Annotated in this window: 37 protein-coding genes (1 of these 37 running past the window's edge); 27 read left to right on the forward strand and 10 right to left on the reverse strand. The window is 67.7% G+C overall.

Annotation, left to right across the window (positions count from 1 at the left end; genetic code table 11):
* Both IT182_04175 and pssA read left to right on the forward strand, forming a co-directional pair.
* Nucleotides 1-444, forward strand: the 3' portion of a protein-coding gene (locus IT182_04175) for a phosphatidylserine decarboxylase family protein (protein MCC6162529.1). 189 nt of this gene lie to the left of the window's left edge; only the last 444 of its 633 coding nucleotides appear in the window; its start codon lies off the left edge, out of view; the stop codon is at nucleotides 442-444.
* A gap of 17 nt (nucleotides 445-461) precedes the next feature.
* Nucleotides 462-1,271 carry a CDP-diacylglycerol--serine O-phosphatidyltransferase gene (pssA, locus tag IT182_04180; GenBank protein MCC6162530.1) on the forward strand — a complete coding sequence of 270 codons (810 nt, stop codon included), beginning with the start codon at nucleotides 462-464 and terminating at the stop codon, nucleotides 1,269-1,271.
* Between the two features lie 15 nt (nucleotides 1,272-1,286).
* Here the strand turns inward: pssA and IT182_04185 are convergent, their stop codons facing one another.
* Entirely contained in the window at nucleotides 1,287-5,285 is a 3,999-nt protein-coding gene (locus IT182_04185) for a HAMP domain-containing protein (GenBank protein MCC6162531.1), read from the reverse strand.
* Between the two features lie 121 nt (nucleotides 5,286-5,406).
* Between IT182_04185 and IT182_04190 the strand changes: the two genes are divergently transcribed.
* A complete protein-coding gene (locus tag IT182_04190) occupies nucleotides 5,407-6,411 on the forward strand; it encodes a hypothetical protein (GenBank protein MCC6162532.1) in 1,005 nt (334 codons plus the stop codon).
* Between the two features lie 3 nt (nucleotides 6,412-6,414).
* On the opposite strand, the gene IT182_04195 is transcribed toward IT182_04190, so the two are convergent.
* Nucleotides 6,415-7,596, reverse strand: a complete 1,182-nt coding sequence (locus tag IT182_04195; GenBank protein MCC6162533.1) for a PQQ-like beta-propeller repeat protein — start codon at nucleotides 7,594-7,596, stop codon at nucleotides 6,415-6,417.
* Between the two features lie 133 nt (nucleotides 7,597-7,729).
* On the opposite strand from IT182_04195, the gene guaA reads away from it, so the two are divergent.
* The 12 genes from guaA (at nucleotide 7,730) to ptsP (ending at nucleotide 24,343) form a co-directional block, all read left to right on the forward strand.
* Nucleotides 7,730-9,316 (forward strand): glutamine-hydrolyzing GMP synthase, encoded by a 1,587-nt coding sequence (gene guaA, locus IT182_04200; GenBank protein ID MCC6162534.1) that lies wholly within the window; start codon nucleotides 7,730-7,732, stop codon nucleotides 9,314-9,316.
* Between the two features lie 8 nt (nucleotides 9,317-9,324).
* Nucleotides 9,325-12,816 (forward strand): DNA polymerase III subunit alpha, encoded by a 3,492-nt coding sequence (locus IT182_04205; GenBank protein ID MCC6162535.1) that lies wholly within the window; start codon nucleotides 9,325-9,327, stop codon nucleotides 12,814-12,816.
* 10 nt (nucleotides 12,817-12,826) lie between these two features.
* Nucleotides 12,827-13,798 carry an acetyl-CoA carboxylase carboxyltransferase subunit alpha gene (locus IT182_04210; GenBank protein MCC6162536.1) on the forward strand — a complete coding sequence of 324 codons (972 nt, stop codon included), beginning with the start codon at nucleotides 12,827-12,829 and terminating at the stop codon, nucleotides 13,796-13,798.
* A gap of 25 nt (nucleotides 13,799-13,823) precedes the next feature.
* Complete coding sequence (gene recJ / locus IT182_04215; GenBank protein MCC6162537.1) at nucleotides 13,824-15,632, forward strand: single-stranded-DNA-specific exonuclease RecJ; 1,809 nt, start codon at nucleotides 13,824-13,826, stop codon at nucleotides 15,630-15,632.
* Nucleotides 15,632-17,740, forward strand: coding sequence for an LPS export ABC transporter periplasmic protein LptC (lptC, locus tag IT182_04220; protein MCC6162538.1), 2,109 nt, complete (start codon nucleotides 15,632-15,634; stop codon nucleotides 17,738-17,740). The genes recJ and lptC overlap by 1 nt, the downstream gene beginning before the upstream one ends.
* A complete protein-coding gene (lptB, locus tag IT182_04225) occupies nucleotides 17,740-18,465 on the forward strand; it encodes an LPS export ABC transporter ATP-binding protein (GenBank protein ID MCC6162539.1) in 726 nt (241 codons plus the stop codon). The genes lptC and lptB overlap by 1 nt, the downstream gene beginning before the upstream one ends.
* Before the next feature lie 31 nt (nucleotides 18,466-18,496).
* On the forward strand, nucleotides 18,497-19,942 hold the full coding sequence (gene rpoN, locus IT182_04230; protein ID MCC6162540.1) for an RNA polymerase factor sigma-54: 1,446 nt from the start codon (nucleotides 18,497-18,499) through the stop codon (nucleotides 19,940-19,942).
* A 27-nt stretch (nucleotides 19,943-19,969) separates the two neighbouring features.
* Nucleotides 19,970-20,935, forward strand: a complete 966-nt coding sequence (gene hprK, locus IT182_04235) for an HPr(Ser) kinase/phosphatase (GenBank protein ID MCC6162541.1) — start codon at nucleotides 19,970-19,972, stop codon at nucleotides 20,933-20,935.
* Nucleotides 20,932-21,798 (forward strand): RNase adapter RapZ, encoded by an 867-nt coding sequence (gene rapZ / locus IT182_04240; protein MCC6162542.1) that lies wholly within the window; start codon nucleotides 20,932-20,934, stop codon nucleotides 21,796-21,798. The genes hprK and rapZ overlap by 4 nt, the downstream gene beginning before the upstream one ends.
* 149 nt (nucleotides 21,799-21,947) lie before the next feature.
* Entirely contained in the window at nucleotides 21,948-22,379 is a 432-nt protein-coding gene (locus tag IT182_04245) for a PTS sugar transporter subunit IIA (GenBank protein MCC6162543.1), read from the forward strand.
* Between the two features lie 4 nt (nucleotides 22,380-22,383).
* Nucleotides 22,384-22,650 carry an HPr family phosphocarrier protein gene (locus IT182_04250; protein MCC6162544.1) on the forward strand — a complete coding sequence of 89 codons (267 nt, stop codon included), beginning with the start codon at nucleotides 22,384-22,386 and terminating at the stop codon, nucleotides 22,648-22,650.
* Between the two features lies 1 nt (nucleotide 22,651).
* Nucleotides 22,652-24,343, forward strand: a complete 1,692-nt coding sequence (gene ptsP, locus IT182_04255) for a phosphoenolpyruvate--protein phosphotransferase (protein ID MCC6162545.1) — start codon at nucleotides 22,652-22,654, stop codon at nucleotides 24,341-24,343.
* Between the two features lie 61 nt (nucleotides 24,344-24,404).
* On the opposite strand, the gene IT182_04260 is transcribed toward ptsP, so the two are convergent.
* The 7 genes from IT182_04260 to IT182_04290 form a co-directional block, all read right to left on the reverse strand.
* Complete coding sequence (locus IT182_04260; protein ID MCC6162546.1) at nucleotides 24,405-24,884, reverse strand: single-stranded DNA-binding protein; 480 nt, start codon at nucleotides 24,882-24,884, stop codon at nucleotides 24,405-24,407.
* A gap of 123 nt (nucleotides 24,885-25,007) precedes the next feature.
* Complete coding sequence (gene ybgF / locus IT182_04265; GenBank protein MCC6162547.1) at nucleotides 25,008-25,898, reverse strand: tol-pal system protein YbgF; 891 nt, start codon at nucleotides 25,896-25,898, stop codon at nucleotides 25,008-25,010.
* Nucleotides 25,899-25,910: 12 nt separating this feature from the next.
* Nucleotides 25,911-26,510: a peptidoglycan-associated lipoprotein Pal gene (gene pal, locus IT182_04270; GenBank protein MCC6162548.1), complete on the reverse strand. Its 600-nt coding sequence runs from the start codon at nucleotides 26,508-26,510 to the stop codon at nucleotides 25,911-25,913.
* A 32-nt stretch (nucleotides 26,511-26,542) separates the two neighbouring features.
* Nucleotides 26,543-27,973, reverse strand: coding sequence for a PD40 domain-containing protein (locus tag IT182_04275; protein MCC6162549.1), 1,431 nt, complete (start codon nucleotides 27,971-27,973; stop codon nucleotides 26,543-26,545).
* Nucleotides 27,970-28,776 (reverse strand): TonB family protein, encoded by an 807-nt coding sequence (locus tag IT182_04280; GenBank protein MCC6162550.1) that lies wholly within the window; start codon nucleotides 28,774-28,776, stop codon nucleotides 27,970-27,972. Before IT182_04280 ends, IT182_04275 begins: the two co-directional genes overlap by 4 nt.
* Nucleotides 28,777-28,781: 5 nt before the next feature.
* The gene (locus tag IT182_04285) at nucleotides 28,782-29,243 is read right to left on the reverse strand and encodes a biopolymer transporter ExbD (protein ID MCC6162551.1); all 462 of its coding nucleotides are present in this window, start codon (nucleotides 29,241-29,243) and stop codon (nucleotides 28,782-28,784) included.
* Between the two features lie 21 nt (nucleotides 29,244-29,264).
* Nucleotides 29,265-29,936 carry a MotA/TolQ/ExbB proton channel family protein gene (locus IT182_04290; GenBank protein ID MCC6162552.1) on the reverse strand — a complete coding sequence of 224 codons (672 nt, stop codon included), beginning with the start codon at nucleotides 29,934-29,936 and terminating at the stop codon, nucleotides 29,265-29,267.
* A gap of 242 nt (nucleotides 29,937-30,178) precedes the next feature.
* On the opposite strand from IT182_04290, the gene recN reads away from it, so the two are divergent.
* From recN to IT182_04320, 6 genes are all read left to right on the forward strand, one after another.
* Nucleotides 30,179-31,972 carry a DNA repair protein RecN gene (gene recN, locus IT182_04295; protein ID MCC6162553.1) on the forward strand — a complete coding sequence of 598 codons (1,794 nt, stop codon included), beginning with the start codon at nucleotides 30,179-30,181 and terminating at the stop codon, nucleotides 31,970-31,972.
* A gap of 16 nt (nucleotides 31,973-31,988) precedes the next feature.
* Nucleotides 31,989-33,287, forward strand: a complete 1,299-nt coding sequence (gene miaB / locus IT182_04300) for a tRNA (N6-isopentenyl adenosine(37)-C2)-methylthiotransferase MiaB (GenBank protein ID MCC6162554.1) — start codon at nucleotides 31,989-31,991, stop codon at nucleotides 33,285-33,287.
* Nucleotides 33,287-33,769 (forward strand): bifunctional nuclease family protein, encoded by a 483-nt coding sequence (locus tag IT182_04305; protein MCC6162555.1) that lies wholly within the window; start codon nucleotides 33,287-33,289, stop codon nucleotides 33,767-33,769. Before miaB ends, IT182_04305 begins: the two co-directional genes overlap by 1 nt.
* A gap of 46 nt (nucleotides 33,770-33,815) precedes the next feature.
* Nucleotides 33,816-34,574: a ParA family protein gene (locus IT182_04310; protein ID MCC6162556.1), complete on the forward strand. Its 759-nt coding sequence runs from the start codon at nucleotides 33,816-33,818 to the stop codon at nucleotides 34,572-34,574.
* A 25-nt stretch (nucleotides 34,575-34,599) separates the two neighbouring features.
* Nucleotides 34,600-35,436: a ParB/RepB/Spo0J family partition protein gene (locus tag IT182_04315; GenBank protein MCC6162557.1), complete on the forward strand. Its 837-nt coding sequence runs from the start codon at nucleotides 34,600-34,602 to the stop codon at nucleotides 35,434-35,436.
* 282 nt (nucleotides 35,437-35,718) lie between these two features.
* Entirely contained in the window at nucleotides 35,719-38,115 is a 2,397-nt protein-coding gene (locus IT182_04320) for an LptF/LptG family permease (GenBank protein MCC6162558.1), read from the forward strand.
* Nucleotides 38,116-38,140: 25 nt separating this feature from the next.
* Here the strand turns inward: IT182_04320 and xerD are convergent, their stop codons facing one another.
* Nucleotides 38,141-39,016, reverse strand: coding sequence for a site-specific tyrosine recombinase XerD (xerD, locus tag IT182_04325; GenBank protein ID MCC6162559.1), 876 nt, complete (start codon nucleotides 39,014-39,016; stop codon nucleotides 38,141-38,143).
* Between the two features lie 113 nt (nucleotides 39,017-39,129).
* Here xerD and IT182_04330 point away from each other — a divergent pair, with 113 nt between their 5' ends.
* The 6 genes from IT182_04330 (at nucleotide 39,130) to IT182_04355 (ending at nucleotide 44,644) form a co-directional block, all read left to right on the forward strand.
* Nucleotides 39,130-39,810 (forward strand): ABC transporter ATP-binding protein, encoded by a 681-nt coding sequence (locus tag IT182_04330; GenBank protein ID MCC6162560.1) that lies wholly within the window; start codon nucleotides 39,130-39,132, stop codon nucleotides 39,808-39,810.
* A gap of 11 nt (nucleotides 39,811-39,821) precedes the next feature.
* Complete coding sequence (locus IT182_04335) at nucleotides 39,822-40,229, forward strand: DUF2384 domain-containing protein (protein MCC6162561.1); 408 nt, start codon at nucleotides 39,822-39,824, stop codon at nucleotides 40,227-40,229.
* 23 nt (nucleotides 40,230-40,252) lie between these two features.
* Nucleotides 40,253-40,945: an RES family NAD+ phosphorylase gene (locus IT182_04340; protein MCC6162562.1), complete on the forward strand. Its 693-nt coding sequence runs from the start codon at nucleotides 40,253-40,255 to the stop codon at nucleotides 40,943-40,945.
* A 312-nt stretch (nucleotides 40,946-41,257) separates the two neighbouring features.
* Complete coding sequence (locus IT182_04345) at nucleotides 41,258-42,454, forward strand: HlyD family efflux transporter periplasmic adaptor subunit (GenBank protein ID MCC6162563.1); 1,197 nt, start codon at nucleotides 41,258-41,260, stop codon at nucleotides 42,452-42,454.
* Between the two features lie 26 nt (nucleotides 42,455-42,480).
* The gene (locus tag IT182_04350; GenBank protein MCC6162564.1) at nucleotides 42,481-43,200 is read left to right on the forward strand and encodes an ABC transporter ATP-binding protein; all 720 of its coding nucleotides are present in this window, start codon (nucleotides 42,481-42,483) and stop codon (nucleotides 43,198-43,200) included.
* Between the two features lie 31 nt (nucleotides 43,201-43,231).
* The gene (locus IT182_04355) at nucleotides 43,232-44,644 is read left to right on the forward strand and encodes a sigma-54-dependent Fis family transcriptional regulator (GenBank protein MCC6162565.1); all 1,413 of its coding nucleotides are present in this window, start codon (nucleotides 43,232-43,234) and stop codon (nucleotides 44,642-44,644) included.
* Nucleotides 44,645-44,719: the final 75 nt, after the last annotated feature.

Genomic DNA, 44,719 nt, shown 5'->3' on the forward strand with positions numbered 1-44,719 from the left:
GGACGCGTGATGGTGGCCGGACCGGGCGAACCAGGCGTCGCCCCGCCGGGCGAGTGGCAGCAGATCAGCATCTTCCTCTCGCCCGTGGACGTCCACATCAACAGGACGCCGTACGGCGGCGAGATCACCCGCATCGCCTACACACCGGGCAAGTTCCTCGCAGCCTACGACGATCGCGCCGCGGCGGAGAACGAGCGCAACGAGGTGTGGGTCCGCTCCGGCGACCGCACCGTGGTCTTCCGTCAGGTCGTTGGCGTCCTCGCGCGGCGCGTGGTGTGCCGCGTCCAGGTGGGCGATCGACTGGAAGCGGGTGAGCGATTCGGCCTCATGAAGTTCGGCTCCCGCATGGACGTCTTCGTCCCGCTCGCGTGCCGGCTCCAGGTCCGCCCGGGCGACGTGGTACGCGGCGGCGAGAGCGTGATCGCGCGCTGGCCCGAGGCCTGAGGATAGAATCGGACCCCATGATCAACGTCCTGCGTCGCGGTGAGGCCGATCAGCGCCGTCTCCGCAGGGGCATGTACCTGCTGCCGAGCCTCTTCACGCTCGCCAACATGTTCTGCGGGTACGCCTGCGTGATCTTCGCGATGCGGGGCGAGTTCGCCACGGCCGCGCCGTTCATCGGGGTGGCGGTGGTGCTCGACCTGCTGGATGGCCGCATCGCGCGCATGACGGGATCGACCAGCGACTTCGGCAGGGAGTTCGATTCCCTCGCCGACGTCATCTCGTTCGGCGTCGCGCCCGCCGTGCTGGGGTACGCGTGGGGACTGTTCACGCTGGGCCGGCTCGGCTGGGTGGCGGGGTTCCTGTTCGTGTCGGCCGCCGCCATTCGTCTCGCGCGGTTCAACATCCAGACCACGACCAACCCGGACAAGCGCTACTTCGTCGGCATGCCCAGCCCCGCGGCAGCCGGCGTCCCTGCGGCCACCGTGTACCTGCTGCCCCAGGGCCTTCCGGCAGGCTGGACGACGTTCCTCGCGCTGCCACTGCTGCTCGTGCCGGCCGCGCTGATGGTCAGCACGATCAAGTACCGGAGTTTCAAGACCTTCAACCTCGGCCAGCGACGCCCGGCCAGCGCCCTGATGCTGTTTGCGCTGTTCCTCGCGGCCGTGGTGTCGTACCCGCAGTGGTCGCTGGTGCTGATCTCGTACACGTATCTCGTGTCCGGGCTCATCGGTCTCGCCTGGTCGCGCATCCGCCCCAGGAACGCCGACGACGCGGTGCCCTCGACCGATCCGGAGCCGGTCGCCAGTGGCGGCCCTCACGAGGTCTGACCCGGCGTCCTCCGCCTAGCCTGCCAACGGCGGGTCGACGGGCGCCACGGGCACATCGAGCGACACGGTCGTCCCGACGCCCTTCGCACTCCGCACGTCGATACCCCCGCCCATCAGCTCGACGTTCCGCCGCGCGATCGACAACCCGAGCCCCGTTCCCGCCGCCTTGGTCGAGAAGTACGGCTCGAACAGGCGCGCCAGCGCCTCGTCATCCATGCCCACGCCGGTATCGGTGAGCGCCAGCCGCACGAATCCCTCGTCCTGACGCATCGCATGCAGCGTGACGACGCCGCCGGCGGGCATGGCGTGCAGGGCGTTCTCGATGATGTTGATGAGCGCACGTCCGAGGAGCGCCCTGTCGATGAGCACGTCGGGAACGCCAGGGTCGATCTCGGCCTGGACACGTACGTTCGACGGCAAGCCGATGCGATACCCCGCCAGCACCTCGTCGACGAGCGCCTGCACCGGCACGCTCGCGAGGCGCGCTGTCGGCGATGAGGCGAAGCTGGCGAACTCCGACGAGATCTGCCGCAGCATCCGCACCTGGAGCAGGATGGTGTCCACGCACTGCTCGAGCACGGGCGAGAGCGGCGACTCCCGGTCCGCGTGGACGCGTCGCAGATGCTCGGCTGACAGCTGGATCGGCGTCAGCGGATTCTTGATGTCGTGCGCGACCTGTCGTGCCATCTCGGCCCACGCTTCGAGCCTGTGCGTGCGCTGCAACTGCACCCGCTGGCGCGACAGATCGGCGGCCATGCTGTTGAACGCCTCAACGAGCCCCTGCAACTCGTCGGCAGTCTTCGCCACGATGTGCTGATCGAGATCGCCGGCGGCGATGCGCCGGCTCGCGCGCGTCAGCCGCTGGACGGGATCGCCGATGCGTCCGGAGATGGAGTACCCCAGGGCCGCGCCGAGCAGGATGAACACCACGGCGCCGAGGTTCACGCTCCGATCGAGCTCGGCGATTTCGCGCTCGATCTCCCGCTGACGCAGCGTCATCGGAACCGTGAGAATCGCCTCGCGGTTGGCCACGCGAATCGGCGTGGCGGCGAGCTGATACTGCAGCGGTCCGATCTGATCCTCGCCCACGAACGTGGGCAGCCGTTCCAGTGCGATCGCGCGATAGACGGTGTCCGGCGTCCGCTCCGGCAGCAGTCCCTGCGCGAACAGGTCGCGCTGGCTCGTCGCAAGTAGCGCCGGCCCGTCGAAGATGTTGACGTCCTGGCCGATCACGCGACTGATCCACACCATCACGTCGTCGCTCAACGCCGTGGCCGATACGGGGCCCAGTTGCTGCAGCGCGATGGCTTCCTCGATCACGCGTCGCGCGACGGCGGCCGTGCGCGTGGCCTCTGCTTCGACGTCGGCTCGCAGTCGCGATGCCACGAAGGTCCGCACCACGAACGCCAGCGTGAGGACCGGGATGACCGACGTCGCCACGAAGGCGAGGAACAGCTTGCGCGTGAAGCTCGCGCGGATCTCGCGGACCAGCAGCGTGGCCGGCTGCGGACCGCGTCGATTGACGCGGTTGAGGATCGCGTGGACGGCGAGCACGAGCAGCAGCGCGAGCGCCGCGAGCGTGGCCACTTCCGCCACGTGGATCAGATGCTCGACCAGCGTGACGCGGGGCACGCTGACCACGTAGATGGCGAGACGATCGTTGGAGACGTACAGGTCGTACACGCGGGCGCCGCGCGTCTGCGTGTCCCAGAACGACTCACGCGACTGGTACGCACGCTCGAACACGCGGTCGGGCAGCGCCCACACGCGCTCGCTCGAGCTGAAGATCGGTGTACGGCCCCACCCATAGACGACCAGCTCGGTGTCCCGCGGCGACTGGCGGGCGGTCCGAAGTTCGTCGCTGCCGACGCCGCGGAACAGGTCGTAGTACGGCCCCTGCGTCGTGAGGAAGGGCAGTGAGCTGTAGTCCAGCATCACGTGCAGGATGATCCCGCCGCGCACGTACTGCCGTCCGTCCGTCCCCTTCTCGCAGATCGCGCGTTCGGCGTGGAGCATGCTGCGCTCCTCGGACCCGAACAGCGACGCTTCGGCGAAGACGTCCCACGCGCAGACGCCGCTGCGCCACTCACGCAGCGTTGCCTGGTATTCGGGGAAGTTGAAGCCGAAGCGGCTGACCTGCGGTCCGTCCTGCGCGTACAACTCCACGGCCGACGTGAGCCGCGCCGCGGCGAGGTCGGTCTGGCGCCACAGATCGAAGGCCGTATCGGTGGGGATACGTCCCACTTCGCGAGGAACCGCGGCGATGCGTTCACCGAGGCTCTGGATGGCATCGATCTGGCGGAGCGCCGCGTTCAGCCGGCGTTGCAGTTCCTGCGGGTGCGAGACGACCTGTGGCGCGTACTGCGTGGCAATCAGTTGGCGCCGCGCGTGATCCACCGTGTGCAGCAGCAGCGGGTAGAGCAGCAGCGACGGCACGAGGATCGCGGCGTAGACCGCGAGCAGGCGTCGGCCCTGCGTGCCGCGGCGGAACCAGGCCAGGCCGCGGTTGGTGAACAGCGCAGCCACCCCGACACTGACGACCAGCGCCACGAGCGCAAATGCGGGGACGTCGATGCCGCGTGCGGCGGCGACTGTCGTGCCGACGAGGAGTGGGGCCGTCCAGAGCGCGAGCGGCCACACGAGGCGCAGCCACAGGCCGAGACGTGCGAGCCGCCACCGCCGGAGTGCCGCTCGAAGGACGAGCACGCCAGCCCAGAACACGGCGACGGCCAGGGCCACGAGACCGAGCACGACGAGCAGTCGGTTCAGTCCGACGGCCGGCCACAGGGCCAGCATGCGGATGTCCAGTTCGGCGTGGCTCACGATGGCCTGCACGAGATACGCGAGCCCACCCGACAGGACCGAGACGATGAGGCCGCCACCGAGTTGCGCGAAGGCGAATCGCACGCGGACGCCCACGGCCCCCGCCGGCTCGCGTCGCGTCAGCCGCCACGCGAGCCGCGTGCGGCGAAGCGGATCGGCCGAGAGCATGACGCCGGCAAGGAGGACGAATGCCGTGGCGAACAGGTCGAACGGCGACCGATAGCGCCACGCCAGCAGGTCGAACGTCCCCGTCGCGGCGTCGGCCGGCTCGAGCAGCGGCGTCGTCCCCATCCAGAGGAGCACGCGCGCGACGACGAGCACGAGATACGCGAGCGCCGTGAACGTCCGGTAGTCCTGCCGCGGCAGATAGCGGCGCTCCCAGGCCAGCACGCCCGCGAGCAGCAACAGCGTGATGGCCAGGCAGATCTCGGCAAGGCCGAACAACCGGCGCCACCACGTCTCGCGGAGCGTCCGCAGTTCGGCGTGCGGAATCACGACGTCTGCCAGCGGCGCTCCACCCGGCGCGTGCAGGGTGATCGTCGCCGCGTCGGGCGAGGCGGCGACACCGCCGATGAGTCGCGGCGTGAGCGTCACCGAGAGCAGCGCGCTGTCGACACGGGCTTCGAGCGCGTCCTGCGTGTCGACGGGCGATCCCGCCGAGAGCAGTTGCTCGGCGGCGAGCGAGCCAATCATGCGCGTCGCGCCGTCGGTGGTGACGTGCACGGGCTCCACGTACACCAGTCGCAATCCGAGCGCCCCGGGGGCCAGCACGAGAACGGCCCCCCTGTCGTGCCGGGTATCGGGCACTGCCTGCGGACGACCGGCCCACGCGACGGCCAGACCGTTGGGGGCGGCGACGGTGATCGCCACGTCGGGACCGCTCTGCCGCGCCACGACGTCGACGGCGTTGAACAGGGCGCGCTGATCGCGGGGCGACGTGTCGAGCGCGGGGACGAGTGTGGGCTGTGCGCGTAACGCCTCCACCGTGTGTGCCAGCGTCTCGGCCCGCTCGGCGAACCGCGTCTGCACGTCGCGTTCGATGCGCGCGGCGGTCCCCTCGACATCGGATCCCAGACGCCAGAGCACGTACGTGGCGCCCAGCAGCCACAGGCACACCGTGCTGCCGAGGCCGACGGCAAGCACGCGCCAGGTCAGGCTGCGAGAACGGGAGTCGGCGCGTGACGATGACATGCGGCGTCGGGCGATCTTACTCGCGGTTCAGACGGCCCCGTGGTTCAGACGGGCTCGTCGCCGCCTCGGCTGTCGTTCGTCCCGTTCGCTATAGTGGTGGGCGCGGCCGATGCCGCGACCGATGCGCATCCCTGCCCTCAAGATCCCGATCAAGCGCGGCGCCCTGCTGGCCGCCGCCAACTGGCCGATCGTCGTGCTCCAGTTCATCGCGGAGTCGACGTTCAAGATGCTGCTGGCCGTGCCCATCGTCGGCGGGACGTTCCTCGTGGCGCTGGCGCTGAATCAGGACGTGAACGACGTCCTCGGAGACTCCCTGGACCTGCGATCGAGCGCGACGAGCGTGGCCGCCTCGCTCCTCGAGCATCCCGTCGCGCTGGTGAGTTTTCTCCTCGCGCTGGGCATCGTCGTGGCGGGGGGCGCGGCGCTGATGTTCATCCTGAAGGGCGGTACGCTGGCCGTGCTGGTCGACGCGCAGCGGCACGCGGGCCCCATCGAACGATATCCGATTCGTCTCTCGTTCCTGCGGCGTGCCGCACGGACGGAAATCGACGTCTTCTTCGATGGTACGCGACGACTCCGCCAGCGATTCCTGCGGCTTGGCGCGTTCCTGCTCGCCACGTATGTCGTATCTGGCCTCACGTATCTGTTGGTCATCGTCGCCGGCTATCGCGCACTCGGCGAGGACGGCTTCCTCGTGGGCTGGACCGTGATCGCCGCGGTGTGCAGCGCACTGCTCGTGGTCTGGCTGGCACTCGTCAACGCGTCGTATCTGGTGCTGCAGGTGATCATCGCGGCTCGCAACGTCTCGGTGCGCGCAGCAGTCCGGGAAGCGCTGCGGATGCTGCGCGACGATGGGCTGCGCGTGGTCGGCGTGTTCCTCGTCACTGCGGGCCTGGTGGGAATCGCGACGCTCGCGTCGATCGTGACGACGGCGGGCCTGGGCCTCATCTCGTTCGTCCCGTTCGTCGGACTCACCGTCCTCCCGCTGCAACTGGCGGCGTGGCTGCTGCGAGGGCTCGTCTTCCAGTACCTCGGCCTCACGTCAGCAGGTGCCTACCTGTTTCTGTACGAGGCGCCACCGCAAGTCGACGCGTCTGTCGTCCACGGCAGCGACGTGCCTGCCTGAGCGTCAGGGCTGCGGCGGGGTGATGGCGATACGCTCGCCCGGCAGGTCGGAGAGTGGCCTGGCCGGCAGGCCGAAGACGTGCTCCAGCGCCACGAGTCGCCCGTCGGCCACGGCGGCCACGAGGAAGTCGCCTGGCAGCGTGGCGCGGTGCACCACGACGGGCACGCCCTCGATTACTTCGAGCCGGTTCTCCGTCAGCGCGAAATCGCCCACCGCCTTGCCCGTGTCGAGGGCGTACCCCCGGAGATCGACGGCGATGCCTGCCGCGACCAGGGTGTTGCCCACACGGATGGGACCGGAACGCGGGCGCCAGGGCAGTGGCTGCCGCCAGCGCTGCGCGCCGTGACCGCGATCGAGCGCGCGCACCACTGTATCGAGCGACGTGAAGTACACGCGCTCGTCGTCGGCGATCGCGTCACCAATCGGATCGGCGCCGGCGCGCCACCGCCACCGCACGCGCCCCTTCGCATCGTCCAGGCAGTAGAAGTGATTGTCCGACGATCCGACATAGACCCGATTGCCGAGTGGCGCGATCGACAGGACGCTCCCGCCGAGGGCGCGCGTCCAGATCGCCGCACCGGTCTCGATGGCGAGCGCCCGGACCATGCCGTCCGGGCCGGGGAGGTAGAGACGATCGCCATTGATCGCGGGCGGCGCCACGACGGCCGCGCCGAACGTCTGGCGCCACACCTCGCTGCCATCGATGCCGCGCAGGGCCACGACGTCTCCGCTCTGCAGCGCCGCGATCACCCACCCGCCCCATGCCACGAGAGGAGTCGAGACAGGAGCCGCCAGCGGCGTACGCCACACCTCGGTACCTGTGGTGACGTCGAGCGCGTGGATCGCATCAGCGGCAACGACATGCACGCGCGATTCATCGACGGCGGGACGCACGTCGGTCGTCAGGTCCGCACGCCAACGAACGCCACCCGTCGCTGCGTCGACGGCGAGGAGCCCGCTTCCCGTCAGCGGCACGAATACGCGAACGTCATCGGTCGCGATACCGGCGGAGGGTGCGGCTTCGAGCTCGGTGCTCCACCGCACGCGCAGCGGGAAGAAGGGCACGCCCCCCGTGGTGCCCTTCGCCCTGGAGGCCTTCGGTGCCGGCGGTGCCGGACGCTGGGCCGGCGCAGCGCCTGGCGGCGGCCCCTGGGGCTGCGCGGCCGACACGCACGGAGCGGCCATCCACACCAGCAGTGTGAACGCCAAGGAGCTGCGGTGGCTACTCGAACGACCGCGACATGTGGTGGTCGACAGACCTGACACGTGGCTATAATACCGGCTTCACGAACAGGGCGAGGCGACCCTGTCCCCACGCATGGCCCATCAGACGCTCCTGATCCTCGACTTCGGATCGCAGGTGACGCAGCTCATCGCGCGCCGCGTGCGTGAGGCACACGTCTACTCCGAGATCCACCCCTACGACGTGCCCGCCGAGACCATCAGGCAACTGGCGCCGATCGGCATCATCCTGTCGGGCAGTCACGGCAGCGCCTACGAGGATCACGACCTGCGCGCGCCCGACATCGTGTGGGAACTCGGCGTGCCCGTGCTCGGCATCTGCTACGGCATGCAGACGATGGCGGCGCAGCTCGGCGGCGCGGTGACGTGGAGCGACCACCGCGAGTTCGGCTACGCGGAGGTGCGGGCGCACGGCCACACCAGGCTGCTCGACGGCCTCGAAGACTTCCGCACGCCCGACGAGCACGGGATGCTGAAGGTGTGGATGAGCCATGGCGATGCCGTCGCCACGCTGCCGCCGGGCTTTTCCCTGATGGCGTCCACGCCGAGCTGTCCCATCGCGGGCATGGCTGACGAGGCACGCGGCTACTACGCGGTGCAGTTCCATCCCGAAGTCACGCACACCGTCCAGGGACAAGCCATCCTCACGCGATTCGTGCGCGACATCTGCGGTGCGCGAGGCGACTGGCGGATGGGTGACTACGTCACCGAAGCCGTCGCACGCATCCGCGGGCAGGTGGGTGGCGACGAGGTGGTACTCGGCCTCTCGGGTGGTGTGGATTCAAGCGTGGCGGCGGCCCTGATCCATCGCGCGATCGGCGATCAACTCACGTGCGTGTTCGTCGACCACGGGCTGCTGCGTCTGAACGAAGCGCAGCTCGTGATGGACATGTTCGCGGGACGCCTGCACGCCCGCGTGCGCCACGTCGACGCGCGCGAGCAGTTCCTCTCGCAGTTGACCGGCGTCACCGATCCGGAAGCCAAGCGCAAGATCATCGGTCGCGAATTCGTCGAGGTCTTCCAGCGCGAAGCGGGCGCGCTCACCAACGCGAAGTGGCTCGCGCAGGGCACCATCTATCCCGACGTCGTCGAGTCGGGCGGTGCCAAGACGAAGAAGGCCAAGACGATCAAGAGCCATCACAACGTCGGCGGCCTGCCGGAGACGTTGGGACTGAAGCTGCTCGAACCGCTGCGAGAGCTGTTCAAGGACGAAGTGCGGGAGCTCGGTCTGGTGCTCGGCCTGCCACCCGACATGGTCTATCGCCATCCGTTCCCGGGGCCTGGCCTCGGCGTGCGCATCCTCGGCGAGGTGCAGGCGGAGTACGCCGATCTGTTGCGGCGCGCCGACGACATCTTCATCCAGGAACTGCGCACCACGATCGACGAGGCCACGGGGCGCACGTGGTACGACCTCACGAGCCAGGCATTCGCGGTCTTCCTGCCCGTGCGCAGCGTGGGCGTGATGGGCGACGGCCGCACCTACGAGTTCGTGGTCGCCCTGCGTGCCGTGCAGACGAGCGACTTCATGACCGCCGACTGGGCGCCGCTGCCTGTCGCCCTCCTCAAGCGCGCGTCGGGCCGCATCATCAACGAGGTGCGCGGCATCAACCGCGTCGTCTACGACGTGAGCAGCAAGCCCCCCAGCACGATCGAGTGGGAGTGACGTCTGCCATGCGCGACTTCGTTCACCTCCACCTGCACACCGAATACTCGCTCCTCGACGGCGCCTGCCGCGTCGACGAGTTGATGAAGGAAGCCGCGCGGCTCGGCATGCCGTCGCTGGCCGTCACCGAGCACGGCAACATGTTCTCGTCGATCGTGTTCCACGACACGGCGAAGAAGCACGGCATCAAGCCGATCCTCGGCTGCGAGGTGTACGTCGCCCCGGGCGATCGACGCGAGAAGAGCGGCGGTCCCGGCGAGACGCAGAACCACCTGGTGCTGCTGGCCGAGACCAACGAGGGCTACCACAACCTGATCAAGCTCGTTTCGTCAGGTTATACCGAAGGCTTCTACTACAAGCCGCGCATCGACAAGGAGCTGCTCCAGCAACACAGCGCGGGGCTCATCGGGTTGAGCAGCTGCCTCAAGGGCGAAGTCGCCGAAGGCATCTACAAGGACCGGATCGACAAGGCGCGCACGGCGGCAGGGCAGTACGGCGAGATTCTCGGGAAGGGCAACTTCTTCCTCGAGATGCAGTACCAGGGCCTGCGCGAGCAGAAGATCGTCAACGACAGCCTCCCGTCGCTGGCGCGCGAGCTCGACCTGCCGATGGTCATCACCAACGATGTCCACTACCTGCGGCACGGCGATCACAAGCCGCACGACATCCTGCTCTGCATCGGTACGGGCAAGAGCGTCAGCGACGCGCACCGCCTGAAGTACGGGTCCGACGAGTTCTTCCTGAAGACGCCCGAGCAGATGTGGGAGCGATTCGGCGAGTATCCCGACGCGCTCACCAACACCGCGCGCATCGCCGAGCGCTGCCACGTCAGTCTCGACTCGAAGACGTACCACCTGCCCAGCTTCGACGTGCCCGCAGGCGAGACCCTCGACGCGCACTTCGAGCGCATGACGCGCGAGGGCTTCACGGCCCGCCTGCCGCGCCTGCGCGAGCTGATGGCGCGCGGCGCGCTCCATCACACGCTCGAGGAGTACGCGTCGCGGCTCGACTACGAGATCGCGATGATCCGGAAGATGGGGTACACCGGGTACTTCCTCATCGTCTGGGATTTCATCAGGTACGCGCGCGAGCAGGGGATTCCGGTCGGACCCGGCCGCGGATCGGCCGCCGGCAGCGTGGTGGCGTGGTGCCTCCGGATCACCGATGTCGACCCCATCGAGTTCGACCTCATCTTCGAGCGCTTCCTCAATCCCGAGCGCGTGTCGATGCCCGATATCGACATCGACTTCTGCGAGCGCCGCCGCGGCGAGGTGATCGAGTACGTCACGCGCAAGTACGGCCGCGAGAACGTCGCACAGATCATCACGTTCGGGACCATGAAGGCCAAGGCCGTCGTGCGCGACGTGGGTCGCGTGCTCGACATGACCTACGCCGAGGTCGACAAGGTCGCCAAGCTGATTCCTCCGGCGCTCGACATGACGCTCGAGAAGGCGCTGACCGAGAACCCGGCGCTCAAGCAACTGCGCGACAGCGATCCCAGGGTGCGCGAGATGCTGGAGATCGGACAGCGGCTCGAAGGCATGACGCGTCACGCATCGGTGCATGCCGCCGGCGTCGTGATTGCGCCAAGCGCCATCACCGACTACGCGCCGCTCTACAAGAGCGCGCGCGACGAAATCGTCACGCAGTGGGCGATGAAGGAAATCGAGAGGATGGGCCTCCTCAAGATGGACTTCCTCGGTCTCAGCACGCTCACGCTGATCGACGATGCCCTGAAGGAGATCGCGCGGACGACAGGGGAGACGCTCGACATCGATGCCATCCCGATGGACGATGCCAGGACGTTCCAGTTGTTCGCCGACGGCCAGACGGCGGGCGTGTTCCAGTTCGAGTCGTCGGGCATGCGCGACGTGCTGCGCAAGGCGCGGCCGTCGCGCTTCGACGACCTCATCGCGCTCAACGCACTCTATCGTCCCGGCCCGCTCGGCGCCGGCGTCGTCGAGAGCTTCATCAACCGCCGCCACGGACGCGAAGACATCACGTACATGGTCCCGCAGATGGAACCCATCCTGCGCGACACGTACGGCGTCATCGCGTACCAGGAACAGGTCATGCGCGTGGCGCGCGACGTCGGCGGCTTCACGATGGGCGAAGCCGACGTGCTCCGCAAGGCCATGGGCAAGAAGGATCCTGCCGTCATGGCCGCGCAGCGCGGCAGGTTCGTGCAGGGCGCGATCGGCAATGGTCTCAAGGAGAAGCTCGCGGGCGAGATCTTCGATCTGCTCGCGTACTTCGCCGGATACGGCTTCAACAAGTCGCACTCCACCACGTACGCGCTGCTCGCGTACCAGACGGGTTACCTCAAGGCCAACTACCCGCGATACTTCATGGCGGCGCTGCTGACCATCGAAGCCCAGAACACCGACAAGCTCTCGTTCTACCTCGGTGAGTGCCGCGACATCGGCGTGCCCGTGCTGCCGCCAGACGTCAACCTGAGCCAGCTGCCGTTCACCGTCGAACCGGAGGGCGTCCGCTTCGGACTGACGGCCGTCAAGAACGTGGGCGAAGGGGCGATTCACTCGATCCTCGCCGTGCGCACGGCGCACGACAACCGTATCGATTCCCTGCGCACGCTGTGCGAGCACGCCGACCTGCGCCTGGTCAACAAGCGCGTGCTGGAAAGCCTGGCCAAGGCGGGCGCGCTCGACTCTCTGGCCCCGCCCGACGAACCGCTCGCCTCCCGTCGTGCCCGGTTGTGTGCCGCGATCGACCGCGCGCTCGAACACGGCAACCGGATCCAGAAGGATCGAGACCGCGGCCAGACGCAGCTCTTCGACGCGATGTTCGGCGGCGGTGACCAGGAGGCCGGCGGGCAGGCGGATTTCGCGCTGCCGGACGCGGAACCGTGGCCATCGGCCCACGTGCTCGCATTCGAGAAGGAGGCGCTCGGTCTCTATCTGAGCGGCCATCCGCTCGCGGCGCATCAGGAGGATCTCGGCAAGGCCGGCGCCCGCCCCATCGCCCAGTGCACCGAGGCGATGGCGGATGTGCTCGTCGGTGGCATCATCGGCGGCGTCAGGCAGGTCAAGACGAAGAAGGGCGACCGCATGGCCGCCTTCATGCTCGAAGACCTCGACGCGTCGCTCGAAGTGGTGGCGTTCCCGGAGGCCTTCCGGAGCTTCGTGCACCTCATCGAGAACGACGCGATGGTGCTCGTGCGCGGCAAGCTCGAGGCCGGCGACGAGAGCGCCAAGATCCTGGCCTCCGAGATCAAGCCGCTGTCCTCGCTCAAAGAGACGCTGTCGCGCGAGGTCGCCATCTGCGTGAAGCGGCCGTCCCGACCCATGTTCGAAGCGGTGGCCGACGTGCTGCTGCGGCATCGGGGCGATCGCCGCGTTCGGCTCGATTTCGAGGTGCGCGACCTGCCGCGACCGATGCGCGTGCGCGCCGAACTGGGCGCGGTCCAGGTGCGACCGTCCGAGCAACTGGTGGCCGATCTGGAGCGCGTGTGCGGGCAAGGGGCCGTCAAACTGCGGTAACCTGACCCGTATGCCCGTGGATACCCTCGAGTTCGAGGAACCCGTCGCCGCACTGCTGAAGGAGATCGATCACCTCGGCAGCCAGCCCTCGTCGCCCGAGCGCGCCGGCGAGATCGCACGCCTGCAGGCCCGCGCCCGACAGGTGCGTCAGGACATCTTCGCGAGACTCACGCCGTGGCAGCGCGTGCTGGTGGCGCGGCATCCACAGCGGCCGTACCTGCTCGACTACGTGGAGCGGCTCTGGCCCGGCTTCACCGAGATTCACGGCGACCGTCGCTTCGGCGACGACCAGGCGATCGTCACGGGGTTTGCGACCTACCACGACCAGCCCGTGCTCATCGTCGGCCATCAGAAGGGTCGCGACACGAAGCAGAAGATCGCGCGGAACTTCGGGTATGCGCGCCCGGAGGGTTACCGGAAGGCGCTGCGCGCGATGCAGATGGCCGAGAAGTTCAAGCGGCCGGTGATCTGCCTGGTCGACACGCCCGCGGCCTATCCGGGGATGGAGTCCGAGGAGCGCGGCATCGCCGAGGCCATTGCCCTCAACCTGCGCGAGATGGCCGTGCTCGACACGCCCATCCTCGTGGTGGTGACGGGGGAGGGTGGCAGCGGCGGCGCGCTCGGCATCGCGGTGGGCGATACGGTGCTCATGCAGGAGTACGCGGTGTACAGCGTCATCCCGCCCGAGGGCTGTGCGGCGATCCTCTGGCGCGATCCGGCCAAGAAGGTCGAGGCGGCCGATGCGCTCAAGATGACGGCGCCCGACCTCGTCTCGCGTGAGATCGTCGACGGCGTCATTCCCGAGCCCGCCGGCGGCGCGCACCACGACTACGACCTCGCCGCCAGGCAACTCGATGCGGTGCTGTGGCCCGCGCTGCAGCAGCTCATGGCGATGCCGGCCACCGACCGCCTCGAACGCCGCTACGAGAAGTTCCGTCGAATCGGCCGGCTGGGCGTGGAAATTTCCGGCGCGACCTCCTGACCCCCACGCGGGGATCGCAACCGTCATGCGTACGTTGATCTGGGACCCCGTCGTGTGCGACGAGACGGCCGCGCAGACGCTGGCCGCTGCGGTCGACGTGTCTCCGGTGGTCGCACGCCTGCTGTGTCACCGGGGACACGGCGATCCGGAAGCCGCGCATCGCTTCCTGTTCCCCGACATGTCGCAACTCTGGGATCCGTTCCGGCTCGCCGACATGCGCCCCGCGGTGGAGCGTCTCTGCGCCGCGCTCGAACGCAAGGACCGCATCGCCATCCACGGCGACTACGACGTCGATGGCGTGACGTCGACGGTGATCCTCCGCCGCGCGCTCGAACTGCTCGGCGGCGACGTCGTGCACTTCATCCCCGAGCGCCTGCGCGACGGCTACGGCCTCCAGGTGCCCGCTGTCGAGCGGCTGCACGCCGACGGCGTGAAGGTCATCGTGTCGGTGGACTGCGGTATCCGCAGTGCGGACGCCGGCCGACGCGCGCGCGACCTCGGCGTGGACCTGATCATCACAGACCACCACGAGCCCGAAGCGGAACTGCCGCCGGCGCTGGCGGTGATCAACCCGAAGCGGGCCGACTGCACGTATCCGGACAAGAACCTGGCTGGCGTCGGCGTGGCGTTCAAGCTCGTGCAGGCGCTGTGCCAGCGCTACGGCCGCGAGAAGTGGCTCCCGGCGTTCCTCAAGCTGGCCGCCATTGGTACCGTCGCCGACGTCGTACCGCTCGTGGGCGAAAACCGCATCATCGCCAAACTGGGACTCGAGAAGCTCTCGCAGGGACCGCACACGGTCGGGCTCCGCGCGCTGCTCGAATCGGCCGGGCTGCAGAACACGCCGATCGACGGCTTCCATGTGTCGTTCATGATCGCCCCGCGCGTGAACGCCGCGGGCCGCATGAGCACACCCGACCTGGCCACGCGTCTGCTGCTCGCGAGCGACGAGACGCAGGTCGACGAGGCCAGGCGGCTTGCCGAACAACTCGGCGAGGAGAACACGCGCCGGCAGACCTACGAAGCCGAGATCGTCGCCGACGCGAAGAAGCAGGTCGAGACGGACGTGCGCATCGGCGCGCACAACATCCTCGTGGTGGCCGGCGACGGCTGGCATCGCGGCGTCATCGGTATCGTGGCGTCGAAGCTGGTCGACGCGTTCTACAAGCCGACGATCGTCCTGTCGACCGAGGACGGCATCGCACACGGATCGTGCCGATCGATCCCGGCGTTCGACATGCTCGGCGCGCTCGATGGGTGCGCCGACTTGTTCGAGAAGTACGGGGGGCATCGGCAGGCGGCGGGACTCACGATGGACGCCGCGCGGATCCCGGAGTTCCGCGAGCGCATCAACGCGCATGGCCTGGCGTGCCTTGAACCGACCGACCTCATGCCGCGCCTGCGTATCGACGGCGAACTCCGCCTGGCCGACATCGACGCACGCGTGGTCGCCGGGCTGGAGCGGATGGCGCCATTCGGCCTCGCCAACAGCAAGCCGGTCTTCTCGGCACACGGGGTGCAACTCCTCGGCACGCCGCGCCGCATCAAGGATCGGCACCTCAAGGTGCAGGTGCGTCAGGACGGCCGCGTCTTCAGCGCCATCGCGTGGCGCGCGGTCGAGAAGGCCGCGCATTGGGAGGAGCACCGCCAGTCGCTGCAGCTGGCCTACTCCCTCGACAAGCAGACGTTCCGCGGCGAGACGACGCTCGAACTGACGGTCGCCGACATGCGGGCCACGGACACGCCGGGCACCGGGCATCGGGCACCGGGCACCGGATCGAGTTCGGCACCCGGCAACGGGCAACCGGCAACCGGATCCGAGGCGAGTACCGTCTGATGCGCATGCGACGCCTTCTTCGCGCGCTGCTTGCGGCGTTCGCGCTCGGCTTTGCCGCATGGCTCGGCCTCCAGTTGCGCGGGCGTCCGATCCTGACCGGCGAGGTCAGCGATCCGCGCACCGATCCCGACGCCGTCGTCGAGTCGAGCGGCGGCCTCATCACGCGGACGCGCGGCGAAGCGCGCGACATGGACCTGCGTCACGAGGGGCTGCGGACGTACCCCGATGGACGCACGGTGTTCCAGTCGGTCACCGTGACGGTGCCGCCTCGCGACGACAGGCGCGGCTTCACCATCAGCGGCGACGAGGCGGAGGTCACCAAGGACAACGCGCAGGTACGCCTCACGGGCAACCTGAAGCTCGTGACCAGCGACAACCTCACCATGACGGGGCCGGAGGCGACCTACGACTCGACCGACGGCATCATCCGCATCCCGGGCGACGTGCGCTTCACGCGCGAACGGATGACGGGGTCGTCGGTCGGCGCGACCTACGACAACACGCGTGACGTGCTATGGATGCTCGAGCGCGCGCGCATCGATATCGCCGCCGATCGACAGGGTCAGGGCGAAACGCACATGACGGCTGGATCGGCGGGCTTCGCGCGCGCCGATCGCTACATCCGCCTGCAGGACGCCGCGACAGTGAAACGGGAAGGGCAGGAGCTCACGGGCACGACCATCACCGTGTTCATGCAGCCCGAGGTCGACATCGTCGAGCTCGTCGAACTGCGCGACAAGTCGGCTGTCTCGCTGCCCGCGCCCCAACAGCTCCAGCAGTTGTCGGCCACCGACATCAACCTCGCGTACCAATCAGACGGCCGGACGCTGCGCCAGGTGACGCTTGCTGAACGCGCGAACGTGCGCTTCCGCGCGGAAGGCGGCGGCCAGGGGCGGCGCCTCGATGGTGCGCTCATCGACATGCAGCTCGATGCCGATGGGTCCACCATGACGGGCCTGACCGCGCAGGACCACGTGGCCCTGTCTGTGCCGCAGGCAGGCGCCACGCCGGCGCGCGTCATCACGGGGCAGTCGCTGACAGGCACGGGACAGCCGGGACGCGGCCTCACAGGCGCCACCTTCTCGAAGGACGTCGTGTTCCGCGAAACACGGCCGGCATCGCGAGGGCAGGCCGCCCTCGATCGCACCATCACCGCCGAGACCCTCGAATTGAACACGAAGGGCAGCCTCGACGCGATCGATCGCGCCACCTTCACCGGCAGCGTGCAGGTCAAGGACGCGCAACGCACGGCGTCGGCCCCACGGCTCGTCTACCGCACCGAATCGGGCGACATCACGCTGAGCGCGGAAGGCACCACCCTCACGGCGCGCGTCGATGATGCGCGCGGGTCGGTGCAGGCCCGCATCATCGACATCGTTGGCGGTGGCGATGATGTGGCGGCGGAGATCGACGTCCGCTCCGTGCTGCAGGGCGGAAGCGACGGCGCCACCCGCCCCGGCCTGTTCTCGGGAGACGAACCCGTGAACGTCACGGCGGCGCGGCTTGAACGCCGGGCCAAGAAAGCCGTCTACACCGGCGACGCCCAGATCTGGCAGGGGGCGACGTCGATCAAGGGCGACTCGATCACGCTCGACGAGGCCTCCGGCAACATGCTGGCCGCGGGAAAGGCCCGCACCGTGATGGAGATGGACGATCCCGACGCGGCGGCCGGGGCGCCCAGAAGCGTGACGACGGGCACGGCCGACGAGGTCGCCTACGACGACCAGGAACGCCGCGCCACGCTGCGCGGCACCGCACGCCTCGTGAGCGCGCGCGACGGCGACCTGCGCGGCAACCGCATCGAGATGTACATGCTCGACGGCGGTCGCCAGCTCGAGCGCCTGGAAGCCTACGAAGCGGTGACGCTCCAGACCGCGACGCGGAACGCGACGTGCGCCCGGCTGACGTACTTCACCAGGGAAGGGCGCTACCTCCTGAACGGCACACCCGTGGTGGTGCTCGAACAGTTCCCCAACGAGTGTCGCGAGACGACGGGCCGGCGCCTGACGTTCTTCCGCGCCTCCGACGTCATCACCGTGGACGGCAACCAGTCCACCCGAACGCAGGGTCGCACCGCCGGGACGTGCCCCGCCCTGAAGCCATCCTGATGGCCCTTCTGCAGACCGATCGCCTCACGAAGGCCTATGGCGGCCGCACCGTCGTGGGGGGCGTCAGCCTCGAGCTGCGCTCCGGCGAGGTCGTGGGCCTCCTCGGCCCCAACGGCGCCGGCAAGACGACCACGTTCTACATGTGCGTCGGCCTGGCGCGGCCCGACTCGGGTACCGTGACCCTCGACGGCGCCGACATCACCCACGATCCCATCTACGTCAGGGCCCGCAAGGGTCTGGCCTATCTGCCGCAGGAGGCGTCGATCTTCAGGGGCCTCACCGTCGAACAGAACGTGATGGCCATCCTCGAGACGATCGACCTCGACGCCGCCCACCGGCGCACCCGATGCCGGGAGTTGCTGGCCGAACTCTCCCTGTCCCATCTGGCACGGTCGAAGGCCTACACCCTGTCGGGCGGGGAGCGCCGACGTGTCGAGATCACGCGCGCCCTGGTCAACAACCCGAAGTTCATCCTGCTGGACGAACCCTTCGCCGGCATCGACCCGATCGCGGTCTCGGATATCCAGACCATCATCTTCCACCTGAAAAATCGTGGCATCGGCGTCCTCATTACGGACCATAATGTCCGGGAGACATTGAAGATCACCGATCGGGCGCATATTGTGCATGCGGGTACCATTTTCAAGAGTGGAACCCCTGAGGATCTGGCGGCCGACGAGGAGGTCAAGCGCATCTACCTTGGGACCGATTTCAGGCTCGACTGAGCCCTTTGCATCGTTGGCGTAGCCAGACACCATGGCCATCACCCAGAAGCTCCAGACCCGACTCTCACAGAAGCTCGTCCTGACGCCTTCGTTGCAGCAGGCGATCAAGCTGCTGCCGATGACGACGCTCGAGCTTGCCGAGCTTCTGAATCAGGAAATGGTCGAGAATCCGATGCTGGAGGAGGTGTCCACCGAGGAGTTGCAGACGGTGGAACCCCAGGCCCAGACGTCGGAGCCCGAGGCCCCCGAAGCGCCCAAGCCGGACAGGCCTGACGCCAACTGGGACGAGCAGGACTACGCCTACTTCTTCGGCGAATACCTGGACGATGGCGGCTACCGCTCCCGCATGCCCGTGGAGGTCAAGGAGTTGCCACCCATCGAGAACACGCTCTCGACGTCAGGCACATTGGCCGACCATTTGCTTTGGCAGTTGTCGATGCGCCTGGACATCTCTCCCGACGCACGCGAGATCGGCGAAGCCATCATCGGCAACCTGAACGACGATGGCTACCTCGTGGCGTCGGTTGACGAACTGGCGCAGATGGGCGACTGGACGCCCTCCCGGGTGGAGGAGGTGCTGACCATCCTGCAGCACCTGGATCCTGTCGGCGTGGCCGCGCGCGACCTCCAGGAATGCCTCACCCTTCAGTTGCGCCACCAGGGCTACGGAAACACGCCGTCCGACGTGATCGTCACCGAGCACCTCCGCCTGTTGCAGAACCATCAGGTTCCCGAGATCGCCAAGCGGATGGGCATGCCCATCGAACAGCTCAAGGACCACATCGAGATCATCAGGAACCTCGATCCCAAACCGGGCAGCCGCTTCAATCCCGCGCCGTCGCAGTACGTCATGCCCGACGTCTACATCGTCAAGGTGGAGGACCAGTACGTGGCCGCCCTCAACGACGATGGCCTGCCGCAACTGCGGATCAGCCCGGTGTACAAGCGCCTGCTGGACAACAAGCACGACGAGTCAGCGGCCGAGACACGCGCGTACGTGAAGGAAAAATTCCGCTCGGCGCTCTGGCTGCTCAAGTCGGTGGATCAGCGCCAGAAGACGATCATCAAGGTCGCCAACAGCATCATCCAGTTCCAGCGGGAGTTCCTGGATCACGGCATCGAGCACCTGCGCCCGCTCGTGCTGCGCGACGTGGCCGAGGACATCGGCATGCACGAGAGCACCGTCAGCCGCGTGGTGAACAACAAGTACATGCACACGCCGCAGGGCGTGTTCGAGATGAAGTACTTCTTCCACAGCGGCATCAGCAGTTCGTTCGGCGAGAGCGTCTCGTCTGTCACGATCAAGCAGCGGATCCGCAAGATCATCGAGGCCGAAGACGGCCGCAAGCCGCTCAGCGACTCGAAGATCGTCAGCATCCTCCAGCGCGAAGGGCTGGTGCTCGCGCGCCGGACGATCGCGAAGTACCGCGAAGAGCTCCGGATCCCCACGTCCAATCAGCGCAAGGTGCTGTACTGACCCCGCCGTACGAGGACGGCTCCGGCCATGGTCGTCATCCCCGATTCGGGTGCCCTGGGACTCACGGTTCGTGACCTCCTGACGCGCTGCGCAGGCACGGCGCTCGGCGACCTGACGGTGCGGGCCGGCGCCAACGGCCTCGGGCGTCTCATCACGCACGTATCGCTCCAGAAGACCGGCCTCGCGCTGACGGGGCAGGCCCACTACCTCGAGGACGGCCGCGTCCTCCTGTTCGGCCGCAGCGAGGTGCAGTACCTCGCCGAGCTCGGGCCTGACGAGCGCCGCCTGCGTCTCTGCGACGTGCTGCGTCCGGGACTGCCGTGCATCGTGATCACCGGCGGACTGGCCGTCGATCCGATCCTCGTGGAACTGGCCGACACCATGGACGTGCCGGTCCTGTCGACCGATGTCCTCACGTCCGAAGCGCTCGTGCGCCTCACGGGCCTTCTCGACGAAGCCCTGGCGCCCGTCGCGACGCTCCACGGCGTGCTGGTGGACATCCTTGGGCTGGGCGTCCTCCTGCTGGGCGAGAGCGGCATCGGCACGAGCGAATGCGCGCTCGACCTCGTGGTGCGCGGCCATCGCCTCGTGGCCGACGATGCCGTGGAAATCACGCGACGCGGCACCACGCTGGTCGGGACGTCGCCGGCCCTCACGCGGCACCACATGGAGGTGCGCGGCCTCGGCATCATGAACGTGCAGGACCTGTTCGGCGTCGCCTCGACGCGCCAGAGCGTGCACGTGGAACTGCTGGTCCGCCTGGTGCGCTGGGAGGCCCACACCGACTGCGACAGGCTCGGTCTCGACCAGACCACCGAGCCACTGCTCGGCGTGCAGGTGCCCGTCGTGGCCCTGCCCGTGGCGCCCGGCCGGAACATCGGCATCCTCGTGGAAGTGGCCGCCCGGCGTCATCTGCTGCTCGCGCGCGGCAACTCGGCGGCGCAGCGTCTCGTGGCCACGCTCGAAGCGGAACTGCGGGCGGGGGAGTCATGAGCCGCTTCATCGTGCTGACCGGCCTGTCCGGTTCGGGGAAGACCCAGGCCGTCAGGGCACTCGAAGACCTCGGCTACTTCTGCGTCGACAACCTGCCCGTCGCGCTCATTCCCACGTTCGCGGAACTGACGCTGCGCGCCGGCGGCGAGATCACGCGCGCGGCCGTCGTCGTCGACATCAGGGAACGGTCGCTCCTCAAGGCGTTTCCGGCGACCTACGCGTCCCTGCGCGACATGCCGGGACTGGACCCGCGGCTGATCTTCCTGGACGCGTCCGACGCCGCGCTCGTCAGGCGCTTCAGCGAAACGCGCCGGCCGCACCCGCTCGCCGAGCATCAATCGGTCAGCGAAGGCATCCGCGTCGAGCGCGAGCAACTCCAGCCGATCCGCGCGATGGCCGACCAGATCATCGACACGACGGACATGACCGTGCACGAACTGCGGCACGCGTTCATGGCCGCGTCGCGGGATCTCGGCGCGTCGTCTGGCCCTGTCGTCACGTTCCTCAGTTTCGGGTTCAAGCACGGCGTCCCGCTCGACGCCGACCTCGTGTTCGACGCGCGCTTCCTGCCGAACCCGCACTTCGTCCCGGAACTGCGACCCCACACCGGCCGCGACGCGGAGGTCAGGCTGTTCCTGGAGCAGTACGAAGATTACGCCACGTTCCTCGACAGAGTCGCGGACCTGCTGGCGTTCCTGCTGCCGCGGTACGCCGCAGAGGGCAAGAGCTACGTCACGGTGGCCATCGGCTGCACCGGGGGCACGCACCGGTCGGTGGCCATCGCCGAGCAACTGAAGCGACGCATGGCCGACGTCGACGGCATCCGCCTGCGCGTCCGCCACCGCGACATCGCGCATGAGTAGGGGCGGCCCTACGACCTGGGGATGGAGCGAACGGGCGTCGGCCCGTTCGTCGCGCCAGGGTTGAAAGCCCTGGCCTCCATGATTCGATGGAGTGGTGGCCTCCATTCGACGGGGTCGCCGGACGCGCAGGGCGTGGAAGAATGGGAGACATGGCAGACGCGGGACAGGGACTTGGCGTGGTCGTGGTGACGCACGGCCAGTTGGCGCACGAACTCGTGAACGCGGCGGAGATGATCGCCGGTGAGCAGGTGCGCTTCCAGGCCGTGGCGCTCGGCTGGCACGACGACCCGAACGCGGCGCGGGATCAGATCGCGGCCGCCGTCGCGCGCGTGGCCGGCGGCGCGGGCGTGCTGATCCTCACCGACATGTTCGGCGGCACGCCCAGCAACCTCGGAATCACGTTCCTCGAAGACGATGAAGTGGAGGTCGTGACGGGCGTGAACCTGCCGATGCTGGTGAAGCTGGCAAGCCTCGACAGCAGCAACAGCGGCCTGCTGGCCATCGCGCGGCAGGTGCGCGAGCACGCGCGCGAAGCCATTCGCGTGGCGTCGGATCTGATGCGCCCCGACGCCGGTTCGTAAGTCGATGGTGACGCGAGAAGTGACCATCGTCAACCCGCTCGGCCTGCACGCCCGCGCGGCGGCCCGCTTCGTCCGGCTGGCGTCTCGGTTCGGCTCGACGGTACGCGTGGCCAGGGGACAGCGCGAACTCGACGGCAAGAGCATCCTCGGTCTGCTGCTGCTCGGCGCCGCGCGCGGATCGACGATCGTCATCCGCACGGAAGGCGACGACGCCGAGGCGGCGGCCGAGGCACTGGCCACGCTCGTCGCCGACGGATTCGGGGAGGTCTGACGTGCTGATGCTGACAGGTGTCGCCGTGGCTCCCGGAGAAGCGCTCGGGCCGGCCGTCGTGGTGCGACTGCGCACGCACGACGTCAGGTACCGCATCGCAGCCGACGCTGTCGCCGCGGAACAGGCGCGCCTGGTCGAGGCGTGCGAACGCACCCGCGGGCAACTCGAGGAGATCCGCGACAGGACCCGTCACGTGGTCGGCGCCGACCTCGCCGGCATGTTCGACGTGCAGCTGCTGATGCTCGGCGATCCTCTGCTGCGCGAGCGCGCCGACGCCCTGATTCGTACGCGGCAGGTCAACGCCGAATGGGCGGTGGTCGAGGCAGGGGAGGAGTTGATGCAGCGCCTCCGCGCCATCGAGGATCCGTACCTGCAGGAGCGCCACGGCGATCTCAGCGACGTCCTCGGACGCGTTCGCGCCAACCTGCAGCGCGACGACAGCGACGCGGGCTGGCTCAACGCGCAGCTCGCGCGCTTCGCGGAGCCGTGCGTCTTCGTCGCCGACGACCTGCCCGTCTCCGTGGCGGCGCAACTGGACTGGAGCCGGCTCGCCGCACTGGCGACAGACGCCGGCACGCGCACGGCGCACACGGCGATACTCGCGCGTTCCATGGGCATCCCCGCCGTCGTCGGACTTCAGGAAGCCACGCGGGTCGTGCCGCCCGGCGTCATGCTGCTCGTTGACGGAACCCGCGGCGCGATCGCCGTCGATCCGCCGCAAACGGTGATCGAAGCCACGCGTCGACTGCTCACGCCGACGGCAGTCCCGAAGCCGCTGCTCTCCGGACCTGCGACGACGGCAGACGAGGAACCGGTTCATCTCTATGCGAACGTCGAGCGTCCCGAGGATGTGGCGTTCGCATGGCGGGAAGGCGCCGCTGGACTCGGACTCGTGCGATCCGAGTTGCTGCTCGGTGGGCAGCCGATCGGAAGCGTCAGCGAACAGTTACAGATAGACGCCTACCGCGCCGTGCTCGACGAGGCGGGCGACAGGGAAGTCACCATCAGGACCTTCGACATCACGCCGGAGGAGATCGGCCTGCCGGAGCTCTTCGATGTCGAGCCTCGCGAGCGGCTCGGCATGCGCGGATTGCGGCTGGGACTGGTCCGCCCGGAACTGCTGGAGCGTCAGTTCCGCGCACTCGTGAAGGCAGGGCAGGGCAGGAATCTGCGCATCCTGTTCCCCTTCGTGACCACGGTCGAAGAAGTCGTGCGCGCGACGCGTATCCTGGCCGAGCAGGCGGAGCGCCTCGACCTGCCCGCGCCACCGGCTGGCGTCATGGTGGAAGTGCCCGCCGCGGCGCTCGACGCGAGGCGCCTGGCGCAACACGCGTGCTTCCTGAGCATCGGGACGAACGATCTCACGCAGTACACGCTGGCCGCCGATCGCGGCGACGTCAGGCTGCAGCACCTGTACGACTCGAAGCATCCGGCGGTCCTGCGGTTGATTCGAATGGTGGTGCGCGGGGCGCGCCGTCATGGCCGGCGCGTGGCCGTGTGCGGTGAGATGGCCGCGGACGCGGCGCTGCTGCGCGTATTGATTGGCCTGGGGTTGCGCGAGTTCAGCATGGCCGCCACGTCGTTGCGGCAGGCGCGTGACGCGGTACGCGGCCTCAGCCTCGCCGACGCACAGGACGCCGCGCTTGCGGCGTTGTCGGGCGCGGAGACGTCAGCCCCGTCGCCAGCGGCCTGACACACGAATGCCGCGACCCATCCTGGCGCCGCGGCATCCCATCATTCGGCATTCGGCATTCCTAGAACGGAATGTCGTCGTCGCCCTCGCCGCCCGCGGGGTCGAAGCCACCGCCGCCGCCGCTGCTGCTGCCGCTCGACGAGCTCGAGCCACCACCGTAGTCGTAGTCGTCCTCGCCGCGGCTGCCGCCACCGCCACGTCCACCGCCGCCGCTTCCCAGCAACTGGATACGATCGGCCACGATTTCGGTGGTGTATCGCTTCTGACCGTCCTTGTCGTCCCAGGAGCGCGTCTCGATGCGACCTTCGACGTAGATTTGTTTGCCCTTCTTCAGGTAGTCCTGCAGCGACTCGGCCTGCTTGCCCAGCAGGACGATGCGATGCCATTCGGTCTTCTCGACCCAGTCACCGGTCTTGCTGTCCTTGCGCCTGTCGGTGGTCGCGATGCTGAACCGCGCGATCGCGAACCCGTTGCCGGTGAACTTCAGTTCGGCGTCCCGTCCGAGGTTTCCCACGAGAATGGCCTTGTTGACGCTTCCCATACGCTTCCTGCTCTCTCCACCCGGGCATCCCGGGTCCGTCACGCCCCGACGCCCCCGCCAGGGTACAGTCTGTTCGCGGCCCTGTGAGGCGGGCCGGGCAACCCCGGTCCCCTGCCCCCTGTCTTACCGCGGCCGGCGGTTCAAGCCATCGAGTACCTGCTTGGCGAGGACGGCCACCTCGCTCTGCGGGTAATTCCTGATCACCTGCTGGAAGCTCTCGCGCGCGCGGTCGTTCTCGCCGAGCAGGCTCAGCGCCACGCCGCGCTTGTACAGCGCCTGCGGCACGCGATCGCCAGACGGATAGTCGGCGATGACCTTCTCGTACGCCGCCACCGCTTCCTTGAACTTGCCATCGAGCTGGTACGACTCGCCGATGTAGAACTGCGCGTCATCCGCCCTGTCGTGCGTGGGGAAGGTGCGGATGAACTGCTCGAAGCCGGAGATCGCCAGCGGCCACTGACCGGCCGCGTAGTCGGCCTGCGCCGTGTCGAGCATGCGCTGCGGCGACAATCCGCCTGCCGGTCCCGTCGGCCCTCCCGGGGTTGCCACGCCGGGTGTCCCCGTCAGCGGCGCGCCCGTGCCCGCCGGCTGCGGCGCCGGGATCATCGTCCCGTCAGGACCGGGAATCATCGTGACGGCGGGCTGCAGTTGCGACGGCAGCGTGTTGACCGCCTCGCGCAGCGACGTGAGTTCCTGTCCGATCGTGTTGACGCGCGTGTTGTTCTCGTCGAGCCGCTCACGCACGACGCGCAGATCGCTCCCGAGGTTGTCGATGAGCAGCTTCTGATCCGCGAACTGCTTGCGCGTGGTGTTGGCCTGGTCGTCGAGCTTCGCGTTGAGGCTCTTCAACGTGTCGGCCAGGGACACGAGCACGAGCTGCAGTTGCTGCGACTGCTCCTGCAGCATGCGGATGTCGGCCATCAACTGCTGGTGCTCGCGGTTGGCGGCGCGGGCCGGCTGCGCGAGGCCCACGAGCAGGGCGCCCGTCAGGGCGCCGATCACGATGCGCGTCATGGGTGTACGTCCTTACTTGCTGGTGACCACGAAGTGCGCGCGACGGTTCTTCGCCCACGCCTCTTCGTTCGAACCTGGATCGAACGGGAACTCCTTGCCGTATGACACCGTCTTGAGGCGGTTGGCCGGGATCCCGAGAGAAATCAGATACGCACGGGCCGTCTGCGCACGGCGTTCGCCGAGAGCCAGATTGTACTCGGCCGTGCCGCGCTCGTCGCAATGCCCTTCGATCGTGACGACCCAGCTCGGATACTGCTTGAGGATGTCGGCATTCTTCTGGAGCGTGGCCTGTGTCTCGCCAGCCATGTCGGCGCTGTCGAGCAGGAAGAACACCGGCTGCAGCGGGCTCTCGCGGTTCAATTCGTCGAGCGACCGCGCGTTGTAGTCCACCGATGTGCCCGAGATCCCAGGCTCGAACGGCACCGACGCAACGGGCGGTTCGGGCTCGGCAATGGGCTCCGGCGGCGGAGGCGGGACGTTGCCCGTCTGCACGCCTGTCGACGGCGGCGGGGGAGTCGGCCGGGCGACGGGAGGCTTCTTGCGGCTGCACGCGGACGCGGTGGCAACGACCACCAGGATCAGGGCAACGAGTCGGACGAGGCGAGCGGACATGCGAGACGTCTCCTTCGAGCGCGGAACCTGGTTCAGCGCGACCAGCTGGGCTGCACGTTGTTGCCCGACCGGGTAACCGGACGCAGGTCCCTGCCGTCGCGGGCGATGGTGAAAATCTGGGACCGCCCCGCGCGCGTGGATGCAAACGCGAGGTGACGGCCGTTCGGAGCCCAGGAGGGACTCTCGTTGCTGCCCGTACCATCGGTGATGGTGCGGATCTGCCCCTGTTCGAGGTTGAAGATCTTGATGTCGAAACCCGGCCCCGTCTGGCCGGCGTACGCGATCTCGTTGTAGGGCGCCGGCGACCACGTCGCACGGTCGGCCCACGTCTCGCTCGTGATGCGTCGCGGCTGCCCCATCCCGTCTGCGTCGACGATGTAGATCTGCGGCCGGCCCGACCTGTCTGACGTGAAGGCGATCTGGTTGCCCGCCGGCGACCACGTCGGCGTCGAATCGTTCCCCTGATGGCGCGTCACGCGCCGCAGGTTCGACCCGTCGCGATTGACCGTGTAGATCTCCATGTTGCCGTCGCGATTGGTCATGAACGCGATGCGATTCCCGTCGGGCGAGAACGCCGGCAGGAAGTTGTGGATGGTCTCGGTGCCGCCCGCCGGCTGGTCCATCTTGCCCTGATAGATGTACGACACGTAGACGTCGGGGTACCCGCGGCGATAGGACGTGTAGGCAATCGCACGGCCGTCGAGCGACCAACTCGGATTGATCGCGAGCGAGCGGTTGACCGTCACGCGGCGCTGGTTCTCGCCGTCGTAGTCGGAGATGTAGATCTCCTTGATGTTGCGCTGGTCGATGGGACCGCGCGTCTTCTCGCCGTCGCGATCGCTGGCGAAAGCCAGCTTCGTACGCGCCACGCCCGCCAGCTTGCGCGTGTCCATGTGCAGTTCATCCGCGATCGTGTGGGCGAACGATCGTGGATTGCTGGCAGACGCGGTGTACTCCTTGGCCCACGCGCTTCGCTGCATGGCCACGTCGAACATGCGCACCTGCACCGTCAGGCTCGAGGCGTTCTGCCGGACCGCGCCGATCACGACAAAGTCGACGCCCAGTTCCTTCCACTGCCCGAAGTTCACCGTCTCGAAGGAGGTTGCCGGCGTGATAGCCGAGTAGCTCGCGCGCGGGATGAGGTCATACTCACGCTCGAACCGCAGATCGTCCCAGAGCACCTGGCCGATCAGATCCGCAGGCGCCTTGAGATCGGCGGAGCCCGCGATGAAGTTCGGCACGGCGAGCTTCGGCGCGGCACCGCCGCCAACCACGAACCCCGTGCTGATCTCGGTGGGCTGCTGCGTCGGCGGCGTGGCAGGCTGCTGCGACGCCGGAGGAGCGGTCGGGGGCGGCTGCTGCGACGCCGGCACCTGGCGGCCCTGCGGTGCGGCAACCATCAGCGCGGTGGAAGCGAGGGCCCCGAGGCCCGCCATCACGAGAGTGCGTGGGGCTCGAATCATGGGATGAAGTTGAACTCCAGGTTCACCGTAAGCGTGGGGTTGGTGTACTCGGCCGGGAGCGAGGGCAGTTTGGTCAGCATCAACGCACGCGTGGCCGCCTGATCGAGCAGGAAATTCCCGCTCGTCCGCGCCACCGACACGTTGCTCAGCGTGCCCTGACGATCGATGACGAAGCGCATGACGGTACTGCCGCGCGTCCCCTGGTTCTGACGGAAGTTGCGGTGAACGATCTGCAGCATCTCTGCGACGTACGCGGGACAGCAGAAGTTGCCGAGGTTGATCTGGCCGCCCGAGCCTCCACCGCCGGTGGACAACCCGATGCTGTCGCTCACGACGCCGGTGTCGGCCTTCGCCTGACCTTCGCTCACTCGCGCGCCTGTACTCGGCGTGCGTGCGCGTGCCTGGTCGGTGGTGGCGGGAGGCACCACTGCCGGAGGACGCGCGGGCGTCGGACGAGGCGCCGCCTTGGTGGGCTCGACCATCTCGGGTGGCTTGGCGGCCGGCGGCGTGACGGGCGACGGCTTCTCGTCGGGCTTCGGTTCGACGGCCTGCTGCACCGGACGACCGGACATCGACGTCAGTCCACCCGCGCGCGGTCCCGGCGCGCCGCCGAGGCTGATCGTCATCACCTCGCGCTCGTCGACGTCGCGGGTGCGCCACGACGAGGGCGTCAGCACGACGGCGAGGATCAGGAGTCCGTGCGCGACGAGCGACAACGCGATCATGCGGCCGAAGCCGTCGGTTGTCGGCCGATCGGCGAAGGCGCCATCAGCGAGGGCGTACGTCGGGGCAGGGGAGGCCACGTCCGCTACCGCTCCCCCGGGAGGCGCGACACGAGGCCCACCTTCTCGACGCCAGCCGATTTCAGCGCGTCCATGACCGTCATCGTCTCCTGGACGGTGACGGCACCGTCAGCGCGCAGATAGACGCTCTTGTCACTCTTGCCCTGCAGTGTCTGCCGCATCCGTTCGCCGAGCACGTCGACGCGGATGAACTCCTCGTCGAGCTGCACGCGCCGGTCCTTGCCAAACGACAGGGGAATCGTGACGAACACGCGCTCGTTGCTGAGGGTTTGCGATCGCTGCGCGACGGGCAGGTTGACGTCGAGACCGCGCGTCATCATCGGCGCCGCCACCATGAAGATGATGAGCAGCACCAGCATCACGTCGACGAGCGGGACGACGTTGATCTCGGCCAGCGCCGTCGCCGCCACCATCCGTCCTCGTCGTCCGCGTCCCCCGCCACCGCCTGTTGCCTGTACCTTGGGCATGGTCGTGTCCGGGAACGTGGCCTAGGTGAAGTTGCGCTCGGAGATGTTGAGGAACTCCAGCGAGAAGTCCTCCATCGCCGAAGCGAACCCGCGCACCTTGGCCGTGAAATGGTTGTAGAAGTACACGGCGGGAATGGCTGCGAACAGGCCGGCGGCCGTCGCGATGAGCGCCGAGGCGATGCCGGGAGCCACCACGCCAAGGCTCGACGAGCCCACGGCACCAATCGCCTGGAACGCCGTCATGATGCCCCAGACCGTCCCGAACAGGCCGATGTACGGCGTGATGCTCGCCGTGGTCGCCAGGAATCCCACACGCGCCTCGAGCTTGGCCAGCTCGGAGCCGCTGGCGCGCAGGAGTGCGCGGTCCACGGCCTCGAGACTCTTGAGCGTTGGACGTGCGCCCCCAGCTGCCGGCTTGTCACCGGTCGCGCCACGCAGCTGCGTGTTCAGCTCGCCGTAGCCCGCCTGGAACAGACCGACGAGCGGACTGTCGCCGAGGGAGCGGCACACGGCCTGCACCTCGGAGAACTTGCTGCTGCGCCGGAACACGTCGAGGAATTGCCGCGTCTGCGCCTCGGCCTTCCGGAACGCCAGCGTCTTGTACGCGACGATGCCCCACGAAAGAACGGAGAAGAGGACGAGAAGGGCGAGGACGAGCTGCTCGAAGAGCCCTGTCCGTGTGACGAGTGAGATGACGTCAGTCGCCGTCTCCGCGGTCTCCGCCGCGGGTCCGGCAAGCTCTTGCAGGGCAAGAGCGCACACCCAGAGCGTCTGCAAACAGGCCTCCGCTATGCATGATCAGTGCGCCGCTGGGAAGGCGCGAACATGGAAGCGTACCACGCACACGAAAATTCGGTCAACTCCATGATATCGTGGCAGTTCTGGTCATTCGACGCGGCTGTCGGCTCGACCGGCACGCCCGCGGCACCCCGCTCATGATCCGCTACCTCAGCATCCGCCAACTCGCGGTGATCGACGCGCTCGACCTCTCGCTTGACGAGGGTCTCACCGTCCTCACCGGCGAGACAGGAGCCGGCAAGTCGGTGCTCGTCGAGGGAATCGGCCTGCTGCTCGGCGGGCGCGCGTCTGCCGACATGGTCCGGACCGGCGCCGCCACCGCCACCGTTCAGGCGATCGTCGCCACGCCCGACGGCCGGGAGGTCATCGTCAGGCGGGAAGTGTCTGCCGAAGGGCGGTCGCGCGCGTTCATCGACGACGTGCTTGTCACCGCGGCGACGTTACGAGATCGGATGACGGCGTGGGTGGATCTCCACGGTCAACACGAACATCAGACACTCCAACTCCCGGAGACGCACCTCGACCTCCTGGATCGCGTGGCGGGACTGGCGCCGCTCCGTGCCGAGGTGCGCGACGCGCATGTCACGTGGACGGCCGCCCGGGAGGCACTGGCGGCCACGCAGCTGGACGCCCGCGAACGCGCGGCGCGGATCGAACTCCTGTCGTTCCAGCTCGGAGAAATCGACAAGGTGTCGCCGCTTGCCGGCGAGGACGAACAACTCGCGGCCACCAGACAGGTGCTGGCCAACGCCGGGCGGCTCCAGCGTTTGGGGCAGGAGGCCTACCAGGCGCTGTACGAGGACGAACACGCCGCACTCCAGATGCTTGCGACGGTCTGGAAGCGCCTCGATGAACTGGCGCACGTCGATCCCGCTGCACAGCCGTACGCCGTGCAGCGCGACGTGGTGAAAGCGCAGCTCGACGATTTGGCCTACTTCCTGCGCGACTACGTGTCCGGCATCGAGGCATCGCCGGAGCGCCTGCAGGAGGTCGAGGATCGACTGGCGCTCCTGGAGCGGTTGAAGCGCAAGTACGGCCCGACGCTTTCGGACGTCGGCAGACATCAGACGATGCTTCGCGAGCAACTCGCCACGCTGCAGCAGCCGGAGGGGCAGGTCGCCCGCCTGGAGGCTGCCGCGGATGAGGCCGCGCGGGTGTACCGCGAAAAGGCTGGCGCGCTCTCGCTCGCCCGTCGGACGGCCGCCGCGCCCTTCGCCGAACGGCTCCGCGCCGAACTGGCCGGCCTCGCGATGCCGCACGCCGAGGTGACGTTCAGATTCGAGCCATTCGACTCCGCCGCGGGAGATCTCCTCGGCGTCGGTCAGGACCAGTGGACGGCGTTCGGGTTCGACAGCGCCGAGCTCCTGTTGTCGGCCAACCCCGGCGAGGCGCCGCGACCACTGGCGCGCGTGGCCTCGGGCGGCGAGTTGTCTCGAGTGATGCTCGCGGTGAAGGTGCTCGATACGCCGGAGCGAACCGGCCGCACCCTCATCTTCGACGAGGTGGACGCGGGAATCGGTGGGCGAGTGGCAGACACTGTCGGTGCCAGGCTGCACGCGCTGGCGGCGCACGCCCAGGTGCTGTGCGTCACGCACCTGGCGCAGGTGGCCGCGCACGCCGACGCCCACATCCACATCAGCAAGCATGTGAGTGGCGGCCGTACGACCACGACGGCCGGGCCCCTCGACGGGGAAGGCCGCGTGCAGGAGCTGGCGCGGATGATGGCGGGGGATACGTCGGCACCGATGCTCGAGGGTGCCAGATCCCTGCTGCACGCCAAGACGCCAACTTCGACGCGGGTCCGCACGACCGAGGCGAAAGGCGAAAGTGGCCGAGGCGAAAGCGAAGCCGCGGCAAAAGGCGAAAGCGAAAGTGCGGGGCGCGACGAGCGTCACAAGGGCAAGGGACGTGGCTCGAAAGTATCTGGTTGAAGCGTACGGCTGTCAGATGAACATGCACGACGGCGAACGGCTCGCCGGCCTGCTCGAATCCGCCGGATTCGAAGCGACCGCCGACCCGGCCGACGCCGACGTCATCGTCATCAACACTTGCAGCGTCCGCGAACGTGCGGAGGAGAAGCTGTTCACGCGCCTGGGCGAATTCCGTGAAGCCGCACAGGCCGTGGGCAATCAGCCCGTGATCGCCGTCACGGGATGCGTCGCGCAGCAGGAAGGTGCGGCACTCCTGAAACGCTCGAAGTTGATCGACGTCGTCGTTGGCACGCAGCGTGTGAAGCAGCTGCCGATGCTCGTCACGCGCGCGCTGGACGAGACGGATGTCGGCCCGCACGTCGATATCAATCCCCACGAAGACGTGTCGTTTCCGCTTGGCATCGCGCGTCGCACCGATGCGATCAAGGCCTACGTGAACATCATCGAAGGCTGCAACGAGTTCTGCGCATTCTGTGTCGTGCCGTACACGCGCGGCCACGAACGCATGCGACCGTCGGCCGAGATCCTGGCCGAAGTCAGGGAAGCCGCCGCTCGCGGGCACAGGGAAGTACAGCTCCTCGGGCAGATCGTGAACCACTACCAGGCTCCAGACGATGCCACGTGCGATTTCGCGGGTTTGCTGGAGCGCGTGCACGAGGTACCCGGCATCGAGCGGATCCGTTTCGCGAGCCCTCATCCGCGCCACGTGACGCCTCGTCTGCTCGAGGCATACCGCACGCTGCCGAAGGTTTGCCGGCACCTGCACCTGCCAGTCCAATCGGGCTCCACGCGCATTCTGGCTGCGATGCGACGGCGGTATTCCCGCGAGCGCTACCTCGAAATCATCCAGGAGGCCCGCGAAGTCGTCCCAGACATCCAGTTGTCGACAGACATGATCGTCGGCTTCCCGGGCGAGACGACCGCCGACTTCGAGGATACGCTCACGCTGACGGCCACAGCGCAGTACCACAGCATGTTCAGCTTCAAGTACTCGCCGCGCCCGCGTACGCTGGCCATCAAGCGCATGCCAGACGATGTGCCGGAGGTCGAGAAGACGCGCCGCATCGTCCAATTGCAGGCGCTGCAGCGGGAGATCCAGGGCGCGCTGCACAGGCGGGCCGTCGGCAGCGTGCAGCAGGTGCTCGTCGACGCCACGAGCCGGCGCCGCGATCACGAACTGTCTGGCCGCACCGGTGGCAACACGGTCGTCAATTTCCCTGGTGATCCCGCGTGGCTCGGCAGATTCGCGCAGGTCAGGATCACCGACGCCGGCCCGAACAGCGTCCGCGGCGAGATCGTCGCGGTGGAGGACTGATGCCCATCCCGATGCTGATCAAGGGGCTCATGATGGACCCCGTCACCAACATGCCGATCGTCGTCTTGCGCGATCACGCGGGGGAGCGCACACTCCCCATCTGGATCGGCATGTTCGAGGCACACGCCGTGGCGCTGCAACTGGAGAACAGCCACTCGGCGCGACCGATGACGCACGATCTCCTGCGCCACATCATCGAAGCCCTGGGGGGCGCGGTATCGGAAATCCACATCACGGACGTCAAGGAAGGGACATTCTTCGCGCACGTCTACGTCACGCTGCACGGTGACACCGTCGCCGTCGACGCCAGACCATCAGACGCGCTCGCCCTGGCGCTCCGTTCCAGAGCCCCCGTCTACGTCGCCGAGCACGTCCTGGCCGACGCCAAGCCTCTGGCCGCACCAACGTCCCAGGAGACCGAACGCCTCCAGCACTGGCTGGAGAGCCTCGATCCCGACGACATGGGCCAGTACAAGATGTGATCGCACCGCCTTCCCGTAGAATGCCCGTGGGCACGACGAACGACCGATGATTCTGGCCATCGCCAATCAGAAGGGCGGCGTGGGGAAGACCACGACCGCGATCAACCTGGCAGCGGCACTGTCTCTGCGCGGACGGCCGACCCTGCTCGTGGACCTCGATCCGCAGGCCAACAGTACGATGTCGTTCCTCGACATGACGGCTGTGGGCGCGAGCATGTACGAGGCGATGACAGGCGAGGGCGGCGTCACGCTGCCGTCGATCATCACGCCAACAAACCAACCGCACCTCAGCCTCGCCCCGGCCCGCATCGCTCTGGCGAAGCTGGAGGCCAAGCTGGTCGGCGAGCTCGATGCCCACTTCCGCCTCAAGGAAAAGCTCGCACCACTCGAATCGCAGTTCCCCTACATCGTCATCGACTGCCCGCCGACCCTGGGGCTCCTCACCGTCAATGCACTCGTCGCGGCCACGCATCTCGTGGTCCCCATCCAGTCGTCATACTTCGCGCTGGAAGGTACGGACGACCTGCTCGAAACGGTGGGGAAGGTGCAGGTTCGCGCCAATCCGTCGCTACAGGTGCTCGGCGTGCTGATTACCATGCACGACCGTCGAACCAGCCTCGCGCGCGACATCCGTGAACAGATTCAGAAAGTGTTCGGCCAGAAGGTGTTCAAGACCGTGATCACGAAGAGCGTCAGGCTCGAGGAGAGCCCGGCGTACAAGGAAGCCATTTTCAGCTTCGCGCCGGAGTCGTCCGGCGCATCCGAGTACTACAGCGTCAGCGAGGAGGTTCTGAGCCGTGTCTAAGCGAGGGCTCCCTGAAACCGTTCGCATGCGTCACGACGCACACTACGTCGACACACTGACCGCCTCGGCCGGCGCACCGGTGGGACGGATGATTCCGATCGAGCACATCGATCCGAACCCGAACCAGCCGCGCCAGGTCATGGGCGACCTCTCGGAGCTCATCGCCTCCGTCAAGGAACAGGGGCTCATCGAGCCCATCGTTGTCCGACAGCGCGGGACACGGTTTCAGATCGTGGCGGGGGAGCGTCGCTACCAGGCGGCCGTCAGGGCAGGCATCGAGGAACTCCCTGTCGTCATCCGCGACGTCGATGACGTGGGCATTCTGGAAATCGCCCTGGTCGAGAACCTTCAGCGCAAGGATCTGACGGCATTCGAAGAGGCCGAAGCGCTCCACGCCCTCTGCCAGAAGGCGGGCTACACGCACGAGAAGCTGGCGCAGAAGCTGGGCAAGAGCCGCACGGTGATCACCGAATCGCTCTCGCTCAACCAGATGCCCGACCAGATCAAGCAGCTTTGTCGGCTGGCCGACATTTCCTCCAAGTCATTGCTGTTACAGGTAGTTAGACAAAGTGACCCAGAGAAAATGGCGGTACTCGTCGAGCAGATGTCACGCCAGGGCGGCATGACCCGACAGGAAGTGCGCGAACAGGCCAAACCGAAGGCGCCAGCCAGGGGTCGGCCGCGTGCGTACACATTCACGTACAAGGCGCCCACCAAACAGTTCGCATTCTCCCTGAGCTTCAAGAAGACCACCGTCGAGCCAGACGAGGTCATCGAAACCCTCGAACGCATCCTCGACGACCTCAAGACCAAACGCCTCGAATCCCACGCCACACCGGACGGCCCAACATCCGGGGAATAGACAGTCAATGGGCGGCCTGGCCCGGAGGGCCGACCCGACCTCTGCCACGAGGCCGACAGAGGAAGACGCCCTAAAGGATTTGGCTGTAAGTTAACATAATGTGTATTATCGGACTCTAGGCATAAAGCTAATCTTTGCGCCTGTTGAAGCCCTGTGTGGATGTTGTTGTGTGGTTCGCCCTAACGCCACCGGCCGCGACAGTTGGCGACGGCCACGACTTCTGGAATGATCGTCTGACTGAACGGGTCGCCCTCGTCGGCTGGCCTGGCCGACACGACCCGCATGCTGCGCACGCTCGATCGCTACATCATCCGTGAGACCCTCGCGCCGTTCGGGCTGACGCTGCTCATCCTGACGTTCGTGCTCCAGATCCCCACGATCATGGACGTCGCCGAAGGACTCATCGCCAAGGGCGTGACGCTGCCGACCATCGGGCAGATCCTCCTGACGCTCCTGCCCTCGTCGCTGGCCCTGACCATCCCCATCAGCCTCCTCGTGGGTCTCCTGATGGCGCTCGGACGACTGTCGGCCGACCGCGAGGCCGTGGCCATGCAGGCGTGCGGCGTCAGCCTCTACCGGATCCTGCGACCCGTGCTCCTGATGGCACTGGTCGGCACGGCCGTCACGGCCTGGATCATGGTCGACGCCATGCCGCGGGCCAATCAGGCCTTCCGGACCATCACCTTCCGGATCGTCCAGGCCAAGGCCGAGGGTGACGTCAAACCACGGGTGTTCTTCACCGAGTTCCCGAACCTCGTCCTGTACGTCCGTGACGTGCCGCCCAATACCAGGGGCTGGAAGGGCGTCTTCCTCGCAGACACCCGCAATCCGGGCGAGCCGCAGCTCCTCACGGCCGAGAGCGGCCATTTCGTCCTGGATCCCGGGCAGCGCCGCGTCGACCTCATCCTCGAAGACGGCATCCTGCACCGCTCGCAGACCGACACGCCGGCGCAGTACGAGCTGCAGCAGTTCGGGTCGCTGACCGTCCAGCTCGACCCTGAGACAGTGTTCCCACGGCAGAGCCTGGCCAAGGGCGACAACGAGCTGACCATCCCGGAGCTGCGCGCCAAGGCGGCGGAGCTGCGCGGTCAAGGGCTGTCTGCCCACAACCCGATCATGGCGATTCAGCGCAAGTACACCATTCCGGTGGCCTGCCTCGTCTTCGGGCTGATTGCGCTCGTGCTCGGCATCACGCACCGCAAGGACGGCAAGAACGCCGGGTTCGTGATCGGCATCGGCGTGGTGCTCGTGTACTACGTGCTGATGTACATGGGCGAGGCCCTCGCCAAAGGCCAGAAGGTGCCCGCCGACCTCGCCCTCTGGATCCCCAACATCGTCCTCGGCTCGGCGGGGCTGGTGCTGCTCGTGCTGAAGACGCGCGGCTACGAGTTCTCCCCGTCGATCAGGATCCCGGTACCGGCGCGCGTGGCCGCGTGGTTCTCACGCCGCAGCGCCGCAGACGCACCGGCCGGCGACACGACGCCCGACAAGGCGGCCGAGGCCTGGACGACAGCCGGGCGCGCGCGAAAGCCAGGCGCCAACCAGGTGGTGATCGTCATCAAGGTGCCGCAGGGGATTCTCCCCTCCTTCAACATCCTCGATCGCTACCTGAGCCGGATCTACCTGCGCGTCTTCGGCGTGACGTTCCTCGGGATGCTGGCGGTGTTCTACATCGCCATCTTCACCGACTACAGCGAGTACCTCTTCAAGGGCCGGACGACGGGGGGATTGCTCCTGAGCTTCTTCGCGTACTCGACGCCGCAGTACATCTACTACATCACCGCGCTGGCGGCGCTCGTCGGCACGCTGGTCACCGTGGGCCTGCTCACGAGGACGAGTGAGCTGACGGTCATGCAGGCGTGCGGCGTGTCGCTGTATCGCGCCACGGTCCCGATGCTGCTGTTCGGGTTGCTCTGGAGCGCGGTGCTCTTCGGCATGGAGCAGAGCATCCTCGCGGCGTCGAACCGGCGGGCGGAGGAACTGCGCGCGCTCATCCGCAGCGGCGTGGCACGCACGTACGGCCTGGCCAGCCGCCAGTGGATGGCGGGCAGTCATGGCCAGTTGTACCACTACGGCCGTTTCGACCCCGGTGCGCAGCGGCTCGAGGACTTCACCGTCTACACCTTCGGGTCGCGGGGCTGGAACATCGTCGGTCGCACGTACGCACGCGTGGCCACGAACATGAACGACACGACATGGCGCGCCGACCTGGGATGGCAGCGCACGTTCGGCGACAAGAATGCCGTGACGCAGTTCACGGTCTTCCCCACGCAGACCATCGCGCTCGATCCGCCGGCGTACTTCGGCGTCGAGGAACCGGAGGCCGTCCTCGCCGAGCGCCTCAAGGTGCCGCAGTTGCGCACGCACATCGCCGAACTGGAGAAGGCCGGCTACAGCACCATTCCGCTGCAGGTGGCCTTGCACAGGAAGATCGCGTTCCCGTTCATCACCGTGATCATGACGCTCATCGCCATCCCCTTCGGCGTCACCACCGGACGCAAGGGCACGATGTTCGGCATCGGCATCGGCATCGCCCTGGCCATCCTCTACTGGACCACCCAGAGCTTCTTTGCCGCCGTCGGTAGCGCCGGTGTGCTGGCTCCCCCGCTCGCCGCCTGGGCCCCGAACATTCTCTTCATCGCCATCGCCACCTATCTGGTCGCCAGCGCCCGCACGTGACCCGTCCGTCCTCCTTCTGCCCTCGTCAGCTGCGCGGATGGTGGGCGTCGTAGAGACGCTTGAGGCGGGCTTCGAGCACGTGCGTGTAGATCTGCGTCGTGGAGAGCGCGGCGTGTCCGAGCATCATCTGGATCGCACGGAGATCCGCACCGCGATCGAGCAGATGCGTGGCGAAGGAATGCCGCAGCACGTGCGGCGACACGCCGGTCGTGACGCCGGCCTTCAGGGCATACGCTTTCAACAACTTCCAGAACCCGACGCGCGTGAGCGCCGCGATTCCGCGGCCGCTCGGAAACAGCCACGGTGACGAGCGACCTTTCGTGAGGGCCGCGCGGCCGTCGGAGAGGTAGGCCTCGAGTGCCGCGATCGCCTGCTCCCCCACGGGCACGATTCGCTGCTTGTCGCCCTTGCCGATGCACGTGAGATAGCCGGCATCGAGGTTCACGTCAGACGGGCGGAGCGACACGAGCTCGGAGACGCGAAGTCCCGTGGCATACAGCACGTCGAGCAACGCCCTGTCCCGCCTGCCCCTCGGTGTCGTCAGGTCCGGTGCGGCCAGGAGCGCATCGACCTCGTCGAGCGACAGGTAGCGCGGCAATTCGCGCCAGGCGCGAGGCGGCCGCAAATCTTCCGCCGGGTTGGCCGCGATGGCGCGTCCGATCAGGAGATGCCTGTAGAACCCTCGCACACCGGCCACCATGCGGGCGACCGAGCGTGGCGAGTATCCTTCCGCCATCAAGCGCCGGACGAACGCCTCGAGGTCGTGGAGCGTCAACGCGTCAGGCGTGGTGCCCCTGCCGGCAGCGAAGCGCGCCAGGTGCAGCAGGTCGCGACTGTAGCTCTCGACAGACAGTGGCTGCAGGCGACGCACGACGCGCAGGTGATCGAGGTAGGCGTCGATACGCGCATCGGAGCGCACGGAAGCGTCGTCGGTCACGGCTCAGGGCATCATACGTAGAACCGTTTCGAAGACCTATCTGAGTTCCGCAGTTCCTGGAGCACACATTGGCACCGATGATCGAGATTCGCAACCTGTCCAAGTCGTACAAGACCCGCGCCGGTGAAACGTGGGTGCTGCGACGCATCGACCTCGACATCACGGATGGCGAGTTCGTCACGATCATGGGGCCGAGCGGGGCGGGCAAATCCACCTTGTTGTCGATCATGGGGCTCTACGACCACGCGTGGACGGGCAGCTACGTCCTGAAGGGAGAGCCGGTGCACGCCAGGTCGGCGCGGGAACGGGCGGCGCTCAACCAGCGGCACATCGGCTTCGTGTTCCAGCAGTTCCACCTGCTCGACGACCTCACCGTGGCCGAGAACCTCGACATCCCGCTCTCCTATCGCGACGTCCCGCGGTCCGAGCGCCAGGCGCTGGTAGCCGACATGCTCGACCGCTTCCACATGGTCGGCAAGAAGGATCTCTTCCCGAATCAGCTCAGCGGCGGACAGCAGCAACTCGTGGCCGTGGCCCGCGCCATCATCGCCAAGCCGTCGGTGCTGCTTGCCGACGAACCGACCGGCAACCTGCACAGCGATCAGGGCCGCGAGATCATGGAACTGTTCCGCCAACTGAACGAGGCCGGCACGACGATCGTCCAGGTCACGCACTCGGACGTCAACGCCGCCTACGGCCATCGCACGATCCGCTTGCGCGACGGCTGGATGGAGGACGAGAACGGCGCGATTCCATAGGGACAGGGACAATGGAAGCCGCCCTCGCCTATCCGACCGGCCGCTACCCGGCCGTCACCGCACCCGATCTGACGGCGCGGGATACGCGCGAGCGGTTGTCGGGGGCGGCGCTTCGAGGGTTCTTCAACATCATGGCGCGCTGGCAGGTGCGCGACGAGGATGCGCGCGTGCTGCTGGGCGGCGTCAGCAACGGCCCGTTCTACGAGATGAAGCGCCAGCCCGATCGCACGCTCGACACCGATCGGCTCACGCGCGTCTCGTATCTCGTAGGCATCTACAAGGCCCTCCACATCCTGCACGGCGAGGCGCTCGCCGACCAGTGGGTGCACCTCCCCAACACGAACCCCATCTTCGCCGGCGAGACGCCGCTGGCCTACATGCGCCGCGGCGGCCTGCCGGCCATGCAGACCATCAGATGACTCCTCGACGCGCGTCGCGCGGGATGACATCCCCGCCGGCTCGTCTCGTCCGCCAGGTCGACACGCATCGTCTCGTGCCCTCGTGTCATCGCCGGAAGGGCGACAGCGTCCTCGTGGACATCGCAGACGATGACGCGCACCTGCGGGCGCTGTTCGAGCTCGATAGCGCCACGAACGACCGCCTGCTCGCCGGCGCGCACCTGCTGCCCGGCATCGGCCTCGATGAACTGGTCGCCGGCGTGCCGAATGCCATTGTCGTGAATGCCTCGTTCTGCCACGCGCACCCGCTAGGCGCGCGATTCAGCAGTCCCGACCGCGGCGCGTGGTATGCGGGGTTCGAACTCGCCATGTCGCAGGCAGAAGTGGCCTTTCACAAGTCGGTGCAGCTGGCCGAGATCGGACGTTTCGAGGACTCGATCACGTACGACGACTACCTGGCCGACTGCAGCGGCAGCTTTCACGATCTGCGCACCACCCGCGCGTTCCAAACGTGCCTCGCGCCGGACAGTTACGAGGCGTCACAGGCGCTTGCCGAGCGTCTGCTGCACACCGGCTCGCTGGGTGTCGTGTACCCGAGTGTCAGGAAGGCCGGCGGCACCTGCCTCGCCTGCTTCCGGCCTGCAGTTGTCGGGCACGTACGGCTGGCGAACACCTACCGCTTCACGTGGCACGGCACACCGCGCCCGGAAATTCGCATCGAGAAACCGCGGCACTGAAGGCCGGGCTCGGCCTTCGACTCCGCTCAGGCCGCCGTGAGCTGGCCGAGGGGCGGAGACCCGGCTACCGTCACTCCCGGCATCCGCTGCATTCCCGGCATTTCTGAGGATGGGACGCGGCGTCCCACAAGCGGACACTGCTCTCGCGCCCTGAACCGCCACGCCAGCACACGTCAGTTCGAGATTTGTTCCGCTTTTCACCAGAGTACCGCTCGATCGCCGCGTGGCCGGCTTCTTGCCACACTGGTTGCCGTGGTAGACGTCCCACTCTCTCCAACCGAACGTCGTCGACGCCGTCTTCGGAAGCTGCGCGTGCCTGCGCTCGTCTCGATCCTGATGCTCGTGGGCGGCGTCGCCGTGATGCGGATGGCACCCGCCGCGCCATCGGTCGACGCCGGGCCGCTCTGGTTCGACAACGTCCAGCGTGGCGAACTCGTGCGCGAAGTGCGCGGCACGGGCACGCTGGTGCCGGTCGATACCGCCTGGATCGCCGCATCGACGGACGGCCGCGTTGCGCGGATCGTCCTCCGCCCGGGCGCGCAGGTCGAGCCCGACGATGTGATTCTGCAGTTGGATAATCCGCGCCTCGAGCAGGAGGTGGTGGATACGCGCCTGCAGCTCGCGGCCGCCCAAGCGCGTCTCCGCCGCGCCGACGCAGACGCGACCACGTCGCTGCTCGCGCAGGAAGCCCTCCTCGCCCAGACCGAAGCGAGCTTCGAAGAAGCGAAGGCAGACGCCGAAGCCGACGAGGTCCTGCTCAAGGATGGACTGGTCTCTGAACTCCAGCACCGTCGCTCCTCGTCAAAGACCAGGGCCCTGCAGACGCAGGTGGCCGCCGAACGCAAGCGCCTCGACGTAGGCACGCGCATGCGTCCGTCGCAGCTCGCCGAGCAGCAGGCCGAAGTGGATCGCATGCGCGCACTCCTCTCGCTCAAGCAGGCACAACTCGGACAGCTGCACGTCCGCGCGGGCATGCGAGGCGTGCTGCAGGCGGTACCGGTGGAAGTCGGCTGCCAGGTGACCGCGGGTACCAACGTCGCGCGCGTGGCCGATCCGGCGCAGCTCAAGGCGCAGGTCCGCGTGCCGGAAACACAGGCCCGCGACGTGCAGATCGGTCAGGTGGCGCGTGTCGACACGCGCAACGGCTTCGCCGAGGGACACGTCTCGCGCGTGGATCCGGCCGCCGTGTCTGGCACGGTGCTGGTGGACATCAGCTTCTCCGGCGACCTGCCGCGCGGCGTGCGCCCCGACCTCTCGGTGGACGGCATCGTCGAGATCGAACGGCTGGCCGACGTGCTGTACGTGGCGCGGCCGTCCAACGGGCAGGAAGGCGGCACGATCAGCGTCTTCCAGGTGGCGGCCGACGGCATGGCCGAGCGGCGGCAGGTGAAGCTCGGCAAGGGCTCCGTGCGCCACATCCAGATTCTCGAGGGCCTGCGCGAAGGCGATCGCGTCGTGCTCTCCGACATGTCGGCCTGGGATCAGGTCGATCGCCTGCAGATCAAGTAGGTCAGTCCCGCCCCCGTCCCGGAGAGATGTCCATGTCCCATCCCCTGATCAAGCTCGAAGGCATCCGCAAGGTGTTCGCAGGCGACGAGATCGAAACCCATGCCCTCGATGGCATCCACCTGTCGATCGACTTCGGCGAGTACGTCGCCATTGCCGGCCCGTCTGGCTGCGGCAAGTCGACGCTCCTGTCGGTACTCGGCCTCCTCGACACCCCGAGCGATGGGCACTACTGGCTGAACAACCGCCCGGTCGAGAGCCTCTCGGTGGCCGAGCGGGCGCGAACGCGCAACCGCGAGATCGGGTTCATCTTCCAGAGTTTCAACCTGATCGGCGACCTCACCGTCTACGAGAACGTCGAGCTGCCGCTCACCTACATGGGCATGTCTGGCGGCGAACGGCGCAAACGCGTCGAGCAGGCCCTCGAACGCGTCGGCATGGGACATCGCGCCCGCCACCTTCCCGGCCAGCTCTCCGGCGGTCAGCAGCAGCGTGTCGCGGTAGCCCGCGCCGTCGTGACGCAGCCGTCGATCCTGCTGGCCGACGAGCCGACGGGGAACCTCGACTCACACAACGGCGAACTCGTGATGCAACTGCTCGCCGAACTGCACCGCGACGGTGCGACGATCTGCATGGTCACGCACGACCCGCGCTACGTCGCGCACGCCACCCGCGCGATCCACCTCTTCGACGGCCGCATCGTCTCCGAGGATCACGCGGGCGAAGCCGCCGCCCTCGCGCCCGTGTAGGAGATCGGAGTCCGGCGTAGACTCCTCGGTGATGTCCTCTGGCTCCCCTGTCGCCGCCGGTCATCCCTCGCCGTCCGTGGAGGCGGTGCCGGTCCCTCACGTCCTGGTCGCCGACGATCAGGCCGACGTCATCGAGGCCGTGCGCCTGCTGCTCAAGCTGGAAGGGTACGACGTGGATGGCGTGCGCTCACCCGCCGCCATCCTCGCCGCGGTCGACAAGGGCGGACACGACGTCGCACTCATCGACCTGAACTACGCGCGAGACACGACGTCGGGCGCCGAGGGGCTCGACCTGCTCTCGCAGATCCGCCGCCTCGACGCCACGTTGCCCGTCGTCGTGATGACGGCGTGGAGCACCGTCGAACTCGCCGTCGAGGCCATGCGTCGCGGTGCGAGCGACTTCATCCAGAAGCCCTGGGAGAACTCGCGGCTGCTCGCCGTACTCCGCACGCAGATCGAACTCGGACGCGCGCTCAGGCGGACGCGTCAGCTCGAGGCCGAGAACGCCCTCCTGCGTCCGCCCACGACGCCAGCGTTCATCGCCCGCGCGCCGGCCATGCAGCCGGTCCTCCAGGTGCTGTCGCGCGTGGGGCCTTCAGACGCGAACGTGCTCATCACCGGCGAGAACGGCACCGGTAAGACGTTGCTTGCGCAAGCTCTGCACGAAGCGTCGCCGCGGGCGCAGGCCCCGTTCGTCACCGTGAACACGGGTGGCCTGTCGGAAACGCTCGTCGACAGCGAGTTGTTCGGCCACGAGCGCGGCGCCTTCACCGACGCGCGCACGGAGCGGATCGGGCGCTTCGAGATCGCGGGTGGCGGCACGCTCTTCCTCGACGAGATCGCCAACATGCCGGCGGCCGTGCAGCCGCGCCTGCTCCGCGTGCTGGAGACGAGCGAGTTCGAGCGACTCGGGTCGTCGCGGACGCGCCGCACGAACGTACGCGTCATCAGCGCGACACACGCCGACCTGCACGCAGAGGTCCAGGCCGGGCGCTTCAGACAGGACCTCCTCTTCCGACTCAACACCGTGGAGGTGCACATGCCGGCGCTGCGGGATCGGCGCGAGGACATCCCGGAACTGGCGGCCGTGTTCCTGTTCCGTCACGCACGGCGCTACAGGAAGGCGCTCGACGGCTTCGATTCGTCGGCACTGCAGGCCCTGCTCGCGCACGGCTGGCCTGGCAACATCCGCGAACTGGATCACGCGGTGGAGCGCGCGGTGCTCATGGTCGATGGCTCGCGGATCACGGCCGACGCACTCGCGCTGCGCACCACACGCGGCGCCGCGGCGTCGCGCCTCGAGGACATGAGTCTCGAGGACGTCGAGGCCTTCCTCATCCGCAAGGCGCTCGATCGGTGCGACCGCAACGTGTCGGCGGCCGCACACGCCCTCGGCCTCAGTCGCAGCGCGCTGTACCGCCGACTCCAGCGGTACGGCCTGTAGGCGTCAGATGCGTCACGACGTGCGGCTGGTTGCCTGGGCCGTCTGCCTCGTGCTGCCGGTGGCAGTCGTCGCGGC

This window comes from Acidobacteriota bacterium (genome assembly GCA_020845575.1).
Lineage (GTDB): Bacteria > Acidobacteriota > Vicinamibacteria > Vicinamibacterales > Vicinamibacteraceae > Luteitalea.

Excerpts from the sequence above, each read along its gene's own strand:
- IT182_04205 (MCC6162535.1), top strand. The coding sequence starts at position 9,325 with ATGCGCGACTTCGTTCACCTCCACCTGCACACCGAATACTCGCTCCTC.
- IT182_04305 (MCC6162555.1), top strand. The coding sequence starts at position 33,287 with ATGCCCATCCCGATGCTGATCAAGGGGCTCATGATGGACCCCGTCACC.
- IT182_04285 (MCC6162551.1), bottom strand. The coding sequence starts at position 29,243 with ATGCCCAAGGTACAGGCAACAGGCGGTGGCGGGGGACGCGGACGACGA.
- IT182_04340 (MCC6162562.1), top strand. The coding sequence starts at position 40,253 with ATGACATCCCCGCCGGCTCGTCTCGTCCGCCAGGTCGACACGCATCGT.
- recN (MCC6162553.1), top strand. The coding sequence starts at position 30,179 with ATGATCCGCTACCTCAGCATCCGCCAACTCGCGGTGATCGACGCGCTC.
- IT182_04190 (MCC6162532.1), top strand. The coding sequence starts at position 5,407 with ATGCGCATCCCTGCCCTCAAGATCCCGATCAAGCGCGGCGCCCTGCTG.
- rpoN (MCC6162540.1), top strand. The coding sequence starts at position 18,497 with ATGGCCATCACCCAGAAGCTCCAGACCCGACTCTCACAGAAGCTCGTC.
- IT182_04185 (MCC6162531.1), bottom strand. The coding sequence starts at position 5,285 with ATGTCATCGTCACGCGCCGACTCCCGTTCTCGCAGCCTGACCTGGCGC.
- recJ (MCC6162537.1), top strand. The coding sequence starts at position 13,824 with ATGCGTACGTTGATCTGGGACCCCGTCGTGTGCGACGAGACGGCCGCG.
- guaA (MCC6162534.1), top strand. The coding sequence starts at position 7,730 with ATGGCCCATCAGACGCTCCTGATCCTCGACTTCGGATCGCAGGTGACG.
- IT182_04250 (MCC6162544.1), top strand. The coding sequence starts at position 22,384 with ATGGTGACGCGAGAAGTGACCATCGTCAACCCGCTCGGCCTGCACGCC.
- IT182_04335 (MCC6162561.1), top strand. The coding sequence starts at position 39,822 with ATGGAAGCCGCCCTCGCCTATCCGACCGGCCGCTACCCGGCCGTCACC.
- hprK (MCC6162541.1), top strand. The coding sequence starts at position 19,970 with ATGGTCGTCATCCCCGATTCGGGTGCCCTGGGACTCACGGTTCGTGAC.
- IT182_04275 (MCC6162549.1), bottom strand. The coding sequence starts at position 27,973 with ATGATTCGAGCCCCACGCACTCTCGTGATGGCGGGCCTCGGGGCCCTC.
- IT182_04195 (MCC6162533.1), bottom strand. The coding sequence starts at position 7,596 with ATGGCCGCTCCGTGCGTGTCGGCCGCGCAGCCCCAGGGGCCGCCGCCA.
- IT182_04350 (MCC6162564.1), top strand. The coding sequence starts at position 42,481 with ATGTCCATGTCCCATCCCCTGATCAAGCTCGAAGGCATCCGCAAGGTG.
- pssA (MCC6162530.1), top strand. The coding sequence starts at position 462 with ATGATCAACGTCCTGCGTCGCGGTGAGGCCGATCAGCGCCGTCTCCGC.
- rapZ (MCC6162542.1), top strand. The coding sequence starts at position 20,932 with ATGAGCCGCTTCATCGTGCTGACCGGCCTGTCCGGTTCGGGGAAGACC.
- IT182_04260 (MCC6162546.1), bottom strand. The coding sequence starts at position 24,884 with ATGGGAAGCGTCAACAAGGCCATTCTCGTGGGAAACCTCGGACGGGAC.
- IT182_04310 (MCC6162556.1), top strand. The coding sequence starts at position 33,816 with ATGATTCTGGCCATCGCCAATCAGAAGGGCGGCGTGGGGAAGACCACG.
- pal (MCC6162548.1), bottom strand. The coding sequence starts at position 26,510 with ATGTCCGCTCGCCTCGTCCGACTCGTTGCCCTGATCCTGGTGGTCGTT.
- lptB (MCC6162539.1), top strand. The coding sequence starts at position 17,740 with ATGGCCCTTCTGCAGACCGATCGCCTCACGAAGGCCTATGGCGGCCGC.
- miaB (MCC6162554.1), top strand. The coding sequence starts at position 31,989 with ATGAACATGCACGACGGCGAACGGCTCGCCGGCCTGCTCGAATCCGCC.
- lptC (MCC6162538.1), top strand. The coding sequence starts at position 15,632 with ATGCGCATGCGACGCCTTCTTCGCGCGCTGCTTGCGGCGTTCGCGCTC.
- ybgF (MCC6162547.1), bottom strand. The coding sequence starts at position 25,898 with ATGACGCGCATCGTGATCGGCGCCCTGACGGGCGCCCTGCTCGTGGGC.
- IT182_04320 (MCC6162558.1), top strand. The coding sequence starts at position 35,719 with ATGCTGCGCACGCTCGATCGCTACATCATCCGTGAGACCCTCGCGCCG.
- IT182_04330 (MCC6162560.1), top strand. The coding sequence starts at position 39,130 with ATGATCGAGATTCGCAACCTGTCCAAGTCGTACAAGACCCGCGCCGGT.
- IT182_04355 (MCC6162565.1), top strand. The coding sequence starts at position 43,232 with ATGTCCTCTGGCTCCCCTGTCGCCGCCGGTCATCCCTCGCCGTCCGTG.
- IT182_04245 (MCC6162543.1), top strand. The coding sequence starts at position 21,948 with ATGGCAGACGCGGGACAGGGACTTGGCGTGGTCGTGGTGACGCACGGC.
- IT182_04210 (MCC6162536.1), top strand. The coding sequence starts at position 12,827 with ATGCCCGTGGATACCCTCGAGTTCGAGGAACCCGTCGCCGCACTGCTG.
- IT182_04315 (MCC6162557.1), top strand. The coding sequence starts at position 34,600 with ATGCGTCACGACGCACACTACGTCGACACACTGACCGCCTCGGCCGGC.